Source organism: Bradyrhizobium sp. CCBAU 11361 (assembly GCF_028128935.1).
Classification (GTDB): Bacteria; Pseudomonadota; Alphaproteobacteria; order Rhizobiales; family Xanthobacteraceae; genus Bradyrhizobium; species Bradyrhizobium niftali.
The window spans coordinates 151,897-194,435 of record NZ_LBJZ01000005.1 but is presented as its reverse complement, the minus strand read 5'-3'; the positions used below and the strand labels follow the sequence as shown (position 1 = coordinate 194,435).

Annotated in this window: 47 protein-coding genes (1 of these 47 running past the window's edge); 2 read left to right on the top strand and 45 right to left on the bottom strand. The window is 63.4% G+C overall.

All coding sequences use genetic code 11. The annotated features are described in order from the left end of the window. Positions 1-76: 76 nt before the first annotated feature. Together XI08_RS03395 and XI08_RS03390 are read right to left on the bottom strand one after the other, a co-directional pair. The gene (locus XI08_RS03395) at positions 77-364 is read right to left on the bottom strand and encodes a DUF1330 domain-containing protein (RefSeq protein WP_271573342.1); all 288 of its coding nucleotides are present in this window, start codon (positions 362-364) and stop codon (positions 77-79) included. Between the two features lie 10 nt (positions 365-374). After that, the gene (locus XI08_RS03390; protein WP_271573341.1) at positions 375-1,163 is read right to left on the bottom strand and encodes an SDR family NAD(P)-dependent oxidoreductase; all 789 of its coding nucleotides are present in this window, start codon (positions 1,161-1,163) and stop codon (positions 375-377) included. A 185-nt stretch (positions 1,164-1,348) separates the two neighbouring features. Here XI08_RS03390 and XI08_RS03385 point away from each other — a divergent pair, with 185 nt between their 5' ends. Next, a complete protein-coding gene (locus XI08_RS03385) occupies positions 1,349-2,326 on the top strand; it encodes a Bug family tripartite tricarboxylate transporter substrate binding protein (protein WP_271573340.1) in 978 nt (325 codons plus the stop codon). Between the two features lie 80 nt (positions 2,327-2,406). Here XI08_RS03385 and XI08_RS03380 read toward each other — a convergent pair whose 3' ends face one another. The 33 genes from XI08_RS03380 to rpsL form a co-directional block, all read right to left on the bottom strand. After that, a complete protein-coding gene (locus XI08_RS03380) occupies positions 2,407-2,853 on the bottom strand; it encodes a hypothetical protein (RefSeq protein ID WP_271573339.1) in 447 nt (148 codons plus the stop codon). Between the two features lie 134 nt (positions 2,854-2,987). Further along, on the bottom strand, positions 2,988-3,404 hold the full coding sequence (rplQ, locus tag XI08_RS03375; protein ID WP_027549207.1) for a 50S ribosomal protein L17: 417 nt from the start codon (positions 3,402-3,404) through the stop codon (positions 2,988-2,990). 183 nt (positions 3,405-3,587) lie between these two features. Continuing rightward, positions 3,588-4,619 (bottom strand): DNA-directed RNA polymerase subunit alpha, encoded by a 1,032-nt coding sequence (locus tag XI08_RS03370; RefSeq protein ID WP_011088132.1) that lies wholly within the window; start codon positions 4,617-4,619, stop codon positions 3,588-3,590. Positions 4,620-4,731: 112 nt separating this feature from the next. Beyond that, positions 4,732-5,121: a 30S ribosomal protein S11 gene (rpsK, locus tag XI08_RS03365; protein ID WP_007603045.1), complete on the bottom strand. Its 390-nt coding sequence runs from the start codon at positions 5,119-5,121 to the stop codon at positions 4,732-4,734. A 123-nt stretch (positions 5,122-5,244) separates the two neighbouring features. Continuing rightward, entirely contained in the window at positions 5,245-5,613 is a 369-nt protein-coding gene (gene rpsM, locus XI08_RS03360) for a 30S ribosomal protein S13 (RefSeq protein WP_008549231.1), read from the bottom strand. 185 nt (positions 5,614-5,798) lie between these two features. Beyond that, positions 5,799-6,692: an adenylate kinase gene (locus XI08_RS03355; RefSeq protein ID WP_271573338.1), complete on the bottom strand. Its 894-nt coding sequence runs from the start codon at positions 6,690-6,692 to the stop codon at positions 5,799-5,801. Beyond that, complete coding sequence (locus XI08_RS03350) at positions 6,689-7,813, bottom strand: preprotein translocase subunit SecY (protein ID WP_271573337.1); 1,125 nt, start codon at positions 7,811-7,813, stop codon at positions 6,689-6,691. The genes XI08_RS03355 and XI08_RS03350 overlap by 4 nt, the downstream gene beginning before the upstream one ends. 100 nt (positions 7,814-7,913) lie before the next feature. Continuing rightward, a complete protein-coding gene (secY, locus tag XI08_RS03345; protein WP_027549203.1) occupies positions 7,914-9,245 on the bottom strand; it encodes a preprotein translocase subunit SecY in 1,332 nt (443 codons plus the stop codon). Positions 9,246-9,393: 148 nt separating this feature from the next. Continuing rightward, positions 9,394-9,879 carry a 50S ribosomal protein L15 gene (gene rplO, locus XI08_RS03340; protein WP_271573336.1) on the bottom strand — a complete coding sequence of 162 codons (486 nt, stop codon included), beginning with the start codon at positions 9,877-9,879 and terminating at the stop codon, positions 9,394-9,396. Positions 9,880-9,952: 73 nt separating this feature from the next. Beyond that, positions 9,953-10,147: a 50S ribosomal protein L30 gene (gene rpmD / locus XI08_RS03335; RefSeq protein WP_011088137.1), complete on the bottom strand. Its 195-nt coding sequence runs from the start codon at positions 10,145-10,147 to the stop codon at positions 9,953-9,955. Between the two features lie 25 nt (positions 10,148-10,172). After that, positions 10,173-10,766, bottom strand: coding sequence for a 30S ribosomal protein S5 (gene rpsE, locus XI08_RS03330; protein WP_027549202.1), 594 nt, complete (start codon positions 10,764-10,766; stop codon positions 10,173-10,175). Positions 10,767-10,810: 44 nt separating this feature from the next. Then, positions 10,811-11,173, bottom strand: coding sequence for a 50S ribosomal protein L18 (gene rplR / locus XI08_RS03325; protein WP_007603036.1), 363 nt, complete (start codon positions 11,171-11,173; stop codon positions 10,811-10,813). Between the two features lie 11 nt (positions 11,174-11,184). Then, a complete protein-coding gene (rplF, locus tag XI08_RS03320; protein WP_027549201.1) occupies positions 11,185-11,718 on the bottom strand; it encodes a 50S ribosomal protein L6 in 534 nt (177 codons plus the stop codon). Between the two features lie 16 nt (positions 11,719-11,734). After that, positions 11,735-12,133: a 30S ribosomal protein S8 gene (rpsH, locus tag XI08_RS03315; protein ID WP_027549200.1), complete on the bottom strand. Its 399-nt coding sequence runs from the start codon at positions 12,131-12,133 to the stop codon at positions 11,735-11,737. 14 nt (positions 12,134-12,147) lie between these two features. Continuing rightward, the gene (rpsN, locus tag XI08_RS03310; protein WP_011088140.1) at positions 12,148-12,453 is read right to left on the bottom strand and encodes a 30S ribosomal protein S14; all 306 of its coding nucleotides are present in this window, start codon (positions 12,451-12,453) and stop codon (positions 12,148-12,150) included. 46 nt (positions 12,454-12,499) lie between these two features. Next, complete coding sequence (gene rplE, locus XI08_RS03305) at positions 12,500-13,057, bottom strand: 50S ribosomal protein L5 (protein ID WP_018647250.1); 558 nt, start codon at positions 13,055-13,057, stop codon at positions 12,500-12,502. After that, positions 13,050-13,364, bottom strand: coding sequence for a 50S ribosomal protein L24 (gene rplX / locus XI08_RS03300; RefSeq protein ID WP_018647249.1), 315 nt, complete (start codon positions 13,362-13,364; stop codon positions 13,050-13,052). Before rplX ends, rplE begins: the two co-directional genes overlap by 8 nt. Next, complete coding sequence (rplN, locus tag XI08_RS03295; protein WP_007603030.1) at positions 13,364-13,732, bottom strand: 50S ribosomal protein L14; 369 nt, start codon at positions 13,730-13,732, stop codon at positions 13,364-13,366. The genes rplX and rplN overlap by 1 nt, the downstream gene beginning before the upstream one ends. An 84-nt stretch (positions 13,733-13,816) precedes the next feature. Beyond that, positions 13,817-14,065 (bottom strand): 30S ribosomal protein S17, encoded by a 249-nt coding sequence (gene rpsQ, locus XI08_RS03290; RefSeq protein WP_027549198.1) that lies wholly within the window; start codon positions 14,063-14,065, stop codon positions 13,817-13,819. A gap of 13 nt (positions 14,066-14,078) precedes the next feature. Then, positions 14,079-14,285, bottom strand: a complete 207-nt coding sequence (gene rpmC, locus XI08_RS03285) for a 50S ribosomal protein L29 (protein WP_011088144.1) — start codon at positions 14,283-14,285, stop codon at positions 14,079-14,081. A gap of 5 nt (positions 14,286-14,290) precedes the next feature. Then, positions 14,291-14,704: a 50S ribosomal protein L16 gene (gene rplP / locus XI08_RS03280; RefSeq protein WP_008549252.1), complete on the bottom strand. Its 414-nt coding sequence runs from the start codon at positions 14,702-14,704 to the stop codon at positions 14,291-14,293. Between the two features lie 30 nt (positions 14,705-14,734). Beyond that, on the bottom strand, positions 14,735-15,460 hold the full coding sequence (gene rpsC / locus XI08_RS03275) for a 30S ribosomal protein S3 (RefSeq protein WP_011088146.1): 726 nt from the start codon (positions 15,458-15,460) through the stop codon (positions 14,735-14,737). Positions 15,461-15,478: 18 nt separating this feature from the next. Beyond that, the gene (gene rplV, locus XI08_RS03270; RefSeq protein ID WP_135178090.1) at positions 15,479-15,868 is read right to left on the bottom strand and encodes a 50S ribosomal protein L22; all 390 of its coding nucleotides are present in this window, start codon (positions 15,866-15,868) and stop codon (positions 15,479-15,481) included. 10 nt (positions 15,869-15,878) lie between these two features. Then, a complete protein-coding gene (gene rpsS, locus XI08_RS03265) occupies positions 15,879-16,157 on the bottom strand; it encodes a 30S ribosomal protein S19 (protein WP_008136357.1) in 279 nt (92 codons plus the stop codon). A gap of 12 nt (positions 16,158-16,169) precedes the next feature. Further along, complete coding sequence (rplB, locus tag XI08_RS03260) at positions 16,170-17,003, bottom strand: 50S ribosomal protein L2 (protein ID WP_011088148.1); 834 nt, start codon at positions 17,001-17,003, stop codon at positions 16,170-16,172. A gap of 12 nt (positions 17,004-17,015) precedes the next feature. Then, entirely contained in the window at positions 17,016-17,318 is a 303-nt protein-coding gene (locus XI08_RS03255) for a 50S ribosomal protein L23 (protein WP_011088149.1), read from the bottom strand. Next, entirely contained in the window at positions 17,315-17,935 is a 621-nt protein-coding gene (gene rplD / locus XI08_RS03250; protein WP_057745497.1) for a 50S ribosomal protein L4, read from the bottom strand. The genes XI08_RS03255 and rplD overlap by 4 nt, the downstream gene beginning before the upstream one ends. 1 nt (position 17,936) lies before the next feature. After that, positions 17,937-18,653 (bottom strand): 50S ribosomal protein L3, encoded by a 717-nt coding sequence (gene rplC, locus XI08_RS03245; RefSeq protein WP_027549196.1) that lies wholly within the window; start codon positions 18,651-18,653, stop codon positions 17,937-17,939. 52 nt (positions 18,654-18,705) lie between these two features. Then, the gene (rpsJ, locus tag XI08_RS03240; RefSeq protein WP_002712302.1) at positions 18,706-19,014 is read right to left on the bottom strand and encodes a 30S ribosomal protein S10; all 309 of its coding nucleotides are present in this window, start codon (positions 19,012-19,014) and stop codon (positions 18,706-18,708) included. Between the two features lie 82 nt (positions 19,015-19,096). Continuing rightward, positions 19,097-20,287 (bottom strand): elongation factor Tu, encoded by a 1,191-nt coding sequence (gene tuf / locus XI08_RS03235; RefSeq protein WP_011088152.1) that lies wholly within the window; start codon positions 20,285-20,287, stop codon positions 19,097-19,099. A gap of 40 nt (positions 20,288-20,327) precedes the next feature. Then, positions 20,328-22,400, bottom strand: a complete 2,073-nt coding sequence (gene fusA, locus XI08_RS03230) for an elongation factor G (RefSeq protein ID WP_135178089.1) — start codon at positions 22,398-22,400, stop codon at positions 20,328-20,330. A gap of 33 nt (positions 22,401-22,433) precedes the next feature. Then, the gene (gene rpsG, locus XI08_RS03225) at positions 22,434-22,904 is read right to left on the bottom strand and encodes a 30S ribosomal protein S7 (protein ID WP_271573335.1); all 471 of its coding nucleotides are present in this window, start codon (positions 22,902-22,904) and stop codon (positions 22,434-22,436) included. Positions 22,905-22,919: 15 nt separating this feature from the next. Beyond that, positions 22,920-23,291, bottom strand: coding sequence for a 30S ribosomal protein S12 (gene rpsL, locus XI08_RS03220; protein ID WP_007603006.1), 372 nt, complete (start codon positions 23,289-23,291; stop codon positions 22,920-22,922). 671 nt (positions 23,292-23,962) lie between these two features. Between rpsL and XI08_RS03215 the strand changes: the two genes are divergently transcribed. Next, a complete protein-coding gene (locus XI08_RS03215) occupies positions 23,963-25,210 on the top strand; it encodes an FAD-dependent oxidoreductase (RefSeq protein ID WP_271573334.1) in 1,248 nt (415 codons plus the stop codon). Here XI08_RS03215 and XI08_RS03210 read toward each other — a convergent pair. The 10 genes from XI08_RS03210 to nusG form a co-directional block, all read right to left on the bottom strand. Further along, a complete protein-coding gene (locus XI08_RS03210) occupies positions 25,129-27,156 on the bottom strand; it encodes an ABC transporter ATP-binding protein (protein ID WP_271573333.1) in 2,028 nt (675 codons plus the stop codon). The two genes, XI08_RS03215 and XI08_RS03210, sit on opposite strands and share 82 nt — an antisense overlap. Positions 27,157-27,290: 134 nt before the next feature. Further along, a complete protein-coding gene (locus tag XI08_RS03205; RefSeq protein ID WP_271573332.1) occupies positions 27,291-29,351 on the bottom strand; it encodes an FAD-dependent oxidoreductase in 2,061 nt (686 codons plus the stop codon). A 192-nt stretch (positions 29,352-29,543) separates the two neighbouring features. Then, a complete protein-coding gene (gene rpoC, locus XI08_RS03200) occupies positions 29,544-33,740 on the bottom strand; it encodes a DNA-directed RNA polymerase subunit beta' (RefSeq protein ID WP_271573331.1) in 4,197 nt (1,398 codons plus the stop codon). 129 nt (positions 33,741-33,869) lie between these two features. Then, positions 33,870-37,988, bottom strand: a complete 4,119-nt coding sequence (gene rpoB / locus XI08_RS03195; RefSeq protein WP_011088159.1) for a DNA-directed RNA polymerase subunit beta — start codon at positions 37,986-37,988, stop codon at positions 33,870-33,872. 485 nt (positions 37,989-38,473) lie between these two features. After that, a complete protein-coding gene (rplL, locus tag XI08_RS03190; protein WP_027549190.1) occupies positions 38,474-38,851 on the bottom strand; it encodes a 50S ribosomal protein L7/L12 in 378 nt (125 codons plus the stop codon). Positions 38,852-38,905: 54 nt separating this feature from the next. Continuing rightward, complete coding sequence (gene rplJ / locus XI08_RS03185; protein ID WP_092192758.1) at positions 38,906-39,424, bottom strand: 50S ribosomal protein L10; 519 nt, start codon at positions 39,422-39,424, stop codon at positions 38,906-38,908. A 580-nt stretch (positions 39,425-40,004) separates the two neighbouring features. Beyond that, positions 40,005-40,958: a 2-hydroxyacid dehydrogenase gene (locus tag XI08_RS03180; RefSeq protein ID WP_271573330.1), complete on the bottom strand. Its 954-nt coding sequence runs from the start codon at positions 40,956-40,958 to the stop codon at positions 40,005-40,007. A 107-nt stretch (positions 40,959-41,065) separates the two neighbouring features. Beyond that, the gene (rplA, locus tag XI08_RS03175) at positions 41,066-41,758 is read right to left on the bottom strand and encodes a 50S ribosomal protein L1 (protein ID WP_011088163.1); all 693 of its coding nucleotides are present in this window, start codon (positions 41,756-41,758) and stop codon (positions 41,066-41,068) included. A 6-nt stretch (positions 41,759-41,764) separates the two neighbouring features. Then, a complete protein-coding gene (gene rplK, locus XI08_RS03170) occupies positions 41,765-42,193 on the bottom strand; it encodes a 50S ribosomal protein L11 (RefSeq protein ID WP_212397877.1) in 429 nt (142 codons plus the stop codon). Positions 42,194-42,325: 132 nt separating this feature from the next. Further along, positions 42,326-42,539 carry the 3' end of a transcription termination/antitermination protein NusG gene (gene nusG, locus XI08_RS03165; protein ID WP_007602985.1) on the bottom strand. Its footprint extends 341 nt past the window's final position, so the window shows 214 of its 555 coding nt (coding positions 342-555); its start codon lies beyond the right edge, outside the window; it ends in the stop codon at positions 42,326-42,328.

The window sequence follows — 42,539 nt, the reverse complement described above, 5'->3', positions numbered from 1 at the left end:
CAAACCACCCATCAGCCGCCTCGGTCTCCCGAAGGACGACCTGTTGAGATTCCACAGCTAACCCACCCTACGATTCCTACGCACCCTCAACAAACATCAGCCGCCGCTCCAGCGCCGTCTGCCGCAGCTTCAATGCCTCGGCATATTCCGCCGACGCGTACCATTCGCGCGCCCGGGCCATCGACGGAAACTCGACGATGATCATGGTCTTCGGCGGCGGGCCGCCCTCCACCACCTCGGCGGCCCCGCCGCGCGCGAGGTAGCGGCCGCCGTATTGCGCGATCGTCTGCGCCGCAAGCGCGCGATAGGCCTCCATCGCACTCCTGTCGCGCACCTCGACCTCGGAGATCACATAGGCCGGCATGTGCGTCGCCTCAGGCAATCGTGTTGACGATGCCGCCTTCCGCGCGCAATGACGCGCCGTTGGTCGCGGACGCCTCCTTCGACGCAACATAGACCACCATGTTGGCAATCTCGTCGACGCTGGCGAAGCGCTGGATCAGCGAGCTCGGGCGATGCTGCTTGACGAAATTGGCTGCGGCTTCATCCACCGACTGACCGTTTTGTTTCGCGAGATCCTTCACGAAGGTCTCGACGCCCTCCGACATGGTCGGACCCGGCAGCACGGAATTGACGGTGACGCCGGTGCCGCGGGTGAGCTGCGCCAGGCCGCGCGCGACCGAGAGCTGGGCGGTCTTGCTCATGCCGTAGTGAATCATCTCGACGGGAATGTTGAGGCCGGATTCCGAGGAGATGAAGACGATGCGGCCCCAGTTGCGCTTGAGCATGCCCTTCAGATACGCGCGCGACAGCCGCACGCCGCTCATGACGTTGACCTCGAAGAAGCGGCTCCAGTCCTCGTCGGGGATCTCGAAAAAGTCCTTTGGCTCGAAGATCCCGGCATTGTTGATGAGGATGTCTACCTCCGGCAGTGCCGCCACAAGCGCCTTGCAGCCCGATGCGGTCGACACGTCGGCAGCAATGCCGCGCACCTTGCCACCCGCCGCTTCCAGCTTGCGCACGGCGGCATCGACCTTGTCCTGGCCGCGCCCGTTGATCACGACGCTGGCGCCCGAGGCGGCAAGGCCCTTGGCAATGGCGTGGCCGATGCCGGCGGTCGAGCCGGTCACCAGTGCAGTTTTTCCGGAAAGGTCGATGTTCATGTAGTATCTCCATCAGATCGATGATGGGCATATCGGGCGCGGCGGATCGGGCCGCAATCGGCACTCACCAATCAGTGAGACGCCAGCACTTTTCCTGCGACAACGTAGACACCCTGCCTGAACCGCGGCTGGAACGATTATTGCTAGCAGCACGGCGTCTCATGTGAACACGGAAGAATTATGCGATGAAGCGAACGGCTCTCACGATTTTCCTCGGACTGGTCGGCTTGATGGGCGGCAATTCGCTCGCGCCCGCTCAAACGGTCTATCCGGAAAAATCGTTGCAATTGATCTGCCCCTTCCCGCCGGGCGGCGCTTCCGACGTGGTCGCGCGCATTATCGGCAGCGAACTGGAGACGCGGCTCGGCAAGCCCGTGATCATCATGAACCGTCCCGGGGGCGGCACCACCATCGCGGCCAAGGAAGTCGCGCGCTCGGCGCCTGACGGATACACCCTGTTCTTCAGCTCAAACTCGAGCTTCACGCTGCCGGCAGCCGTGAAGGAAAGCGTGCCTTACGACGCGGCCAAGGATTTCGAGCCGCTCGGCCAGGTCGGCAAGATCACGCTGGCGCTGGTCACCTACAAGGACAATCCGGTCAACGACGTGGCCTCGCTGGTCGCCGAAGCGAAGGCCAATCCCGACAAGCTGTCGCTCGCATCCTTCGGCGTCGCGACCGTCTCGCATTTCGCCGGCGAGCTGTTCAAGTCCAGTGCCGGGGTCAAGATGGTCCACCTGCCCTACAAGGGCAGTGCACCGGCAATGAACGACCTCATCGGCAAGCACATTCAGTACCACGTCGACACCGTGATCGCCGTGAAGCCGCAGATCGACGCCGGCACCGTCAAGGTGCTCGCGGTGTTCTCGGGCAAACGCACGTCCTACCTGCCCGACGTGCCGACGCTTGCCGAACTCGGCTATGGCAACATCGACTTCGCGTCCTGGGGCGCGGTGGTCGCGCCCAAGGGGCTGCCGCCGGCCGTTCGCGACAAGCTGTCGGCGACGCTGGAGGAGATCATCAACAGCCCGTCCGTCATCGAGCGCTTCACCAAGGTCGGCTTCGAACCAGGCTTCACGCGCTACAGCGATTGGGCGGGAGCCATCGGCAAGGAGACCGCCGAGATGAAGGAGATCGCGCAAAGGGCGGGGATCAAGGAAGAATAGTCTCGCCGATCTTCGCCAGCCCCAAAACAAAAGCGGCGCCCGAGGGCGCCGCTTTCAATTCCGTACCTGCTGAAACGGCTTTAGCTAGCGCTACCTCTGAGAACGGCGCGCTCTTTCGTGCCGTCCAGGACCTGATCAAGATCCTTGGCGAAGGCGTTGACGAGCGCATATTCTGTCAAGAAGCGGATAGTGGCCGAGCTCGACGCGTCAATAACAGTCGCTTGGCGGTAGTCAGAGACAAGGTCGACTTGGACGAGAAGGATGCCTCTGGCGTTGTAGGGCTTGACCGTCACTCGAAGATGACACTGGAAATCTTCGTCTTTGCCCACACCACCTTCGATTGTCGGTGGCGCTGTCGAACTCAAGGGAAAGGAGCTCAGAGAAGTGACAAAGACCTCCTTTACATTCGACCGGTTGAACCACGCTGAAGCTTGGCCAGAAAATGTGCCTGATCTCACCACCGCCGTGAGTTCACCCAGCCATTGATCGTCCGGCACGTATGTGAGTTGTAATTCCGCATCACTCATGGCTCTAACGCCTCCACAATCCAAGCCAATTGCCACCTGGACAGCGCGGTAGCAACGAAAAGAGCGCGCAAAGCTGAGAGCAACAAAAAAGCGGCGCTCCAAGGCGCCGCTTTCTCAACTAAATGCCGGCCGGCTTACGCCGCCTCGGCTTCCTTCTCCTGCACCGGACCGGAATCCTGGCCCTTGGCATCGACGTCGCGATCGACGAACTCGATCACGGCCATCGCGGCGTTGTCGCCGTAGCGGAAGCCGGCCTTGATGATGCGGGTGTAGCCGCCCTGGCGGTCCTTGTAACGGGTCGCCAGCACGTCGAACAGCTTCCTGACCTGATCCTTGTCGCGCATCTCGGAGATGGCCTGGCGGCGCATGGACAGCCCGCCCTTCTTGCCGAGGGTGACCAGCTTCTCCACGATCGGGCGCAATTCCTTCGCCTTCGGGAGCGTGGTGACGATCTGCTCGTGCTTGATCAGCGCGGCCGCCATGTTGGCGAACATCGCCCTGCGGTGCTCGGCCGTGCGGTTGAGCTTCCGATGAACCTTGCCGTGACGCATGTGACTATTCCTTACGTTAAAACTGCCGCGACGGTTCGTCGGACATGTTGCTCAGGTGGGCTGCCTGCGTTCGCCCATTTAGTCATTCCGGACGGCGCGAGGCGACGACCCGGAATCTCGAGATTCCACAATGCGCAATTGCGCATTGGACGATGCTTGCGCATCGCCCCGGAACGCCGAATCTCAGTAGTGATCCTCGAAGCGCTTGGCGAGCTCGTCGATGTTCTCCGGCGGCCAGCCCGGCACTTCCATGCCGAGATGCAGACCCATCTGGGCCAGCACTTCCTTGATCTCGTTCAGCGACTTGCGGCCGAAGTTCGGGGTGCGGAGCATTTCCGCTTCGCTCTTCTGCACGAGGTCGCCGATGTAGACGATGTTGTCGTTCTTCAAGCAGTTGGCCGAACGCACCGACAGCTCGAGCTCGTCCACCTTCTTGAGGAAGGCCGGGTTGAAGGCGAGGTCCGGGATGATCTCCTGGGCGACTTCCTTGCGCGGCTCTTCGAAGTTGACGAACACGTTGAGCTGATCCTGGAGGATGCGGGCGGCGTAAGCCACCGAGTCATCCGGCGAGATCGCGCCGTTGGTCTCGATCGTCATGGTCAGCTTGTCGTAGTCGAGGATCTGGCCCTCGCGGGTGTTCTCGACCTTGTAGGAGACCTTGCGGACCGGCGAGTACAGGCTGTCGACCGGGATCAGGCCGATCGGCGCGTCCTCGGGACGGTTGCGCTCGGCGGGCACGTAGCCCTTGCCGGTCGCGACCGTGAACTCCATGCGGATCTCGGCGCCCTCGTCGAGGGTGCAGATCTGGAGGTCCGGGTTGAGCACGACGACGTCGCCGACGGTCTGGATGTCGCCGGCGGTGACGACGCCCGGGCCCTGCTTCTTCACGACCATGCGCTTGGGGCCTTCGCCCTGCATCTTGATCGAGATGTCCTTGATGTTGAGCACGATGTCGGTGACGTCCTCACGGACGCCAGCGATCGAGGAGAACTCGTGCAGCACGCCGTCGATGTGCACCGACTGCACCGCCGCGCCCTGGAGCGAGGAGAGCAGGATGCGGCGCAGCGCGTTGCCGAGGGTCTGGCCAAAGCCGCGCTCGAGCGGTTCGGCGACGATGGTCGCGAAGCGGGCCGGATCGCTGCCGGGCGTGACCTGGAGCTTGTTCGGCCGAATCAGTTCTTGCCAATTTTTCTGGATCGTCACTGTTTCACCCATACAGGCCAGTCGAACTGCCGTTGCAGACACTGGCGTTGGAGAAAGGCCGCAGGTCGCACCTGCGGCTTCTTGCAAAAGTCATTGCGGGCGCCGATGCGCCCGCAACCTCGTATCAAACGCGCCGACGCTTGCGGGGACGGCAACCGTTATGCGGGATCGTGGTCACATCGCGGATCGAGGTGACGGTGAAGCCTGCGGCCTGGAGCGCGCGGAGCGCCGACTCGCGGCCCGAACCGGGACCGGCGACTTCGACTTCCAGCGTGCGCATGCCGTGCTCCTGCGCCTTCTTCGACACGTCCTCGGCGGCAACCTGCGCCGCGTACGGGGTCGACTTGCGCGAGCCCTTGAAGCCCATCGTGCCGGCGGAAGACCAGGCAATCGTGTTGCCCTGCGCGTCGGTAATGGTGATGGTCGTGTTGTTGAACGACGAGTTCACGTGCGCAACGCCGGAGGCGATGTTCTTGCGTTCACGACGGCGAACGCGGGTGGCTTCCTTGCCCATTGAGTACCTTTCCTGGAGATCTCAAACGCCGCCGTAATGCCAGCGGCTACACCTGTGGAACGAAAGGCGCGTGGCGAACGGGTCATCCCCGGTTCGCCACACGCCGCGATTGGATTCGAAAACTTACTTCTTCTTGCCGGCGATGGCCTTGGCCGGGCCCTTGCGCGTGCGCGCATTGGTGTGGGTACGCTGACCGCGCACCGGCAGACCACGACGATGACGCAGGCCGCGATAGCAGCCGAGGTCCATCAGACGCTTGATGTTGATGCCGACCTCACGACGCAGGTCACCCTCGACGAGATAGTCGCGGTCGATGACTTCGCGGATCTGGAGCACTTCGGCGTCGCTGAGCTGATTGACGCGACGATCCACCGGGATCTTCACCTTCTCCAGAATCTCACCGGCGATCTTCTGACCGATGCCATGGATGTACTGGAGCGCGATCAGCACGCGCTTGTTGGTGGGAATGTTCACGCCGGCAATACGGGCCACGGCCTTCTCTCCTGTTGCCGGTCCTCGTCAGGACCAGGCTTTAAGTGCTTGTGTTCTCGGGCAGGTGTTCACAAACGCGAACACGACGCCCACCCCCGGTCTTCCTGGGGCCCGGCATCGTCTGAAACTATCCGACTTGGATGCGGGGCTTATTAAGGGATTCCGGGGGCTTTCGTCAACCGCTGCTAGCGCTTAGCTCGCTTTTTCGTGACCTTTTTTGCGGCCTTTTTGGCACCCTTTTTGACAGCCTTCTTGGCGGTCTTCTTGGCAGCCTTCTTTACCGTCTTTTTGGCGGTGGTCTTGACCGCCTTCTTGGGGCCCTTCACGGCCTTCTTGGCCGCCTTTTTAGCGGATTTGGCGGGTTTTTTGGCCGCTTTCGCCGGCTTTTTGGCTGTTTTAGCCTTGGCCGCCCCCTTCTTGGCCGACGCAGCCTTGGCCGCGTTCTTGGCAGTTCCCTTGGCAGTTCCCTTGGCATGCGTCTTGGGCTCGACTGCCCCGAGCGCCAGGAGCTGGCGGTGGATCGCACGGGTGACCTCGTCGATGGCCATCATGCCATCGATGGTCGAGAGCTTCCGCCGCTCGGAATAGTAGTGAATCAGGGGCTCTGTCTGGCTGCGGTAGCTGGCAAGCCGCTTGGTCAGCACCTCAGGGGTGTCGTCGAGCCGAACCTCCTCACCGCGCTCCCGCATCTGGACGACTCGGGTCTCGACGCGACTCAGCAGCGCGCTTTCGTTGACGCGGAGCTCGATCACCGCATCGAGCTTGAGGTGCTTGTGCCTCAGCAGCTCGTCCAGCGCCTCGGCCTGCGGCACGGTGCGCGGGAAACCGTCGAGGATGAAACCGTTCCTGGCATCCGGCTGGTCGATCCGGTCGGAGATGATTCCGACCACGATATCGTCGGGCACGAGGCCGCCGCTGGCCATGATCTCCTTGGCCTTCAGCCCGACCGGCGTTCCCGCCGCCACGGCCGCGCGCAGCATCTCGCCGGTCGAGAGCTGGACGATACCATAGCGCTGCACCAGCAGCTGCGCCTGGGTCCCCTTGCCCGACCCCGGCGGTCCCAGAAGTATAATTCTCATCGGCGTACGCCCCCCGGATTGGTGAGCGATACGTCGCGCACCTGTGTTTTGATATCAAGAGCGGTGCCAACCACAACCAGCGCTCCACCGCCATTGACGATCATACTATAAGGCAGCCCGATCCCGTAAAGCTCGAAGACCTCTGGAATCAACTGCAATGCCGTCAGGTAGACGGCTCCGACGACCGTCGTCAATGATACGACGCGGTCGAGATAGTCGGCAGTCGCCTCGCCCGCTGCAACACCGGGAATTGTACCGTTACGCTGCGCCAGAGATTTGGCCGTGTATTCAGGATCGACGACATTGGCCGTGTAGACGAAGGCGAGCACGAACACCGCGATCGATCCGAGGACGACGTGGGCCAGCGCACCAAACTGAAGTTGACGGTAGGCCGCGGCGATCCACGGCGCATCGGCACTAAAGACGTAGGTCAGTCCAGCCAGCGGCAGAAACAGGATCCAGGGCGCCACCGTGGCCGGCACCAGAAAGCCGGCGCTGTTGATCTTCACCGGAAGAACCGCCGAACGCGCGGGCAGCAGGCGATCTCCGATTTTGCGTTCGGCGAACTCGACACCGACATTCCGCCGCGCGCCCTCGACGAAGACGATCAGAGCGACGACCGCGATCCAGAAGACGGCGTGGAACAACACGAGATTGCCGGAGATCTGGCCGCTCTCCAGAAGGCTTGCGATGCCGGCGATATCACGCGGAACACTAACGAGAAAATTGACGCTGAGCAGCAGCGCCAGACCATTGCCGATACCGTGACGGGTGATCTGTTCGCTGAGCCAGATCAGGACGAACACACCGCCGACGATCGAGACCGTGGCTGCGAGCACGGACCATTCGTCCGGATCGGGGACCAGCGCCGGAATTGACTGGATGGTCGAGGCGTAGCCGTAGGCCTGGAAGGTGGAAAATGCCAGGGTCAGGATCAGCGTGTAGCGGGAGAGCTTGCGCCGGCCACGCTCGCCTGACCTCTCGAGCGCGCTCAGGCGCTGCCATACCAGCGAGAGAAGCCGAACGATGATCGCAGCGCTCAGATAGGGAAGGATACCGAGCGCGAAGATCGAAAGGCGGACCTTATGCTCAGCCGAGAAAGACAGGCTCTGCGCGCCCATCCCTGCGAACGGCACCTGCGTGCCGAGCCTGAAAAGGAGCAGCGCGCCGATCGTGATAGCGATGCGGCGCGCGAGCTCGGTCGTCATCTTGCGATGGGCTCTACCTGCGGCGGCCCCGCAGCTTCGACTTCCGGATCAGGCCCTCATACTGATGGGCCAGCAGATAGCCCTGCACCTGCGCCACCGTGTCCATGGTGACGCTGACCACGATCAGCAGCGAGGTGCCGCCGAAGTAGAACGGCACCGAGGCGTATGAGATCAGGATCTCTGGGATCAAGCAGACGATTGCCAGATAGACGGCGCCGAGCACGGTGATGCGCGACAGCACGTAGTCGATATATTCCGCAGTGCGCTCGCCGGGACGGATGCCCGGAATGAAGCCGCCGTGCTTCTTCAGATTGTCCGCGGTCTCGGTCGGGTTGAACACGATCGCGGTGTAGAAGAACGCGAAGAACACGATCAGCGCGAGATACATGATCAGGAACAGCGGACGGCCGTGGCCGAGCTGGGTGGTGATCCACTGGAACCATTCCGGCCCGCTGCCCGCATTGAAGTTCGCAACCGTCGTCGGCAGCAGCAGGAGCGAAGAGGCGAAGATCGGCGGGATCACGCCCGAGGTGTTGAGCTTGAGCGGCAGATGCGAGGACTGGCCCTCGAACATCTTGTTGCCGACCTGGCGCTTCGGATACTGGATCAGCAGCCGGCGCTGCGCCCGCTCCATGAACACGATGAAGGCGATCACGGCGACCGCCATGATGATGACGACCAGGATCAGACCGGTCGACATCGCACCCTGACGGCCGAGCTCGAGCATGTTGGCGAGCGCCGCAGGCAGTTCGGCGACGATGCCGGAGAGAATGATCAGCGAGATGCCGTTGCCGATGCCGCGCGAGGTGATCTGCTCGCCCAGCCACATCAGGAACATGGTGCCGCCGGTCAGCGTGATCGCCGTGGACAGGCGGAAGAACATGCCGGGGTCGCTGACGACGTTGCCAGCGCCTTCGAGGCCCACCGCGATGCCGTAGGACTGGAACGCGGCCAGGATCACGGTCAGATAGCGGGTGTACTGGTTCAGCGTCTTGCGGCCGGCCTCGCCTTCCTTCTTCAGCGCCTCGAGCTGCGGCGAGACGGTGGTCAGGAGCTGGATGATGATCGAGGCCGAGATGTACGGCATGATGTTCAGCGCGAAGATCGCCATGCGGTGGATGCCGCCGCCGGCGAACATGTTGAACATGCCGAGGATGCCGCCCGCCTGGGAGCGGAACACCTGCTCCCAGATGTTGGGATCGATGCCCGGCAACGGGATGTAGGTCCCGAGCCGATAAACGAGCAGCGCACCCAGGGTGAACCAGATGCGCTTCTTCAGTTCGTCAGCCTTGGCAAACGCACCGAAATTGAGGTTGGCTGCCAGTTGTTCCGCTGCTGAGGCCATCTTGGACTTTCTCCCGCCGCCTGTTGCGCCGTCATGCCCGCGGCCGGGCTACTTTAGCGGACGCCGGACATTATCTGGGGCTCGGCTTCGATAAGTCCACGTCCCGCATGCGTAAAGGCCCGCGAGCCGCGGGCCAATGACGCAGTTGTTACGCCGCCTCGCCTTCTTCCTTGGCAGGGGCGAGGATCTTCACCGAACCGCCGGCCTTCTCGACCGCGGCAATCGCGGTCTTGGTGGCGCCGTGCACTTCGATGTTGAGCTTGGACTTGAGCTCGCCGCGGCCGAGCAGCCGCAGGCCGCCCTTGGCGCGGCGCAGCACGCCGCCCTTCACCAGGGCCTCGACGTTCACGACGCTGCCGGTGTCGATCTTCTTGGCATCGACCGCTTCCTGGAGCCGGTCGAGATTGATCTCGGCGAACTCCACGCGGAAGATGTTGTTGAAGCCGCGCTTGGGCAGACGGCGATGCATCGGCATCTGGCCGCCTTCGAAACCCTTGATGCGCACGCCCGAACGCGCGGTCTGGCCCTTGCCGCCGCGGCCGGACTGCTTGCCCTTGCCCGAACCAATGCCGCGGCCGACGCGCATACGCTTCTTGCGCGAGCCGGCGTTGTCGGCGATATCGCTGAGCTTCATCGCCCTTCTCCTTGTGTCTTGCGCATGATCTTCACCGAAAACCGGCACCCAGTTTCGGGATCATGCGCCCTGCTTACTTCTCGTCGACGATACGAACGAGATGGTGAACCTTCTCGATCATGCCGCGCACGGCCGGAGTGTCCGGCAGTTCGCTGGTGCGGCCGATCTTGTTGAGCTTGAGCCCGATCAGCGTCGAACGCTGCGAGTGATGGCGGCGGATCGCGCTGCCGGTCTGCTCGAGCTTGATCGTCTTTGCGGCCTTGGCCATCTTGGTCTACTCCGAAAAGCTTCCGTTAGTCGGCAGCCGCCTCGGCGTCGCCGCCGATACGGCGGGACTGGAGGGTGGACACCTTGATATTGCGGCGGGCTGCGACCGAACGCGGCGAATCCTGGTGCTTCAGCGCGTCGAAGGTCGCGCGCACCATGTTGTACGGGTTCGACGAGCCGATCGACTTCGCCACCACGTCCTGGACGCCGAGCGTCTCGAACACGGCGCGCATCGGGCCGCCGGCGATGATGCCGGTACCGGCCGGAGCGGCACGCAGGTAGACACGGCCCGCGCCATGACGGCCGGCGATGTCGTGATGCAGCGTGCGGCCCTCGCGCAGCGACACGCGGGTCAGGTTGCGCTTGGCGGACTCGGTTGCCTTGCGGATCGCCTCAGGCACTTCGCGCGCCTTGCCGTGACCGAAGCCGGCGCGGCCCTTCTGGTCGCCGATCACGACCAGCGCTGCGAAACCGAAGCGCTTGCCGCCCTTGACGACCTTGGCCACGCGGTTGATGTGGACGAGCTTGTCGACGAACTCGCTGTCGCGCTCCTCGCGCTCCTTGCGGTCGCGTCCGCCGCCGCGTTGATCGCGTCCACCACGTTGTTCGCGTTCTGCCATTTTTCCAATCCTTCTGAGGCTTGCGCCTCAATCCTCAAATTCTGTTAGAAGCTCAGCCCGCTCTCACGCGCCGCATCGGCAAGAGCCTTGACGCGCCCGTGATAGAGGTAGCTGCCGCGATCGAACACGACTTCCTTGACGCCCTTCTCGGCGGCGCGCTCGGCCAGCAGCTTGCCGACCGCCTTCGCCGCATCGATGTCGGCGCCGGTCTTGCCGCCGTCGCGCATCGACTTCTCGAGCGAGGAGGCAGAGGCCAGCGTCTCGCCCTTCAGGTCGTCGATGACCTGGGCGTAGATGTGCTTGGACGAGCGGAACACCGACAGACGCGGACGGCCACCACCGGAGCGGCGCAGCTTCAGCCGCACACTCCGCTTGCGCCGGGCATTCGTAACCTTGGCTTTCGACATGACCGGCTCCGTTACTTCTTCTTGCCTTCCTTGCGGAAGATGAATTCGCCAACATACTTCACGCCCTTGCCCTTGTAGGGCTCCGGCGGGCGGTACGAGCGGATTTCGGCCGCGACCTGGCCGACGCGCTGGATGTCGCTGCCCGTCACCGTGATTTCGGTCGGCTTCGGCACCGTGATCGTGATCCCCTCGGGGATCGCGTAAACCACGTCGTGGCTGTAGCCGAGCGCGAGCTGCAGATTCTTGCCCTGCATCGCGGCGCGGTAACCGACGCCGGTGATTTCGAGCTTCTTCTCGAAGCCCTTGGTGACGCCTTCGACCAGATTCGCGACCTGAGCGCGAGCGGTGCCGTACAGCGCCCGCGCGCGGTTGGTCTCAACCCGCGGGTTCACCTTCACCTGGCCGTTCTCGAGCTTCACCTCGACGTCGTCATGGACGACGAACTGAAGCTGGCCCTTCGGCCCCTTCATCTTGACGGTCTGCCCGTCGACGGTCGCGGTCACACCCGACGGAACCGCAACCGGTCTTTTGCCAACACGTGACATGGATCAAAAATCCTTCTCAGAACACCGTGAAGAGGACTTCACCGCCCACATTCGCGTCGCGCGCGCTGTGGTCGGCCATGATCCCCTTCGGCGTCGACAACACCGAAATGCCGAGCCCGTTGTTGACCCGCGGCAGGTTCTTCACCGAGGCGTAAACACGACGCCCGGGCTTGGAAACACGTTCGATCTCGCGGATGACGGGCTCGCCGTCGAAATACTTCAGCTCGATCTCGATCTCGCTGCGGCCCGAGGAGTGCTCGACCGTGGCGTAGCCGCGGATGTAGCCCTCGCTCTTGAGCACCTCGAGCACGTTCTCGCGCATCCGCGAGCCAGGCGTGGAGACCTTGCTCTTGGAGCGCATCTGCGCGTTGCGGATGCGGGTGATCAGATCGCTGATTGGATCGTGCGTAGACATCTAAACGACCCTCCTTACCAGCTCGACTTCACGAGGCCCGGGACCATGCCCTTGGAGCCAAGTTCGCGCAGCGCGATACGGGACAGCTTGTTCTTGCGGTAGTTCGAGCGCGGACGGCCCGACAGCTCGCAGCGAAGACGCACGCGGGTCGCCGACGAATTGCGCGGCATCTCGGCGAGCTTCAGGGTCGCGGCGAACCGCTCCTCCATCGGCAGCGTCTTGTCGGCGATGATCGCCTTCAACCGCTCGCGCTTCGGGGCGGCGTTCTTCACCATCCGCTTGCGCCGGTTGTTCTTCTCGATTGAACTCTTCTTTGCCATGCTTGGCTCCTGGGTATCCGCGTTTGAGAGGCTTTAGGTCAGCGTCTCACTGCCGGAACGGGAAATTGAAAGCGGTCAACAAGGCCCTCGCCTCTTCGTCGGTCTTGGCCGTGGTGCAGACGGTGATGTCCATACCGCGGGCTTCCGTGACCTTGTCGAAGTCGATCTCGGGGAAAATGATGTGCTCCTTGATGCCGAGCGAGTAGTTGCCGCGGCCGTCGAAGCTCTTCGGGTTCAGGCCGCGGAAGTCGCGGACGCGCGGCAGCGCAACCGTGACCAGGCGGTCGATGAACTCGTACATGCGGGCCTTGCGCAGTGTGACCTTGCAGCCGATCGGCTGGTTCTCACGCAGCTTGAAGGTCGCGATCGCGATACGCGAATAGGTCACGATCGCCTTCTGGCCGGCGATCTGGGTCAGCTCGGCAGCGGCGGTCTCGGCCTTCTTGCGGTCGTTGACGGAATCGCCAACGCCCATGTTCAGCACGACCTTGTCCAGGCGCGGAACCTGCATGACGTTCTCGTAACCGAACTTCTCGGTCAGCGCCGTGCGGATCTTCGCATCGTATTCCGCGCGCAGGCGCGGCGTGTAAGCGGCCTCAGCCATCGATCTCAGCTCCCGAGCTCTTGGCGATGCGGACCTTCTTGCCGTCCGCCAGAATCTTGAATCCGACGCGGGTCGGCTTTCCGTCCTTGCCGACATACGCGATGTTGGACAGTTGGATCGGCGCCTCTTTCGAGATGATGCCGCCCTCCTGGGCCTGCGTCTGCTTCTGGTGACGCTTGACCATGTTGACGCCGCGCACGAGCGCCGTGCCGGCGTCGGGGCGAACCTCGAACACTTCGCCGGTGCGACCCTTGTCGCGACCGGTCAGCACGACGACCTTGTCGCCCTTGCGGATCTTCGCGGCCATCACAGCACCTCCGGCGCGAGGGAAATGATCTTCATGTGATTCTTGGCGCGCAGCTCGCGCGGCACGGGCCCGAAGATACGGGTGCCGACCGGCTCGGACTGGTTGTTGATCAGCACGGCGGCGTTGCGGTCGAAGCGGATGACCGAACCGTCGGCGCGGCGGATGTCCTTGCGGACGCGCACCACGACGGCCTTCATCACGTCGCCCTTCTTCACCTTGCCACGCGGAATCGCTTCCTTGATCGAGACGACAATGATGTCGCCGATCGTGGCGTAGCGGCGCTTGGAGCCCCCGAGCACCTTGATACACATGACACGGCGTGCGCCAGAATTGTCGGCCACGTCGAGGTTGGTCTGCATCTGAATCATTGATGCACCTCGTCCTCTTCTCTCTTGCGCCAGCCCAGCCGGCGCTCAACATTTACCTGAAGGCAGTCGGCTAAAGCCAACAGATCAGGCGCTTTTCTTGTGTTCGCCCCGGATCACGATCCAGCGCTTCAACTTCGAAATCGGCTTCGATTCCTCGATCCAAACCATATCACCCGGCTTGAACTCGTTGTTCTCGTCGTGCGCGTGATAGTTCTTCGAACGGCGGATCGTCTTCTTGTAGATCGGGTGCGTGAAGCGGCGATCGACGCGGACAACGACCGTCTTGGCTGTCTTGTCGCTGACGACCACGCCCTGCAAAGTACGTTTCGGCATCTTCGTAAGCCTCTTACTTCTTCTTCGCGCGCGTCTGCGCGGCGACGGTCTTGATCCGGGCGATGTCGCGGCGGGCCTCGCGCAGGCGCGAGGTATTCTCGAGCTGCCCGGTGGCGCGCTGGAAGCGCAGGTTAAAGCGCTCCTTCTTCAGGTTCAGGATGGCGTCATCCTGCTGGTCGGGGCTCATCGCGCGGATGTCTTCGATCTTCATCTGGGCCATGGCCATTACTCCGCAATGCGCTCGACGAAGCGCGTCTTGATCGGCAGCTTGGCGGCCGCCAGGGTCAGCGCCTCACGCGCTGTCTGGGTGTTGACGCCGTCGATCTCGAACAGCACCCGGCCCGGCTTGACACGCGCCACCCACAGTTCCGGCGAACCCTTGCCGGAACCCATGCGGACTTCGGCCGGCTTCTTCGACACCGGAAGGTCGGGGAACACGCGGATCCAGACGCGGCCGGCGCGCTTCATGTGACGGGTCAGCGCGCGGCGGGCGGCTTCGATCTGGCGCGCGGTGACGCGCTCAGGCTCGGTCGCCTTCAGGCCGTACTGGCCGAACGCCAACGTCGCGCCCGAAGACGCAACGCCGTGGATGCGGCCCTTATGCGCCTTCCGGAACTTCGTTTTCTTAGGTTGCATCATGGCTTTAAGCCCTCAAATTCCTGTGCTGGCTCAGACCGCAGCGTTGTCGCGGCGCTGACGGCCACCACGATCACCACCGCCGCCGGTCTCGCCTTCGGCCATTCTCTTGTCCTGGGCCATCGGATCGTGCTCGAGGATCTCGCCCTTGAAGATCCAGACCTTGACGCCGCAGGTGCCGAAGGTCGTGAACGCGGTCGCAACGCCGTAGTCGATGTCGGCGCGCAGCGTGTGCAGCGGCACGCGACCTTCGCGGTACCACTCCATGCGCGCGATTTCCGCACCGCCCAGACGTCCCGAGCAGTTGATGCGGATGCCTTCCGCGCCGAGACGCATCGCCGACTGCACGGCGCGCTTCATGGCACGGCGGAACGCCACGCGGCGCTCCAGCTGCTGCGCAATCGACTCGGCCACCAGCGTCGCATCGAGCTCCGGCTTGCGGATCTCGACGATGTTGATGACGACGTCGGACGAGGTGATGTCCGCGACCCGCTTGCGCAGCTTGTCGATGTCGGCGCCCTTCTTGCCGATCACCACGCCCGGACGGGCCGAGTGGATGGTGACGCGGCACTTCTTGTGCGGACGCTCGATCACGATGCGGGCGACGGCCGCCTGCTTGAGCTCCTTGTGCAGGATCTCGCGGATCTTGACGTCCTCGTGCAGCAGCTTGCCGTATTCCTGCTTGCCGGCGAACCAGCGGGAATCCCAGGTCCGGTTGATGCCGAGACGCAGACCGATCGGATTGATCTTTTGACCCATCGTTTTCTCCTGCGACCCTTAAGCCGCTGCTGCTTCGGCTTCGACCTGACGAACAATGATCGTCAGCTGCGAAAATGGTTTGTAGACACGGCCCGAGCGGCCACGGCCGCGGGCGGCAAAGCGCTTCATCACGAGGCCGTTGCCGACGAAAGCCTGCGCCACGACGAGATCATCGACGTCGAGGTCGTGGTTGTTCTCGGCATTGGCGATAGCCGATTCCAAGCACTTCTTCACGTCAACCGCGATCCGCTTGCGCGAAAACTGCAGGTCGGCGAGCGCAGCAGCCGCCTTCCGGCCGCGAATGAGCTGGGCGACCAGGTTGAGCTTCTGCGGGCTCACCCGCAGCATCCGGGCGACCGCCTTGGCCTCGTTGTCGGCGAGGCTCCGTTCGCGCTTAGGTTTGCTCATCGTTTAATCCTCAAGCCTTCTTGGCTTTCTTGTCACCGGAGTGGCCATGGAAGGTCCGGGTCGGCGAAAACTCGCCGAACTTGTGACCGACCATTTCCTCGTTGACGGCCACCGGCACGTGCTTCTGACCGTTGTAGACGCCGAAGGTCAGACCGACGAACTGCGGCAGGATCGTCGAACGACGGCTCCAGATCTTGATGACGTCGTGACGGCCGGACGCGCGCGCGGCATCTGCCTTCTTGAGCAGAGAACCCTCGACGAACGGGCCTTTCCAGACTGAACGAACCATGTCCGGCGTTCCTTACTTCTTCCGCTTGTGGCGGCTTAGGAGAATGAATTTGTTGGTCGACTTGTTGGAGCGGGTCTTCTTGCCCTTGGTCGGCTTGCCCCACGGAGTGACCGGGTGGCGACCGCCCGAGGTACGACCTTCACCACCGCCGTGCGGATGGTCGATCGGGTTCATCGAAACACCGCGGTTGTGCGGCTTGCGACCCAGCCAACGGTTGCGGCCGGCCTTGCCGATCGAGGTGTTCATGTGATCCGGGTTCGACACCGCGCCGATCGTGCCGCGGCAACGGCCGTGCACCAAGCGCTGCTCACCCGAGTTCAGGCGGATGATGACGTAGTCCTGGTCGCGACCGACGAGCTGGGCGTAGGTGCCCGCGGAACGGGCGAGCTGGCCGCCCTTCCCGATCTTGACCTCGATGTTGTGGATGATCGTGCCGACCGGCATGTTGCCGAGCGGCATGACGTTGCCCGGCTTCACGTCGACATAGTTGCCGGCCACCACGGAATCACCGACCGCCAGGCGCTGCGGCGCCAGGATATAGGCCTGGGTGCCGTCTTCGTACTTGACCAGTGCGATGAACGCAGTGCGGTTCGGATCGTATTCCAGCCGCTCGACGGTCGCGGGCGCATCGACCTTGTCGCGCTTGAAGTCGACGATGCGCAGGGTCTGCTTGTGACCGCCGCCGCGGAAGCGCACGGTGATGCGACCGGTGTTGTTGCGACCGCCGGAGGAATGCTTGCCTTCGGTGAGCGCCTTGACCGGCTTGCCCTTGTACAGGGCCGAACGATCGACCATGACCAGCTGGCGCTGGCCCGGCGTCGTGGGATTGAATGTCTTCAGTGCCATCGTCGTACGACCTTACAGACCGGTGGTGACGTCGATCCGGTGACCCTCTTCGAGGGTCACGATCGCGCGCTTGGTGTTCGACTGCGAACCGAGGTTGCCGCGGAAGACCTTGGTCTTGCCCTTGCGGACCAGCGTGTTGACGCTCTTGACCTTGACGTCGAACAGCTTCTCGATCGCTTCCTTGATCTGCGGCTTGGTCGCCTTCGCGGCCACCTTGAACAGGACCTTGTTGTGCTCGGACGCCAGCGTCGCCTTTTCGGTGACGACCGGAGCAACGATCACGTCGTAGTGGCGAGGCTCGATGTTCTTCGTCATTTGAAGCGCGCCTCCAGCGCATCGATGGCGGCCTTGGTCAGAACAAGCTTCTGACGGCGCAGGATGTCATAGACGTTGATGCCCTGGATCGGCAGCACGTCCATGTTCGGGATGTTGCGGGCCGCGGCGGCAAAGCCGTTGTTGAGCTCGGCGCCGTCGATGATCAGCGCGTTGGTCAAGCCCAGGCCCGAGAAGTGACCGAGCAACGCCTTGGTCTTCGCGGCTTCCAGCGCGGCCTTCTCGATCACCAGCAGATCACCGTCCTTGGCCTTGGCCGACAGCGCATGCTTGAGAGCCAGCGCGCGGACCTTCTTCGGCAGGTCGGTGGCGTGCGAACGCACCACCGGACCGAAGGCGCGGCCACCGCCACGGAACTGCGGCACGCGGGCCGAGCCGTGACGAGCACCGCCGGTGCCCTTCTGCTTGTACATCTTCTTGCCGGTGCGCCAGATCTCGGCGCGGCCCTTGGCCTTGTGGGTGCCGGCCTGGCGCTTGTTGAGCTGCCACTGCACGCAACGCGCAATGATGTCCTGGCGCGGCTCGAGGCCGAAAATGGCGTCGGAAAGCTGGACCGAGCCGGCTTCCTTACCTTCGAGAGTGGTGACCTTCAATTCCATCTCACGCACCCTCCTGCTGGGCCGCAGCCTCGGCTTCGCCACCCGCAACCTTGAACTTGCCGGGCTTCGGAGCTTCCTTCGGCAGCGGCTTCTTGACGGCGTCGCGCACGCGGATCCAGCCGCCCTTGGAGCCGGGAACGGCGCCTTCGACGAGGATCAGGCCGCGCTCGACATCGAGCTGAACGACTCGAAGGTTGAGCGTGGTGATGCGGTCGACACCCATGTGGCCGGGCATCTTCTTGTTCTTCCAGGTCTTGCCGGGATCCTGACGACCACCGGTCGAACCGATCGAGCGGTGCGAGACCGACACACCGTGCGTGGCGCGCAGACCGCCGAAGTTCCAGCGCTTCATGCCGCCGGCGAAGCCCTTACCGACCGAGGTGCCGGTGACGTCGACGAACTGGCCGACGACGAAATGATCGGCCTGGATCTCGGCGCCGACCGGGATCATGGCATCCGCGGTGACGCGGAACTCCTCGACCCGGCGCTTCGGCTCGACCTTGGCGACCGCGAACTGGCCGCGCTCCGCCTTGGGCATGTAAACGGTCTTGCGGCTGCCAGAACCGAGCTGGAGCGCGACGTAACCGTTCTTCTCTTCGGTGCGGTGGCCTACGACCTGGCAATTGCCGAGCTTCAGCACGGTCACGGGGATATGTTCGCCGGCCTCCGTGAAGACCCGCGTCATCCCGACCTTTTGTGCGATCACTCCGGAGCGCATCGGCTTGCTTCCTGTTCTTTCTGTCCGCTTACGCGAACGGGATCCAAAAATCTTAGAGCTTGATCTCGACGTCGACACCGGCGGCCAGATCGAGCTTCATCAAAGCATCGACGGTCTGCGGGGTCGGATCGACGATGTCGAGCAGGCGCTTGTGAGTGCGCATCTCGAACTGTTCGCGGCTCTTCTTGTCGACGTGGGGCGAACGGTTGACGGTGAACTTCTCGATGCGGGTGGGCAGCGGAATGGGTCCGCGGACCTGCGCGCCGGTGCGCTTCGCCGTGTTCACGATCTCGCGGGTCGACGTATCGAGGATACGATGGTCGAACGCCTTGAGACGGATACGAATGTTTTGGCCGTTCATTGCCGTGGTCTCTCTTCAGTGGGTGGCGAATAGCGAATAGCGAATGTCACCATTCGCTACTCGCCGGTCCCTATTCTCGTAATTACTCGATGATCGAGGCGACGACGCCGGCGCCGACGGTACGGCCGCCTTCGCGGATCGCGAAGCGGAGCTTCTCTTCCATCGCGATCGGCACGATCAGGTGCACTTCCATCGCGATGTTGTCGCCCGGCATCACCATCTCGGTGCCTTCCGGCAGATGCACGACACCGGTCACGTCGGTGGTGCGGAAGTAGAACTGCGGACGGTAGTTGGTGAAGAACGGGGTGTGGCGGCCGCCCTCTTCCTTGGTGAGGATGTAGGCCTCAGCCTTGAACTTGGTGTGCGGCTTGACCGAACCCGGCTTCGCCAGCACCTGACCGCGCTCGACGTCCTCGCGCTTGGTGCCGCGGAGCAGCGCACCGATGTTGTCGCCGGCCTGGCCCTGATCGAGCAGCTTGCGGAACATTTCGACGCCGGTGACGGTGGTCTTCTGGGTCGCACGCAGACCGACGATCTCGATTTCCTCGCCGACCTTGACGATGCCGCGCTCGACACGGCCGGTCACCACGGTGCCGCGGCCCGAGATTGAGAACACGTCTTCAACCGGCATCAGGAACGGCTGGTCGATCGGACGCTCCGGCTGCGGGATGTACTCGTCGACGTTGCGCATCAGCTCGAGGATGGCGTCGTGGCCGAGCTTCTTGTCCGAATCTTCGAGAGCGGCGAGCGCCGAGCCCTTGATGATCGGGATCTTGTCGCCCGGGAATTCGTACTTCGAGAGCAGCTCGCGGACTTCGAGCTCGACGAGCTCGAGCAGCTCCGGATCGTCGACCATGTCGCACTTGTTGAGGAACACGACGAGCGCGGGCACGCCGACCTGGCGGGCGAGCAGGATGTGCTCGCGGGTCTGCGGCATCGGGCCGTCAGCGGCCGACACGACCAGGATCGCACCGTCCATCTGGGCGGCGCCGGTGATCATGTTCTTCACGTAGTCGGCGTGGCCGGGGCAGTCGACGTGGGCGTAGTGGCGGTTCTTGGTCTCGTACTCGACGTGCGCGGTCGAGATCGTGATGCCGCGCGCCTTCTCTTCCGGCGCTTTGTCGATCTGGTCGTACGCGGTGAACGTCGCACCGCCGGTCTCGGCGAGGATCTTGGTGATCGCCGCGGTCAGCGACGTCTTGCCATGGTCGACGTGACCGATGGTGCCGATGTTGCAGTGCGGCTTGTTACGTTCAAACTTTGCTTTGGCCATTTGACTCTCCGTTCAATCGTCAGCTTGAGACCGACGACAATCAGGCAAACTTCTTTTGGACTTCTGCCGACACGTTGGCCGGCGCTTCTGCGTAGTGATCGAACTGCATGGTGAAGGTTGCGCGACCCTGGCTCATCGAGCGCAGGTTATTCACGTAACCGAACATGTTCATGAGCGGCACCATCGCGTTGATGACGTTGGCGTTGCCGCGCATGTCTTGACCCTGGATCTGACCGCGCCGGGAATTCAGGTCGCCGATGACCGAGCCGGTGTAGTCTTCCGGGGTCACCACTTCGACCTTCATGATCGGCTCGAGCAGGACGGACTTGCCCTTCTGCAGCGCTTCGCGGAATGCCGCGCGCGATGCGATTTCGAAGGCCAGCGCCGACGAGTCGACGTCGTGGTACTTGCCGTCGACGAGCTGAACCTTGACGTCGACCACGGGGAAGCCCGCGACGACACCAGAGCTCATCACGCTGTTGAGGCCCTTTTCGACGCCGGGGATGTATTCCTTCGGGACCGCACCGCCGACGATCTTGGACTCGAACTCGTAACCCTTGCCGGGCTCGTTCGGCTCGACCACGATCGACACTTCCGCGAACTGACCGGTACCGCCGGTCTGCTTCTTGTGGGTGTACTTGACCTCGGCCTTCTTGGTGACGCGCTCACGGAACGCAACCTGCGGCGCGCCGATGTTGGCGTCGACCTTGTAGGTGCGCTTGAGGATGTCGACCTTGATGTCGAGATGGAGCTCGCCCATGCCCTTGAGGATGGTTTGGCCGGACTCCTGGTCGGTCGACACGCGGAAGGACGGATCCTCCGCGGCGAGCTTGGCTAGCGCCACGCCCAGCTTTTCCTGGTCGGCCTTGGACTTCGGCTCGATCGCGATCTCGATGACCGGCTCGGGGAATTCCATCTTCTCCAGGATCACCTGCTTGTCGGGATCGCACAGCGTGTCACCGGTGCGCGCTTCCTTCAGGCCGGCCAGCGCGACGATGTCGCCGGCATAGGCTTCCTTGATGTCCTCGCGGTTGTTCGCATGCATCAGCAGCATGCGCCCGATGCGCTCCTTCTTCTCGCGCGTCGAGTTCACGACACCGGTGCCGCTCTGCAGGATGCCCGAATAGATGCGGCAGAAGGTGATGGTGCCGACGAACGGGTCGTCCATGATCTTGAACGCCAGCAGCGCGAGCGGCTCCTTGTCGTCGGCCTTGCGCACGACCTCGTTGCCGCGGTCGTCGGTGCCCTTGATCGCGGGCACGTCGATCGGCGACGGCAGGTAGTCGACAACGGCGTCGAGCAGCGGCTGCACGCCCTTGTTCTTGAAGGCCGAGCCGCACAGCACGGGATAGAACGCGCCGGTCAGCACCGCCTTGCGGATCAGCCGCTTCAGCGTCGCTTCGTCCGGCTCGTTGCCGTCGAGGAAGGCGGCCAATGCGTCGTCGTCGAGCTCGACGGCGGCTTCCACCATCTTCTCGCGGTATTCCTTGGCCTGCTCGACGAGATCTTCCGGGATGTCGACATAGTCGAACTTCGCGCCGAGCGATTCATCGTTCCAGACGATGCCCTTCATCTTCACGAGGTCGACGAGACCCTTGAAGTTGTTCTCGGCACCGATCGGAAGCTGGATCGCGATCGGCTTGGCGCCGAGGCGGTCGACGATGTCGGACAGGCACTTGAAGAAATCGGCGCCGGTCTTGTCCATCTTGTTGGCGAAGACGATGCGCGGAACCTTGTACTTGTCGCCCTGGCGCCAGACGGTCTCGGTCTGGGGCTCGACGCCCTGGTTCGAGTCGAGCACGCAGACGGCGCCATCGAGCACGCGCAGCGAACGCTCGACTTCGATGGTGAAGTCGACGTGGCCGGGGGTGTCGATGATGTTCAGGCGCTTGCCGGCCCAGAAGGCGGTGGTCGCAGCCGAGGTGATCGTGATGCCACGCTCCTGCTCCTGCTCCATCCAGTCCATCGTCGCGGCACCTTCGTGCACTTCGCCGATCTTGTGGCTCTTGCCGGTGTAATAGAGGATGCGCTCGGTCGTCGTCGTCTTGCCGGCGTCGATATGCGCCATGATACCGAAGTTACGGTAGTCCTCGATGGCATGTTGGCGGGGCATGGGGTGTTCCTTGCGAGTCCGTTTGTTTCGCCGTTACCAGCGATAGCGCGAGAAGGCGCGGTTGGCTTCCGCCATCCGGTGCACGTCTTCACGCTTCTTGACGGCGTTCCCACGGTTGTTCGATGCGTCCAGAAGCTCAGCCGAGAGCCGCTCGGTCATCGTCTTCTCGTTGCGCTCGCGCGCGGCCGAGATCAGCCAGCGGATGCCCAGCGCCTGCCGGCGGGTGGAGCGAACTTCGACCGGAACCTGGTAGGTCGCGCCGCCGACGCGGCGGGAACGAACCTCGATCGTCGGCATGACGTTCTCGAGCGCCTGCTCGAACACGCCGAGCGGGTTCTGCTTGGTCTTGGTTTCGATGATGCCAAACGCACCGTAGACGATGCCTTCGGCGACCGACTTCTTGCCGGCGTACATCACCGAGTTCATGAACTTCGTGACGATGATGTTCCCGAACTTCGGATCCGGGAGAACTTCACGCTTTTCCGCTGAGTGGCGACGAGACATTGAGCTGGTTCCCGCTTACTTCGGACGCTTGGCGCCGTACTTCGAACGACGCTGCTTACGGTTCTTGACGCCCTGGGTATCCAGAACGCCGCGGAGGATGTGATAGCGCACGCCGGGCAAGTCCTTGACGCGGCCGCCGCGGATCATGACCACCGAGTGCTCCTGAAGGTTATGGCCCTCACCCGGGATGTAGCCGATCACCTCGAAGCCGTTGGTCAGGCGCACCTTGGCAACCTTACGAAGCGCCGAGTTCGGCTTCTTCGGGGTCGTGGTGTAGACGCGGGTGCAAACACCACGCTTCTGCGGCGACTGCTGCAGCGCCGGCACCTTCTTGCGCGACTTCTGCACTTCACGCGGTTGAGCGATCAGCTGGTTGATCGTCGGCATCCTGGCCTTACCCTTTGTTCTGCCGCGGTCCCTTCCGGGTCCGCTGTCTTGGCGCGGCCCGTTGCCGGAACCGCAATTCTGTTCGGGCCACCCGCCCGACGAGGTCGCCCCGCACGGAACAATCCGCACAAAGCGAAATTGCGCCAACCGCTCCATCACCGAGCGGAAAGCGTTACGACGCCACAGAGGACCGCAGTTTCAGGCCAATCAGCATAAAGCTGCGGCCCGCGCACCGAGGTCATGCATCCGAATTCGACCTCAAGAGAACGAGCTCTAGAGACCTAAAATCGCACTGGCATTGCCTAGCTATGATCGACAGCGTTTGAGCGGCATTCGTCGAGGTTGGTGCCCGTCTTCAACGACCCCTGAGGGATCAACGGGTGGCCCGTTCCGACGTTGGCGATGCTCACCGCCTGTCGTTAAGTGAGGCGCTTTCTATAAGTGGGAATCGATCAAGTCAAGGCGAAACGACAGTCAGAAAGCGCTTCTCGCGCCTATGGAATTCGCCTGTTGGCCGCCCTCGCCGCGCTTCCACGATGTGGGAACGACGTGCCCATTCCGCTAGCCCTAGATCTATTTATACCCGGGTGATATATACTTTTATAACCCCAGCTAAGGCTTTTTTTCCTGTTGATGCGTCAAACTGCCGCCTTCGGCGGAGATTGGCCCCCATGCGGTACACCGACATTGCCATTATCGGCGGGGGATTCTCCGGCTCGATCGCTGCCGCAATGCTCGGCCGCGCCGGTATTTCGACGGTGCTGATCGATCCGCATGAGAGCTATCCGCCGGACTTTCGAGTCGAAAAACTCAGCGGCCACGTCCAGGTCGAGCGATTCCTGAAGACCGGAATCGCAGAATCAGTGCCGCGCCGCGCGACCTTTGCCGGCGAGAACTGGATCGCCCGCTTCGGTCGCCTGCTCGACAAGGCGCCGAGCCGGCAGTTCAACATCCTCTACGATTCGCTGGTCAACGCCGTCCGCGACGAAATCCCTGTCAGCGTCGAGCGCATCTGCGCCAAGGCCTTGGCGGTCGAGACCAGTCCGGAGCGGCAGAAGATCACGCTCTCCAACGACGAGACGATATCGGCCCGCCTGGTCGTGCTGGCCAACGGCCGGAACGTCGGCCTGCGCCACCAGCTCGGCATCGCCCGCAAGGTCGTCAGCGCCTGCCATTCGATCTCGATCGGGTTCGACGTGGTCCCGGCGGGACGGAATTCGTTCGACTTCCCCGCACTCACCTATTTCTCGGAGCGACCGAGCGATTGCATCCCCTACATCACGCTGTTTCCGATCGGCACGCGGATGCGCGCCAATCTGTTCGTCTACCGCGGCTTCGACGATCCCTGGCTGCGCGAGCTGCGCCGTGCACCCGCTGAAACGCTGGACGCCGCCCTGCCCCGGCTCAAGCGCATCACCGGCGCCTTCGACATCCCCGGTGAGCTGAAGGTCCGCCCGGTCGATCTCTACGTGAACGACCCTCGCGGCCAGCCTGGAATCGTGCTGGTCGGAGATGCCTTCTCGACCTCCTGTCCCGTCGCCGGCACCGGCTGCGACAAGGTCTTCACCGACGTCGAGCGGCTCTGCAACGTCTACATCCCGCACTGGCTTTCCTCCGACGGGATGAATGCGGCCAAGATCGCCGGTTTCTACGCCGATCCGGTCAAGCAAGCCTGCGATGCGTGGGCCGCAGCGAAGGCGTTCGACTTCCGCTCAGTCTCGACCGCGACGAGCCCTTACTGGACCGCGCAGCGCTGGGCGCGCTTCATCGCCTGGTCGGCTCAAGGCCTGCTGCGGCCGCTCGGAGGCGCCTTCGATCTGGAGCCGAACGTCCTCGGTCACTCCTCCTCGTCGTCCTCATCATCATCCTCGAGGTCGTCTTCATCCTCGTCGTCACCGTCGCTGTCGTCATCGGCCTGAGCCACCGCGCCATGCGGCTGGTGGATCTGGTCGTTCCACAGCTTGCGATAGGTGCCGTTCCTGGCGAGCAGCTCGGCATGCGACCCGCGCTCGATCGCCCTGCCCCCTGAAATCACGATGATCTCGTCCATCTCGACCACCGAGGTCAGGCGGTGGGTCGACCAGATCATGGTGCGGCCCTTGGCGACCTTGAGCAGCGTGCGGTTGATCGCAGCCTCCGTGGTCTGGTCCAACGCCGAGGTGGCTTCGTCCAGCAGCAGCACGGACGGGTTGCGGATGATCGCGCGCGCGATCGCGATGCGCTGGCGCTGGCCGCCCGACAGTGTATCGCCGCGCTCGCCCACCGGCGTGTCGTAGCGCTGCGGCAGGCTCATGATGTAGCGATGGATCTCGGCCTTCTTGGCCGCCTCCTCCACCTCCGCGTCGGTCGCGCCCTCCTTGCCGAGCCGGATGTTCTCGCGGATCGACATGTTGAACAGCATGTTCTCCTGGAACACCACCGCCATGCTCCGGCGCAGCGAATCCAGCGTCACCTTGCGGACGTCGACACCGTCGATGGTGACGCGGCCCTCGTCAGGCACGTAGAGCCGCAGGATCAGGTTGAGCAGCGTACTCTTGCCGGAGCCTGAGGGGCCGACAATGGCGATGCTCTTGCCGACATTGAGCTTGAGGCTGAGATTGTCCAGCACCGGCGTCTGGCTGCCTTCGTACTGGAAGGTCACGCGGTCGAAGGTGATGTCGTGTGTAATGCGCGGCAGATCGGGCGCGCCGGCACGATCGGCCCCGCGCGTCGGCTCGTCGAGCAGCTCCTGGATGTGCCGGATCGCGGCGGCCGAGGAGATCGACACCGGGATGAAATGCATCACATGGGCGATGTTGTAGGAGACCTCCCAGAACGCGCTCTCGAAGGTGACGAAGGTGCCGATGGTGATCTGGCCCTTGGTCGCCAGATACGCACCGATCGCGAGCACCACGAGGTGCAGGAGCAGCACCGAGATGGTGACCGTCCGCTCCACCATGGTCGACAGGAACGCGGCTGAGGCGATCCTGTTGCGGGTCTCGTCGTTGCGGAAGCTGAAGAAGCCGAACATCCGGCGTTGCAGGCTGAACGCCTTGATGACGGCCTGTGCCGCCACGTTCTCCTGCACCATGCCGAGCAGCGCGGATTCATTGAGCTTCTGCTCGTAATTGGCCTGCACCGCCTTCGGGGTGAGCATGCGCGGACCGATCAGCGTGATCGGAAACACCAGCAGCGCAACCACCGCGAGCTGCCAGTTCAGGAACACCATCAGGATGATGCCCGCGATCAATTCCAGGAACGGCAGCGCCGCGCTGTTGGCGAAGGTCTTGACCGAGCCTTCGAAGGCGGCGAGGTCGACGGAAAAACGCGACAGGATCTCGCCGCGCTTGGTGCGGCCGAAATAGGCCGCCGGCAGGTCCTGGACGTGCTCGAACAGGTGCTTGCGGACGTCGGAGATGATGCAGGCCGCGAGCCGCGCGTCCCAGCGCTCGTACCAGACCGCCACGATCGAGGTGAAGATGCCGGCGGCCGCGAGCACGCCGAGGATCTTGTACAGCGCCTGGAAATCCTCTTCGCCGAGCGCGTCGTCGATCAGGAACTTCAGGCTGAGCGGCATGATGACGTTGAACAGCGTCTCGACGACGACGCCGAATGCCACGAACGACAGCATCCGCTTGTAGTTGGTCAGATAGGGCTTGACGAAACCCACGATGGTCGCGAGCGCGCCGGCGGCCTCGCGCGCGGTAAAGACGACGAGGTCCTCGTCCTCATCGTCGTCATCGAGTTCCAGCTCGTCGTCCTCCTCGCCTTCGTCGTCCTCGTCGTCTTCGAGGTCCGGCTTGGCGGTGGGGGCAAGCTTGTCGAGCTCGGCCGCCTCTTCCACGGCGAGCTTCTGTTTGTCTGGAGAAGGAGGCTTGGACGCCATGAAACCAACGAATGCTGACGGCCGGCATGGACCGCAGAGAAAGCAGGAAATAGCGGAAACCGCTACTGCACTGATTCTATGCGATCAGGATGAATTCGGCAAAGCAATTGGCGAATCCGCTCCGATCCTTGCGGCTAGTCGTCGTCCCCGTCTTCGACCTTGTCGAAGAAGGAATAGCGCAGACTGTCGGCGTCGGCGTACCACTGGCCCGGCCCCTTGTTGGCGGCGAGCGTCGCCTCCCAGAGCGCATCGGCGCAGTCCTTGCGGTGCATCGACAGGTCGAAGCCGTTGCCGAAGAACAGTTCGGACCATTCCCACCAGGTGCCGAGCTTCTTGACCCCGCGCAGGAGGTCGTAGCGGTCGATCACGGCCGAGGCCATGTCCGAGGTGATCGAGCCGAACACGACGCCGGTCTTGACCACGCGGTTGAGCTCGCGAATCGCGCGGACCACCTGCTTCGGGGAAATGTGGCAGAGGCTGGTCTCGAACACGAAGTCGAAGGCGCCGTCCTTGAACGGCATGTCGGTGATCGAGCCGAGCTTGTTGTACTTCTTCAACGCCTTCGGCGTTTTGGCGTGGATGGCGCGGTTGTTCTCGATGCCGTAGGCATCGATGCCGCGCTCGCGCAGCGCGCCGACCAATTCGCCGCTGGCCGAGCCCGCGACCAACAGCTTGGCGCCCTTGGCCTTGCCCCAGACGATGCTGATCAGCCTGGCGAGGTAATCGGGATCGGTGAAATGGCGCCACGCCTCGCTATAGGGGCCGAGGCCGCGATAATTCTCGAAATAGTCGCGATCGATCTTGTCGGAGAGCGGCTTGTCGTCCTGGGCGCGCTCGCGGCGCAGGCGCATCATCTCGGTCAGGATGATGTCGGTCGCCGCATCCGAGGAGTCCAGCAAGCCGTTCAGCGTCGAGTCGAACAGATAGTCGCCGACCACGACGATGCCGGGATGCTGCTTCGGCTCGGGCCGGTGATTGGTCATGACGTCGCGCACGGGCAGTCCGCCGGGAATCGCGTTCACCGACGACAGCCAGCGGTGAATCTTGCCTTCCATGAAATGCGCACGCGCATCGCCGAGGGAAGCCGGCAGCGACTTCAGCGCGGCGTCGATCAGCTCCTGGTCCGAGAGATTGGCGAAGGCCAGCGCGTCGGAGCCGGGAATGAGCCAGTTCAACACGCCGTGCTTGCCGACGTCGTGGCGCGCGCCCTCGTTGTAGACGCAGCAGCCGCCGAAGGCTTCCGACATGAACCAGGCGCCGGCAATCTTGTCGCCCCAGAATGGAGAGTCGAACAGGATCGAGACGCGCAGGTAATGCGCGGGGCGGTCGAAGTACGAGACGTGCTTGACCATCGACTTGCGGAGCTGCTCGCCTTCCCAGCCGACGGTGCCGAGCCAGGAATGCGGCAGGCAGACCAGCACGAGGTCGAAGTCGCGCGTCTCCGGCCCCTTGCCGTTCATCATCTTGAGCTGGTAGCGGCCGGTCGGCGCCTTGCCGACGGTAAGCACGCGGTGATTGAGCTGGATGTCGGCGTTGACCTCCGACTGGAGGCACTCGATCAGCTGCTCATTGCCGTTCTGGATCGAATAGAGGCCGATATAGCCGTCGACGTCCATCAGGTAGTTCTTGAGCGCGTTGAGGCCGTTGGTGTTGTGGCTCTCGGTCGCGATGTCGGAGCGCGCCATCACCTTGAAGAAGCGCTTTGCGGTCTCGTCCTCGACCTCCTCGTCGAGCACCTGCTCGGCGGTCTTGTAGGCCCAGGGATTCTCGTTGTCGTGCGCGCCGACGCCCTCGTAATATTCGATCGGCGACATCGCCTCGGCGCAGCGCTGGCGGAACGCCTCGATCGCGGCCGCGGTCTTGGCGCCATATTTGCGGCGCATGCCCGGCACGTCGTTCAGCAGCTCGCCGCCGAACTGCACCTGCTCGGCATCCATCGGAATGGTCTGAAGCCCGAAATGCTGGATCAGCTCGCGCAGCGGATCCGGGCCAGTCATCGAGTAGTCGTAGATCTCGGCAACGCCGGCCTCGTACATCGCGGGCGCGGAATCGAATTTGCGGGTGACGATCTTGCCGCCGAGCCGGTCGGATGCCTCGTAGATGGTGACGCGGCAGAGGTCGCCGAGCTTACGCTTCAGATACCAGGCGCTCATCAGCCCGCCGGGGCCGCCGCCTACGATTGCGAGATCAAGCATATGAGTTCCGTGGTCTCCGGCCCTGCCCCCGTCACGGGACCACCGGTCTAAACTCCCCTAGCAGAAGCGCTTTTACGCCTGAAGGAAAGATGAACAAAGGTTGATCCTGCATCGCAGCAAGCAAAGAAAGCAGCAAAAAGGCCGGCTTGCGCCGGCCTTTTCATTGTCCTCGGTATTCCTACGGATGAACCATCATTCCGCGGGCGGCAGCGCAGGAAGCTCCGCTTCCGGTGCGGGCGACACGACGGCCGCCTGCTTCTCGCGCTCGTCCAGGATCAGCTTGTCGCGCTTCATCGCGACTTCGCGGATCTTGGCCATGGAGGCGCCGGTGCCCGCCGGGATCAGCCGGCCGACGATGACGTTCTCCTTGAGGCCTTCGAGCGGATCGACCTTGCCGTTGACCGCCGCTTCGGTGAGGACGCGGGTGGTCTCCTGGAACGAGGCCGCCGAGAAGAAGGAGCGGGTCTGGAGGCTCGCCTTGGTGATGCCGAGCAGAACCGGCGTACCCGTGGCGATCTTCTTGCCCTCTTCCTTGGCCTTCTCGTTGAGCGCGTCGAACTCGATCTTGTCGACCTGCTCGCCGGAGATCATGTCCGTGTCGCCCTGGTCGGTGACTTCCACCTTCTGGAGCATCTGACGGACAATCACCTCGATGTGCTTGTCGTTGATGAGCACGCCCTGGAGCCGGTAGACCTCCTGGATCTCGTTGACCAGATAGGCCGCGAGTTCCTCGATGCCCTTGACCGCCAGGATGTCGTGCGGCGCCGGGTTGCCTTCCACGATGAAGTCGCCCTTTTCGACGACGTCGCCGTCCTGAAGGTGGATGTGCTTGCCCTTCGGGATCAGGTACTCGCGCGGCTCGTCGGTCTTGTCCATCGGCTCGATCGAGATGCGACGCTTGTTCTTGTAGTCGCGCCCGAACCGGATGGTGCCCGCGATTTCGGCGATGATCGCCGCATCCTTCGGACGCCGTGCCTCGAACAGTTCCGCCACCCGCGGCAGACCGCCGGTGATGTCACGCGTCTTGGCGCTTTCGGTCGAGACACGGGCGAGGATGTCGCCCGGATTGACCTTGGCTCCGACGTCGACCGAGAGAATGGCGTCGACCGACAGCATGTAGCGGGCATCGCCGCCACGGGCGAGCTTGAGCACCTTGCCGTCCTTGCCCTTGACCACGATGGCCGGACGCAGGTCCGAGCCGCCGCGGGTCGAGCGCCAGTCGATGACCACGCGCTTGGCGATACCGGTGGCCTCGTCGAGCGTTTCCGAGATCGACTGCCCCTCGACCAGATCCTCGAAGCCGATGGTACCTTCGACTTCGGTGAGCAGCGGACGGGTGTAGGGATCCCACTCGACGATGCGCTGGCCGCGCTTGACGGTGTCGCCCTCGTCGACGTGCAGGCGCGAGCCGTACTGGATACGGTGCGTCGCACGCTCGGTGCCGTCGGCATCGACGATCGCCACCACCATGTTGCGGACCATCGCGACCAGGTGACCTTCGCTGTTGCGGGCGATGGCCTTGTTCCGGATCACGATCTTGCCGTCGAAGTTGGATTCGACGAACGACTGCTCGTTGAGCTGCGCCGCACCACCGATGTGGAAGGTGCGCATGGTCAGCTGGGTGCCGGGCTCGCCGATCGACTGCGCCGCGATGACGCCGACCGCTTCGCCGTGGTTGACCGGCGTGCCGCGGGCGAGGTCGCGGCCGTAGCACTTGCCGCAGATGCCGTTGACGAGCTCGCAGGTCAGCGCCGAGCGGATCTTCACCTCCTGGACGCCACCCTGCTGGATGGCATCGAGGTGGCTCTCTTCCATCAGCGTACCGCGCTTGATGATCACCTTGCCCGAGCTGTCACGCACGTCTTCGCAGGCCGTGCGTCCGAGGATGCGCGAGCCGAGCGAAGCGACCACGGTGCCGGCATCGACGATGGCGCGCATCTTGATGCCGAGCTTGGTGCCGCAATCGTCCTGCGTGATGATGCAGTCCTGCGCGACGTCGACGAGACGACGGGTCAGGTAGCCCGAGTTCGCGGTCTTCAACGCGGTGTCCGCGAGGCCCTTGCGGGCGCCGTGGGTCGAGTTGAAGTACTCGAGCACCGAGAGGCCTTCCTTGAAGTTCGAGATGATCGGCGTCTCGATGATCTCGCCCGACGGCTTGGCCATCAGGCCGCGCATGCCGGCGAGCTGGCGCATCTGGGCCGGCGAACCGCGGGCGCCGGAGTGAGCCATCATGTAGATCGAGTTGATGTCGGCATCGGCTCCGCTCGCCGTCTTCTTGGTGGCGGAGATCTCCTTCATCATCGCCTTGGCGATTTCTTCCGTGGCCTTCGACCAGGCGTCGACGACCTTGTTGTACTTCTCGCCATGGGTGATCAGGCCGTCGTTGTACTGCTGCTCGAAGTCCTTCGCCAGCGTACGGGTGGTGTCGACGATCTTCCACTTGCCGTGCGGCACGACCATGTCGTCCTTGCCGAACGAGATGCCGGCCTTGAACGCGTTGTAGAAGCCGAGCGCCATGATGCGGTCGCAGAAGATCACCGTCTCCTTCTGGCCGCAGTGACGGTAGACCTGGTCGATGACGCCCGAGATCTCGCGCTTGGTCATCAGCTTGTTGATGATCTCGTACGAAATCCGCGGGTTCTTCGGCAGCAGATTGCCGAGCATGACGCGGCCCGCAGTGGTCTCGATCCAGCGCGTCGAGACCTTGCCGGTCTCGTCCATGCCCTGCCACCGATACTTGATCTTGGTGTGGAGATGGATGACCTTCGCGTGCAGCGCGTGCTCGAGCTCGGCCATGTCGCCGAAGATCTTGCCCTCGCCGGGCAGGCCTTCGCGCATGATCGAGACGTAGTAGAGACCGAGCACGATGTCCTGCGACGGCACGATGATCGGCTGGCCGTTCGCCGGATGCAGGATGTTGTTGGTCGACATCATCAGGACGCGCGCTTCCAGCTGCGCTTCGAGCGACAGCGGAACGTGCACGGCCATCTGGTCGCCGTCGAAGTCGGCGTTGAACGCGGCGCAGACCAGCGGATGCAGCTGGATCGCCTTGCCCTCGATCAGCACGGGCTCGAACGCCTGGATGCCGAGACGATGCAGCGTCGGCGCGCGGTTGAGCAGCACCGGATGCTCGCGGATCACCTCGTCCAGGATGTCCCAGACCTCGGGCCGCTCCTTCTCGACCAGCTTCTTGGCCTGCTTCACGGTGGTGGACAGGCCCTTGGCGTCAAGCCGCGAATAGATGAACGGCTTGAACAGCTCGAGCGCCATCTTCTTCGGCAGGCCGCACTGATGCAGGCGCAGCTCGGGACCGACCACGATCACCGAACGGCCCGAATAGTCGACGCGCTTGCCGAGCAGGTTCTGGCGGAAGCGGCCCTGCTTGCCCTTGAGCATGTCGGCGAGCGACTTCAGCGGGCGCTTGTTGGCACCCGTGATGACGCGGCCGCGGCGACCGTTGTCGAACAGGGCATCGACCGCTTCCTGAAGCATGCGCTTCTCGTTGCGGATGATGATGTCGGGCGCGCGCAGCTCCATCAGCCGCTTCAAGCGGTTGTTGCGGTTGATGACGCGGCGGTAGAGGTCGTTGAGGTCCGAGGTCGCGAAGCGGCCGCCGTCCAGCGGCACCAGCGGACGCAGGTCCGGCGGGATCACCGGGACCACGGTCATGATCATCCATTCCGGCTTGTTGCCGGAGTGGCGGAACGCTTCGACGATCTTCAGGCGCTTGGCGAGCTTCTTGTGCTTGATGTCGGAGTCGGTCTCCTGCATCTCGACGCGCAAGGAGGCCTCGAGCTTCTCGAGGTCCATGCCCTTGAGCAGCTCGCGGATCGCTTCCGCGCCGATCATGGCGGTGAAGGAATCCTGGCCGTACTCGTCCTGCGCCTTCAGATACTCGTCTTCCGACAAGAGCTGACGGTCCTTCAGCGCGGTGAGGCCCGGCTCCAGCACGACGTAGTATTCGAAGTAGAGGATCCGCTCGAGATCCTTCAGCGTCATGTCGAGCAGGAGGCCGATGCGCGAGGGCAGCGACTTCAGGAACCAGATGTGGGCGACCGGGGCTGCGAGCTCGATATGGCCCATGCGCTCGCGCCGGACGCGCGACAGCGTGACCTCGACCGAGCACTTCTCGCAGATGATGCCCTTGTACTTCATGCGCTTGTACTTGCCGCACAAGCACTCGTAGTCCTTGATCGGCCCGAAGATGCGGGCGCAGAACAGGCCGTCGCGCTCGGGCTTGAAGGTACGGTAGTTGATGGTCTCCGGCTTCTTGATCTCGCCGTAGGACCAGGACAGAATCTTCTCTGGAGACGCGATCGAGATCCGGATCTGGTCGAAGACCTGAGCCGGAGTCGTCGGATTGAAGAGATTCATAATTTCTTGGTTCATCGTCTTCTCCTCGCGCGCCGGTCGCCTCCGGCGGCAAATTCGAAAATCACTCGAGCGGGGCGCCCTGCCCTCAAGGCCTCAGGAGGGGCGCCAATGCCCGGCCGAGACGGCCGGGCATGAATGGTCGAATTACTCGGCCGCTTCCGACGTCGGCGCCGGTCCCATCTTGGAGTTGTGCAGGTCGACGTTGAGGCCGAGCGAGCGCATTTCCTTGACCAGCACGTTGAACGATTCCGGAATACCGGCCTCGAACGTGTCGTCGCCGCGCACGATCGCCTCGTACACCTTGGTGCGGCCGGCGACGTCGTCCGACTTCACCGTCAGCATCTCCTGGAGCGTGTACGCCGCGCCGTAAGCCTCGAGCGCCCACACCTCCATTTCGCCGAAGCGCTGGCCGCCGAACTGCGCCTTACCGCCCAGCGGCTGCTGGGTGACGAGCGAGTACGGACCGATCGAACGCGCATGGATCTTGTCGTCGACGAGATGGTGCAGCTTGAGCATGTAGATGTAGCCCACCGTCACCTTGCGATCGAACGGATCGCCGGTGCGGCCGTCATAGACGGTCGACTGACCCGAAGCGTCGAGACCGGCAAGCTTCAGCATCTCCTCGATGTCGGCTTCCTTGGCGCCGTCGAACACCGGCGTCGCGATCGGCACGCCGCGGCTCAGATTATGGCCGAGCTCGATCAGTTCGTTGTCGTTGAGCGACTTGATCGTCTCGTCCTCGCCGTAGACCTTCTTCAAGGTTTCCTTCAGCGGCTTGATGTCCTGCTTCGACAGGTAGGCATCGACGGTCTGGCCGATACGCTTGCCGAGGCCGGCGCAAGCCCAGCCGAGATGGGTCTCGAGGATCTGTCCGACGTTCATGCGCGAGGGCACGCCGAGCGGATTGAGCACGATGTCGGCATGCGTGCCGTCTTCGAGGAACGGCATGTCCTCGATCGGCACGATCTTCGACACCACGCCCTTGTTGCCGTGGCGGCCGGCCATCTTGTCGCCGGGCTGGATCTTGCGCTTCACCGCGACGAAGACCTTGACCATCTTCATCACGCCGGGCGGCAATTCGTCGCCGCGCTGAAGCTTCTCGACCTTGTCGAGGAAGCGCTGCTCGAGCCCCTTCTTCGACTCGTCGTACTGCTTCCGCATGGCCTCGATCTCGGCCATCAGCTTGTCGTTCGGCGACGCGAACAGCCACCACTGCGACTTCGGGTACTCCTCGAGCACCGCACGGGTGATCTTGGTGTCCTTCTTGAAGCCCTTCGGACCCGCAATGCCCTGCCGCCCCTCGAGGAGCTCGGCAAGACGGTTGTAGACGTTGCGGTCCAGGATCGCCTGCTCGTCGTCGCGGTCCTTGGCCAGACGCTCGATCTCTTCCCGCTCGATCGCCAGCGCACGCTCGTCCTTGTCGACGCCGTGACGGTTGAACACGCGCACTTCCACGATCGTGCCCTGCACGCCCGGAGGAACGCGCAGCGAGGTGTCGCGAACGTCGGAGGCCTTCTCACCGAAGATGGCGCGCAGGAGCTTTTCTTCCGGCGTCATCGGGCTTTCGCCCTTCGGCGTGATCTTGCCGACCAGGATGTCGCCGGCGCGCACTTCCGCGCCGATGTAGACGATACCGGCTTCGTCGAGGTTCTTGAGCGCTTCTTCCGAGACGTTCGGAATGTCGCGGGTGATTTCCTCAGGCCCGAGCTTGGTGTCGCGGGCCATCACCTCGAATTCCTCGATGTGGATCGAGGTGAAGACGTCTTCCTTCACGATCCGCTCGGAGAGCAGGATCGAGTCTTCGAAGTTGTAGCCGTTCCACGGCATGAACGCGACCAGCACGTTGCGGCCGAGCGCGAGCTCGCCGAGATCGGTCGACGGACCGTCGGCGATGATGTCGCCCTTCTTGACGATGTCGCCGACCTTCACCAGCGGACGCTGGTTGATGCAGGTCGACTGGTTGGAGCGCTGGTACTTCATCAGCCGGTAGATATCGACGCCCGACTTGGTCGGATCGAGATCTTCGGTGGCGCGGATCACGACGCGGGTAGCGTCGATCTGGTCGATCACGCCCGAGCGGCGCGCCGCGATCGCGGCGCCCGAGTCACGGGCAACGACGCCTTCCATGCCGGTGCCGACGAACGGCGCCTCGGCGCGAACCAGCGGCACCGCCTGGCGCTGCATGTTCGAGCCCATCAGCGCGCGGTTGGCGTCGTCGTTCTCGAGGAACGGGATCAGCGCCGCGGCGACCGAAACGAGCTGCTTCGGCGACACGTCCATGTAGTCGACCTTGTCCGGCGTCACCGGCAAGACTTCGCCGGCGTGACGGCAGACCACGAGGTCTTCGGTGAAGCGGCCCTTCGGGTCGAGCGGCACGTTGGCCTGCGCGACCGTGTAGCGGCCCTCCTCCATCGCCGAGAGGTACACGACCTCGTCGGTGACGCGGCCGTCCTTGACCTTGCGGTACGGCGTCTCGACGAAGCCGTACTTGTTGACGCGCGCGAAGGTCGCGAGCGAGTTGATCAGGCCGATGTTCGGACCTTCCGGCGTCTCGATCGGGCAGATGCGGCCGTAATGCGTCGGATGCACGTCGCGCACCTCGAAGCCGGCGCGCTCGCGGGTCAGACCGCCCGGTCCGAGCGCCGACAGGCGGCGCTTGTGGGTGATCTCCGACAGCGGGTTGGTCTGGTCCATGAACTGCGAGAGCTGCGAGGAGCCGAAGAACTCGCGCACCGCGGCAGCCGCGGGCTTCGCGTTGATCAGGTCCTGCGGCATGACCGTGTCGATGTCGACCGAGGACATGCGCTCCTTGATCGCGCGCTCCATGCGCAGCAGGCCGATGCGGTACTGGTTCTCCATGAGCTCGCCGACCGAACGCACACGGCGGTTGCCGAGATGGTCGATGTCGTCGATCTCGCCCTTGCCGTCGCGAAGGTCCACCAGCGTCTTGATGACGGAGAGGATGTCTTCCTTGCGCAGCGTGCGCTGGGTGTCGGGCGCATCGAGGTCGAGGCGCATGTTCATCTTGACGCGGCCGACCGCGGAGAGGTCGTAGCGCTCGGCGTCGAAGAACAGCGACTGGAACATGGCCTGCGCCGAATCCAGCGTCGGCGGCTCGCCCGGGCGCATCACGCGGTAGATGTCGAACAGCGCGTCCTCACGCGTCATGTTCTTGTCGGCCGAGAGCGTGTTGCGGATGTAGGCGCCGACATTGACGTGGTCGATGTCGAGCAGCGGCAGTTCCTTGTAGCCCTGCTCGTTGAGGGCCTTCATGTTCTTGTCGGTGATCTCCTCGCCGGCCTCGGCGTGGATCTCGCCGGTCTTGGGATTGACGAGATCCTCGGCGAGGTAGTTGCCGACGAGCTCCTCATCCGACAGACGCAGCGCCTTCAGCCCCTTCTCCTGGAGCTGGCGGGCGGCACGGACGGTGAGCTTCTTGCCGGCCTCGAGCACGACCTTGCCGGTGTCGGCGTCGATCAGGTCGTTGATGGTCGAGTAGCCGCGGAAACGGTTGGCGTCGAACGGAACGCGCCAGCCTTCCTTGGTCCGCTTGTACAGGATCTTCTTGTAGAACGTGGACAGGATCGCCTCGCCATCAAGGCCGAGCGCGAACATCAGCGACGTCACCGGAATCTTGCGGCGACGGTCGATACGCGCATAGACGATGTCCTTGGCGTCGAACTCGATGTCGAGCCAGGAGCCGCGATACGGGATCACGCGGGCGGCGAACAGCAGCTTGCCCGAGGAATGGGTCTTGCCCTTGTCGTGGTCGAAGAACACGCCGGGCGAACGGTGCATCTGCGAGACGATGACGCGTTCGGTGCCGTTGACGATGAAGGTGCCGTTCATCGTCATGAGCGGGATGTCGCCCATGTAGACGTCCTGCTCCTTGATGTCCTTCACCGACTTGGCGCCGGTTTCCTCGTCGATATCGAACACGATGAGGCGCAGCGTCACCTTGAGGGGGGCCGCGAAGGTCATGCCGCGCTGGCGGCACTCGTCGACGTCATATTTCGGCTGCTCGAACTCGTAGCGGACGAATTCCAGCATCGAGGTGCCCGAGAAGTCGGAGATCGGGAACACCGAGCGGAACACCGCCTGCAGACCCTCGTCGAGACGGCCGCCCTGGGGTTCGTCGACCATCAGGAACTGATCATAGGACGCCTTCTGAACCTCGATGAGGTTCGGCATCTCGGCGACTTCCTTGATGTGTCCGAAGAACTTGCGAACGCGTTTGCGACCGGTGAATGTCTGCTGCGCCATCGTGGCCTCTCATTTCGTCGCCCGCTCTGGGCGCGCCGTCCAGGACGCAGCTGCCGCCGCTCCCCGGGTTGAATTTTTCGAACCCGTTTTGGAGACCGAAAATCCAGATTCAGGCCGTCATGTCCTGAATCTGTTCTTCAGACCTTCAAAACGCAAAACGACGCGCGGGGCGCATAGGCACGCCCGCCCGTCTCAACGATTGTCTTCACGGACTGCAAAAGCCCGAAATAGCCTGCTCTCCCAACGGCTTACAGGGAAATCCGGAATCCCTGCCCACCGCGCTTTCGTGCTGTCGACCCGATATGGGGCGACAATAGTGCAGATTCGAGGGGTAAACCCTCCAATCCCCACACTTTTTCGTGTTCGGCCTGCGTCGGGACGTTCCGTCGCACGCCTTTTGCATCCGGCCCGCCCTCGCAAGGGTGGACCAAGATCCCGGGCCTCGCTCGACGCTCGCCCGGGATCTCGTGCCAGCAAGCTTGCGCTTACTTGAGCTCGACCTTCGCGCCAGCCTTCTCGAGCTGGGCCTTGATCTTGTCGGCTTCTTCCTTGTTCACGCCTTCCTTGACCGGCTTCGGAGCACCCTCGACGAGGTCCTTTGCTTCCTTCAGGCCGAGACCGGTGATGGCGCGGACTTCCTTGATGACCTCGATCTTCTTGTCGCCGGCGCTGGCGAGAACGACCGTGAACTCGGTCTTCTCTTCCGCCGGAGCGGCGGCAGCGCCACCACCAGCCGGGCCGGCCACGGCGACAGCCGCGGCAGCCGAAACGCCCCACTTCTCTTCGAGGAGCTTCGCGAGTTCGGCAGCTTCGAGCACGGTGAGGCTCGAGAGGTCGTCAACGATCTTCTGCAAGTCAGCCATTGTTCAGTTTCCTTACGTGTAAGTCTGGTTCGGGTTTGAGTTTTGCGAAGGGCGTCAGGCCGCTTCGCCCTTTGAGGCATGAGCCTGGATGACACGCGCGAGCTTGCCCGCGGGCGCGTTGGCGAGCTGAGCGAGCTTGGTCGCCGGGGCCACAAGCAGGCCGACGATCTTGCCGCGCAGTTCATCAAGCGACGGCAGCGAGGCAAGCGCCTTCACGCCGTCGACATTCAGGACGGTCTTCCCCATCGAGCCGCCGACGATGACGAACTTTTCGTTCGCCTTGGCGAATTCGATGGCGACCTTTGGCGCCGCTACCGGATCGTTCGAAGTGGCGATCACGGTCGGTCCCTTCAGCATGGGGCCGATGGCAACGACGTCAGTGCCTTCAAGAGCAATTTTGGCGAGACGGTTCTTCGAGACCTTCACCGAGGCACCCGCCTGCTTCATCTGCTGGCGCAGCTTCTGCATCTGGGCGACGGTGAGGCCGGAATATTGAGCAACGACCGCGACGCTCGTGGTCTTGAAGACCCCATTGAGCTGTTCGACCGCTTCTTTTTTTGCCGCTCGTTCCACAGCAAGCTCTTTCCGGTTGGCGGTCATCGCGAAAGCGGGACCGCCGGGTTGCACCCATCGTCCCGCCCAAACCTGAACCTCAGGGGGCAAACCCTTCGGACACGCCGGGCAAGACGACAATTCAAAGCCTGCCCTCCGGGAGCCCGTTAGAGCCCACGGCGTGTCGAGGTCCGAACCAGACCCGTTCCGCAAGCCAGCCCTTAAAGCTGGGTGCGAAGTGAAATCCGGTCTTCACCCGTCTATGCAGGCAATGCGATTAAGCCGTTGAGAAATCGAAATTTCCCGCGGGCGCCTGCAGTCTTGGACAGGACAAGGTCAGCCGGCGAACCGCCTGACCTCTGCCCGCATTCCACCAACCGACGGTTTTCCTTCCTTTTCCGGCAAATCCTCGCGGACGTCCTGAAAAGGAATGATCTCCTGTCGTGTCGGGTTTTCGGAATGCGTGCACGAACGCGCCAGCCTAGGCCGGCACGTCCGGAGGCGGTTCTTTAACCGCTCCGGGCCTGCTTGCCAAGAGCAAAATTCACACCAGTTCCAATCCGTTGCCGCAGGCGCTTGACCCGGGCTGACAAGGACCGATTCAGGCCGATTTGACCCCATAAGGCAGCCGCTTGCCCTCGAAAAACGCGCCGAGGTTCGCCAGCACGCAATTCTGCATGGCGACGTGCGATTCCAGGGTGTGGCCGCCGAGATGCGGGGCGAACACCACGTTGGGCAGCGCGGTCAGGGCGTCGGGGGCGTGCGGTTCCTTCTCGAAGACGTCGAGGCCGGCGCCGGCGATGGTCTTGTCGGTCAGGGCCGCCACAAGCGCCCGCTGGTCGATCACCGAGCCGCGGGAAATGTTGACGACATAGCCGTCCGCGCCGAGGCGCCCCAGGATATCGGCATTAACGACGTGCTGGGTCTCGTCCCCTGCCCGGACCGCGATCATCAGCACGCTGCACCAGTCGGCGAGCGCCTCCAGCGTCGGGAAATACTGATAGGGCAGAACGTATCTGGTGCGGCTGAAATAGCCGATTTCGCTCTCGAAGGCGGCGCAGCGTGCGGCGATCTTGCGGCCGATCTCGCCCATGCCGTAGACGCCGATCCGGCGGCCGGGCATGCCGGCCTGCGGGCGCATCATCGGCGAGGGCTTTGACGCGGCCCAATCGCCACTGCGGACATACTGGTCGGCGACCACGATCCGCCGCGTCGTCGCCAGCATCAGGGTCATCGCGATGTCGGCAACCGAGGCCGCATTGGCGCCCGGGCTGTGGCCGACCGCGATGTTGCGCACGGCGGCCGCTTTCAGGTCTATGCCGTCATAGCCGGTGCCGTAGCAGACGATGGCGCCGAGTTTCGGAAACAGGTCCATTGCTTCGGCCCCGAGCGGGGTGCCACCCGCAGTGAGCATCGCGCGAATGCCGCCGAGCTCGTCCGCCGAAAACACCTCCCGCGCGGGCTTGCCACCGGTGTCGAGCAGCTCGAACCGCTCGGCGAAGCGCGCCATCATCGTCTTGGGGAAGCGCGAGTAGATCAGGACCTTGTCAGCCATTGTTCTTGTTTCCGGTGAACGCCGCCACAAACGAAGAGGGGCGGAATCGGTTGCCCAATTCCGCCCCTCGCCTCATGCAATTTCCAAACCTCTAGCCGAGGCAAACCTTAGCCGAGAATGGTGCCCGGCTCGACCTTCACGCCCGGGCCCATTGTCGAGGACACCGCAACGCGCTGGATGTAGGTACCCTTGGAACCGGCCGGCTTCGCCTTCGAGACAGCGTCGGCCAGGGCCTTGATGTTCTCGACCAGCTTCTCCTCGGAGAACGAGGCCTTGCCGACGCCGGCCTGCAGGATGCCGGCCTTCTCGACGCGGAACTCGACCGAGCCGCCCTTGGCACCCTTCACGGCGCCGGTGACGTCCATGGTGACGGTACCGATCTTCGGGTTCGGCATCAGGCCGCGCGGGCCCAGCACCTTACCGAGACGGCCGACCAGCGGCATCATGTCGGGGGTGGCGATGCAGCGGTCGAAATCGATCGAGCCGTTCTGCACCTTCTCGACCAGGTCTTCGGCGCCGACGACATCGGCGCCCGCAGCCTTGGCCTCGTCGGCCTTGGCGCCACGGGCGAACACGCCGACGCGGAGCGTACGGCCGGTGCCGTTCGGCAGGGTCACGACGCCACGGACCATCTGGTCGGCGTGACGGGGATCGACGCCGAGATTGATCGCGACCTCGATGGTCTCGTCGAACTTCGCTTTCGCGCGTTCCTTGACCATCTTGATGGCTTCCGCGAGCGGGTAAAGCTTTTCGCGGTCAACACCTTCGCGGGCTTTGTTCAAACGCTTTCCGATTGCCATGACCGCTTACCCCGCCACTTCCAGACCCATCGAACGGGCAGAGCCCTCGACCATCTTCATGGCCGATTCGATGGTGTCGCAATTCAGGTCCTTCATCTTCTTCTCGGCGATCTCGCGCACCTGCGCCTTGGTCACCTTGCCGGCCTTGTCACGGCCCGGCGCCTTCGAGCCGGACTGGATCTTGGCGGCCTGCTTGAGGAAGTAGGACATCGGCGGCGTCCTCATCTCGAAGGTGAAGGAACGGTCCGCATAGATGGTGATGATCACCGGGATCGGGGTGTTCTTCTCTTCCTTCTGGGTCTGGGCGTTGAACGCCTTGCAGAACTCCATGATGTTGAGACCGCGCTGACCAAGCGCGGGACCGATCGGGGGCGAAGGATTCGCCGCACCGGCCGGGACCTGAAGCTTCAGGTATCCGGTCACTTTCTTTGCCATGTATCACTCCTGTTGTGCCGGACAGGCCGGCGGTTTCAGGTTCGTGGTCTGGGTCGGATGCGGCTGGCAACCGCCCTCTCCCTCCCACGGCCTCTCTTTGCGCGAAGCTTTTCGGCTTCACGCGCGACCCGCTCAGACCTTCTCGACCTGACCGAACTCCAGCTCGACCGGCGTGGCGCGGCCGAAGATCGACACCGCGACCTTCACGCGCGAGCGCGCCTCGTCGATTTCCTCGACCACACCGGAGAACGAGGCGAACGGGCCATCGGCCACGCGCACGTTCTCGCCGATCTCGAACGACACCGACGCCTTCGGCCGTTCCACGCCCTCCTGCACCTGGTGCAGG

Excerpts from the sequence above, each read along its gene's own strand:
- XI08_RS03395 (WP_271573342.1), bottom strand. The coding sequence starts at position 364 with ATGCCGGCCTATGTGATCTCCGAGGTCGAGGTGCGCGACAGGAGTGCG.
- XI08_RS03390 (WP_271573341.1), bottom strand. The coding sequence starts at position 1,163 with ATGAACATCGACCTTTCCGGAAAAACTGCACTGGTGACCGGCTCGACC.
- XI08_RS03385 (WP_271573340.1), top strand. The coding sequence starts at position 1,349 with ATGAAGCGAACGGCTCTCACGATTTTCCTCGGACTGGTCGGCTTGATG.
- XI08_RS03380 (WP_271573339.1), bottom strand. The coding sequence starts at position 2,853 with ATGAGTGATGCGGAATTACAACTCACATACGTGCCGGACGATCAATGG.
- rplQ (WP_027549207.1), bottom strand. The coding sequence starts at position 3,404 with ATGCGTCACGGCAAGGTTCATCGGAAGCTCAACCGCACGGCCGAGCAC.
- XI08_RS03370 (WP_011088132.1), bottom strand. The coding sequence starts at position 4,619 with ATGGGTGAAACAGTGACGATCCAGAAAAATTGGCAAGAACTGATTCGG.
- rpsK (WP_007603045.1), bottom strand. The coding sequence starts at position 5,121 with ATGGGCAAGGAAGCCACCCGCGTTCGCCGTCGTGAACGCAAGAACATC.
- XI08_RS03355 (WP_271573338.1), bottom strand. The coding sequence starts at position 6,692 with ATGAGAATTATACTTCTGGGACCGCCGGGGTCGGGCAAGGGGACCCAG.
- XI08_RS03350 (WP_271573337.1), bottom strand. The coding sequence starts at position 7,813 with ATGGGCGCGCAGAGCCTGTCTTTCTCGGCTGAGCATAAGGTCCGCCTT.
- secY (WP_027549203.1), bottom strand. The coding sequence starts at position 9,245 with ATGGCCTCAGCAGCGGAACAACTGGCAGCCAACCTCAATTTCGGTGCG.
- rplO (WP_271573336.1), bottom strand. The coding sequence starts at position 9,879 with ATGAAGCTCAGCGATATCGCCGACAACGCCGGCTCGCGCAAGAAGCGT.
- rpmD (WP_011088137.1), bottom strand. The coding sequence starts at position 10,147 with ATGGCCAAGGCCGCAAAGACGATCAAGCTCGAGCAGACCGGCAGCGCG.
- rpsE (WP_027549202.1), bottom strand. The coding sequence starts at position 10,766 with ATGGCAGAACGCGAACAACGTGGTGGACGCGATCAACGCGGCGGCGGA.
- rplR (WP_007603036.1), bottom strand. The coding sequence starts at position 11,173 with ATGTCGAAAGCCAAGGTTACGAATGCCCGGCGCAAGCGGAGTGTGCGG.
- rplF (WP_027549201.1), bottom strand. The coding sequence starts at position 11,718 with ATGTCACGTGTTGGCAAAAGACCGGTTGCGGTTCCGTCGGGTGTGACC.
- rpsH (WP_027549200.1), bottom strand. The coding sequence starts at position 12,133 with ATGTCTACGCACGATCCAATCAGCGATCTGATCACCCGCATCCGCAAC.
- rpsN (WP_011088140.1), bottom strand. The coding sequence starts at position 12,453 with ATGGCAAAGAAGAGTTCAATCGAGAAGAACAACCGGCGCAAGCGGATG.
- rplE (WP_018647250.1), bottom strand. The coding sequence starts at position 13,057 with ATGGCTGAGGCCGCTTACACGCCGCGCCTGCGCGCGGAATACGATGCG.
- rplX (WP_018647249.1), bottom strand. The coding sequence starts at position 13,364 with ATGGCCGCGAAGATCCGCAAGGGCGACAAGGTCGTCGTGCTGACCGGT.
- rplN (WP_007603030.1), bottom strand. The coding sequence starts at position 13,732 with ATGATTCAGATGCAGACCAACCTCGACGTGGCCGACAATTCTGGCGCA.
- rpsQ (WP_027549198.1), bottom strand. The coding sequence starts at position 14,065 with ATGCCGAAACGTACTTTGCAGGGCGTGGTCGTCAGCGACAAGACAGCC.
- rpmC (WP_011088144.1), bottom strand. The coding sequence starts at position 14,285 with ATGGCCCAGATGAAGATCGAAGACATCCGCGCGATGAGCCCCGACCAG.
- rplP (WP_008549252.1), bottom strand. The coding sequence starts at position 14,704 with ATGATGCAACCTAAGAAAACGAAGTTCCGGAAGGCGCATAAGGGCCGC.
- rpsC (WP_011088146.1), bottom strand. The coding sequence starts at position 15,460 with ATGGGTCAAAAGATCAATCCGATCGGTCTGCGTCTCGGCATCAACCGG.
- rplV (WP_135178090.1), bottom strand. The coding sequence starts at position 15,868 with ATGAGCAAACCTAAGCGCGAACGGAGCCTCGCCGACAACGAGGCCAAG.
- rpsS (WP_008136357.1), bottom strand. The coding sequence starts at position 16,157 with ATGGTTCGTTCAGTCTGGAAAGGCCCGTTCGTCGAGGGTTCTCTGCTC.
- rplB (WP_011088148.1), bottom strand. The coding sequence starts at position 17,003 with ATGGCACTGAAGACATTCAATCCCACGACGCCGGGCCAGCGCCAGCTG.
- XI08_RS03255 (WP_011088149.1), bottom strand. The coding sequence starts at position 17,318 with ATGACGAAGAACATCGAGCCTCGCCACTACGACGTGATCGTTGCTCCG.
- rplD (WP_057745497.1), bottom strand. The coding sequence starts at position 17,935 with ATGGAATTGAAGGTCACCACTCTCGAAGGTAAGGAAGCCGGCTCGGTC.
- rplC (WP_027549196.1), bottom strand. The coding sequence starts at position 18,653 with ATGCGCTCCGGAGTGATCGCACAAAAGGTCGGGATGACGCGGGTCTTC.
- rpsJ (WP_002712302.1), bottom strand. The coding sequence starts at position 19,014 with ATGAACGGCCAAAACATTCGTATCCGTCTCAAGGCGTTCGACCATCGT.
- tuf (WP_011088152.1), bottom strand. The coding sequence starts at position 20,287 with ATGGCCAAAGCAAAGTTTGAACGTAACAAGCCGCACTGCAACATCGGC.
- fusA (WP_135178089.1), bottom strand. The coding sequence starts at position 22,400 with ATGCCCCGCCAACATGCCATCGAGGACTACCGTAACTTCGGTATCATG.
- rpsG (WP_271573335.1), bottom strand. The coding sequence starts at position 22,904 with ATGTCTCGTCGCCACTCAGCGGAAAAGCGTGAAGTTCTCCCGGATCCG.
- rpsL (WP_007603006.1), bottom strand. The coding sequence starts at position 23,291 with ATGCCGACGATCAACCAGCTGATCGCTCAACCGCGTGAAGTGCAGAAG.
- XI08_RS03215 (WP_271573334.1), top strand. The coding sequence starts at position 23,963 with ATGCGGTACACCGACATTGCCATTATCGGCGGGGGATTCTCCGGCTCG.
- XI08_RS03210 (WP_271573333.1), bottom strand. The coding sequence starts at position 27,156 with ATGGCGTCCAAGCCTCCTTCTCCAGACAAACAGAAGCTCGCCGTGGAA.
- XI08_RS03205 (WP_271573332.1), bottom strand. The coding sequence starts at position 29,351 with ATGCTTGATCTCGCAATCGTAGGCGGCGGCCCCGGCGGGCTGATGAGC.
- rpoC (WP_271573331.1), bottom strand. The coding sequence starts at position 33,740 with ATGAACCAAGAAATTATGAATCTCTTCAATCCGACGACTCCGGCTCAG.
- rpoB (WP_011088159.1), bottom strand. The coding sequence starts at position 37,988 with ATGGCGCAGCAGACATTCACCGGTCGCAAACGCGTTCGCAAGTTCTTC.
- rplL (WP_027549190.1), bottom strand. The coding sequence starts at position 38,851 with ATGGCTGACTTGCAGAAGATCGTTGACGACCTCTCGAGCCTCACCGTG.
- XI08_RS03180 (WP_271573330.1), bottom strand. The coding sequence starts at position 40,958 with ATGGCTGACAAGGTCCTGATCTACTCGCGCTTCCCCAAGACGATGATG.
- rplA (WP_011088163.1), bottom strand. The coding sequence starts at position 41,758 with ATGGCAATCGGAAAGCGTTTGAACAAAGCCCGCGAAGGTGTTGACCGC.
- rplK (WP_212397877.1), bottom strand. The coding sequence starts at position 42,193 with ATGGCAAAGAAAGTGACCGGATACCTGAAGCTTCAGGTCCCGGCCGGT.